The organism is Gloeocapsopsis crepidinum LEGE 06123 (assembly GCF_015207655.1).
Classification (GTDB): domain Bacteria; phylum Cyanobacteriota; class Cyanobacteriia; order Cyanobacteriales; family Chroococcidiopsidaceae; genus Gloeocapsopsis; species Gloeocapsopsis crepidinum.
The window spans coordinates 1-57,671 of the sequence record NZ_JADEWN010000002.1; the positions used below are offsets into that span (position 1 = coordinate 1).

The window sequence follows — 57,671 nt, forward strand, 5'->3', positions numbered from 1 at the left end:
AGTTACAGGTGCGAGTGGATGCATTGGTCATTACATTAGTGAGGCGTTGATACAACAGACTAATCACGAGTTGTACTTATTAGTCAGGAATCCGCAGAAACTGCAAGTAGATACAAACTATCGCCCTGGAATTCATGTGCTACAGGGCGATATGCATAACATTCGTACTTTTGCTAGTTTACTAGAAACAATTGATACTGCAGTGCTTGCCGCGACAGCTTGGGGCGGTGCAGACACCTACGATATAAATGTAGTTAAAACCCAAGAGTTACTAAGTTTATTGTCTCCAGAATGCCAACAAGTCATTTATTTTTCTACTGCAAGCATTCTCGATAATAACGGTAACTTACTCAAAATCGCAGGAGAAATCGGTACTGACTATATTCGTTCTAAATACGATTGTCATCATCAATTAAGTCAAAAGGCAATTGCATCCAAAACCACAATTCTTTTTCCAACATTAGTAATTGGAGGCGACGCCAATAAACCGTATTCGCACCTGACCAGTGGCTTACCCGAAGTCACAAAATGGGTAGACTTAATTCGCTTTTTTCAAGCCGACGGTAGTTTTCACTTCATTCACGGACGCGACATTGCCCAAGTCGTGCGATATTTAATCGACCATCCGCCTACTGAAAATGAATCGCGTTCTCTTGTACTCGGTCAAGCACCACTGACTGTCAACCAAGCTGTCGAAGAAGTGTGTTCTTATTTCAATAAAAAGATTTATTTTCGTATTCCCTTAACTTTATCTTTAGCCAACGCAATTATTGCGTTGTTTCGCATTCAAATGGCAGACTGGGATCGCTTTTGTTTAGACTATCGCCACTTCATCTATCGCAATGCCGTAAATCCGGCAACATTTGGTCTACCAAATTACTGTGCAACCCTCAGCGACGTTTTAAAAATCAGCGGGATTCCTCCTCGCAAAAAACTTTAGAGGAACATTAAGCTGGGAATTTAAGTCCCAAGTAACAAGAAAACCTTAAGCGTAAAAACTCTTCACAACTCAATCCATCAATAAAGATTAATTCCCTTTGTGTCTGTGTGGTTCACTAACTCCATAAACCCCAACTTAATCAAGTAAGCTCGACACTTTGTTAAAAATGTTAATCTGAACTCATAAAATTAACTGTATAGTAGCTAAAAACTAGGAAAACCTATTAATATGCAAACAGGTTTAGCTTATTAACCAACAGCTAAGTAGAAAATAAAAATAACAATAATTTGTGTGGGGATAGAGATTTTATGCGAGTTTTACTAGTTTATCCTCGGTTTCCCAAAACGTTTTGGTCATACGAAAAAATTTTAGAATTAGTTAATCGTAAAGTTTTGCTGCCACCTTTAGGTTTAGTTACCGTAGCAGCAATTTTGCCGCAAGAATGGGAGTTTAAACTAGTAGATCGTAATATCCGTCCAGTTACCGAAGCTGAATGGCAATGGGCAGATGTTGTTGTTCTTTCAGCGATGATTGTGCAAAAAGACGACCTTCTCGACCAAATTCGCGAAGCAAAACGGCGAGGAAAAAGAGTTGCTGTGGGTGGTCCCTATCCGACTTCAGTTCCTCAAGAAGCCGAAAAAGCTGGTGCAGATTATCTCATATTAGATGAAGGTGAGATCACCTTACCGATGTTTGTCGAAGCGATCGCCCAGGGTAAAACGAGTGGAACTTTCCGTTCAAATGACGAGAAACCAGATGTCACTACAACACCGATTCCCCGTTACGACTTATTAGAATTCGATGCGTATGATTCGATGTCAATTCAATTCTCGCGTGGGTGTCCGTTTCAGTGCGAGTTTTGTGACATTATTGTACTTTATGGACGTAAACCACGCACAAAATCCCCAAAACAACTCTTAGCCGAGTTGGAGTATCTCTACAGTTTGGGATGGCGACGTGGTGTATTTATGGTAGACGACAATTTTATTGGTAATAAACGCAATGTCAAGTTGTTGTTACAAGAATTAAAAGTTTGGCAAGCAGAACATCAGTATCCCTTCCGCTTTAACACCGAAGCATCTGTCGATCTCGCGCAAGATCGAGAATTAATGGACTTGATGGTGGAATGCAATTTTGATGCAGTTTTCCTGGGAATTGAAACACCCGATGAAGATAGCTTACAGCTTACAAAGAAATTTCAAAACACGCGCAGTTCGTTAATAGAATCGGTGCAATCTATCACTCGTGCAGGATTACGACCGATCGCCGGATTTATTATTGGTTTTGATGGCGAAAAAGCAGGTGCAGGCGATCGCATTGTCCGTTTTGCCGAAAAAACCGCAATTCCCACAACGACGTTTGCGATGCTACAGGCGTTACCAAATACTGCGTTATGGCATCGGTTAGATAAAGAAGGACGCTTACGCGGGAAAGATGGCAATATTAACCAGACAACTTTGATGAATTTCATCCCGACGCGATCGCTCGAACAAATCACTAGGGAATATATCGAGTCATTCTGGCAATTATATGATCCAGTTAAGTATCTAGATCGAACTTATCGCTGTTTTTTAATGCTAGGTGCGCCCAAATGCAAAGCCCCAGCTAAAATGCCGAGTTGGGTAGATATCCGTGCATTGCTAATCGTTTGTTGGCGACAAGGTATTAAACGCAATACGCGCTGGAAGTTCTGGCATCATTTATTCAGCATTATCAAGAATAATCCCGAAGTATGGGATCACTACCTTGCTGTCTGCGCGCATAACGAACATTTTCTCGAATATCGTCAAATCGTCCGCGACGAACTCGAAGCGCAACTTGCTGAGTTTCTCGCTAGAGAAGCAGAAATCCAAGCCGAAGCAAAAATTCAACAAACGGCATTAGCGAGTTAACTTTGTAGCAAAGCTGTAGAGGTTAGAGACTTAATTCTAATGTCTCACCTCTGGCTTGTTGCTAGATCAACTTGACTGCACGTAAACCAAAAAGTAAACCAACAGCAAGGGCAAAAAAAGCACCCAACATGACGATGTAAGCGATAACTCCAAGCATTTTTCTGTTCCTGTTCAAGAGTGTTCCCAGCTCACTGGGTATTAAAAAATATTAAAGCATATGCTGCATGACAAGTGGCATCATCCACAAGGGACTTACTTACCGCTGTGAATAAGATAAAATAACAGCGCAACGCTGCTGGAAAATGAGTTTTCGTAATGCACACGATTCGGCTAAATTTACCGCAAGAGGCTTACGACATCGCGATCGCACCTGGAGGAATCTCTAAGCTAGGTGAACTGATGTCGCATCTGCATCTAGGAAAGCAGGTTTTACTAGTCTCTAATTCTGTCGTTTTCCAGCATTATGGAGAACAGGCGATCGCGTCTTTAGAAAATGCTGGATTTGATGTTAGTAATTACAACTTACCCGACGGCGAACAATACAAGACACTCGCTTCAGTAGAAAAACTCTACAATACAGCCCTAGAGAACCGTCTAGAACGCTCCTCAACAATGGTTGCTTTAGGTGGCGGTGTGATTGGCGATATGACAGGTTTTGCAGCGGCTACGTGGCTGCGTGGTATCAATTTTGTGCAAGTACCTACTACGTTGTTAGCAATGGTTGATGCAGCAATTGGTGGGAAAACTGGGGTAAATCATCCCCAAGGTAAAAATCTTATCGGTGCGTTTCATCAACCTAAGTTAGTTTTAATCGATCCGCAGGTGTTGCAAACACTACCCGAACGCGAGTTTCGTGCAGGAATGGCAGAAGTGATTAAGTATGGCGTGATTTGGGATGCAGAGTTATTTGAACAGATGGAGAAATGCGATCGCTTGGATCAATTTCGGTATTTAAGCGAAAACTTGTTACAAGAAATTCTTGTGCGATCGTGTCAAGCTAAAGCTGATGTCGTCAGTAAAGATGAAAAAGAAGCTGGATTACGTGCAGTCCTCAATTATGGGCATACCATCGGTCATGCTGTTGAAAGTTTAACAGGATATCGCGTTGTTAATCACGGCGAAGCTGTCGCAATTGGAATGGTAGCTGCTGGACAATTAGCCGTTAATCTGGGTTTGTGGGAACAAGAATCGCAAAATCGTCAGTTAGCATTAATTCAAAAAGCAGGGCTACCGACAAAGTTACCTGACGGAATCGATCTTGATGCGATCGTTGATACGTTGCAAACTGATAAAAAAGTCAAAGCGGGGAAAGTTCGATTTGTATTGCCTACTCTGATTGGTGTTGTGAAAGTTACGGATCAAGTGTCTTCAGCACAAATTTACCAAGTGTTGCAGCAGTAACATCAGTAAATCCTCTAAATCTTAATTGCTGTGATACTGTCAGTTACTGTTCTTTTTCTCTTGCTCTTTAAAATTAGTGAATTTCTCACTGTTATAGTGAATCATCTTGTTGTTGTAGCTGTCTGCGAAATGGTCTAGTCACTCTTTTAACGGTGTAAATCGGCTCGATTTGCATTGCCTGTAAAACCGCAGCAATTGCTGCACCTGTTTGACCCATTTGATAGGATCTTTGAGCGTGATCGATAACAAACTTAGCAAACATTCTAGGGTGAGCTTGAAAGAGGGATTTGTGCTTACTTACCAAACGCTGAAAGCTTTCTTGACGCAACACAAGATTTCGCGATACGCGATCGCTTTGGTGATTGTACAGTTGATATGTTACAATAGGCACACCAAGTAATGAACAAACAGGGTTAAGCCGCAAAAAGAGTTCCGAGTGGACGCGCGAGCGGAACGACTTATCCCAACCGCCAATCTGGAGAATGATTTCACGCTCTACAACCAAGGTTTGCTTGGTGTTATACGAACAGCCAGGTTCTAGGGCTTCTAGTGCAAAGTGCGCGCCACGCGGGCGAGCAGGTGGTGGTAATCGCGTGCTTATAACTTGACCTTCGGTATTTACTATCTCTAACCCTGAAATTACACCTACAGGAGTTGGCAACTGAGTTTGAGATAATGCCTCTAGTGAAGTAGCTGCCATATGGGGAAGTAGGCGATCGTCGTCATCAAGGTAAGTAATCCATCGTCCTTTTGCTGCTTCTGTACCTACGTTACGCGCACCTGCACCTCCATGCGACTGATCGAGACGAATTAATCGCAAGCGAGGATGTTCTGGTAGTTGAACTGGCTCTGTAGAAGCATCATCTACAACTATCACCTCAAAATCATCTATAGTTTGTGCCAAGGCACTTTCAACAGCACGCGGTAGCAAGTCGGGTCTGTTGTGAGTCGGAATAATTATACTGATAAGCGGATTGCTCATATTTGCAAGTACCTACTTACTGATGACTTTCCATGTTCGTGGTTGATAGAATAAACTTCTACTGATAGTTTTGTCTGCTTGGACTGTAAATCTAAAAGATTCAACGACATCAAAGGAACATACGCCACTTTTAATGTAGATTTTTGCACTGTATACACCAGGTATTAAGCAACAGTACGGCATTTGTATTTGTAACTCAGTATTTCCTGGAGTAATTTTTAAAGACTCATTATCGCTTGCAGAGGTAAAATACAGTACTCGATCGTTTTCTCCAGATAGAGATTTAACGACAACTCCCAAATTTGCGCTATCAATATACCTATGAGCAAAGCATTCTACGCATAAATTAACAGGTTCTCCAGACATCGGAGTCTCCAAGATATTTCCTTGTGCGTCTTTAAAACCAACCAAGGTAATATCTAAACCAAAACTTTCATCTGGAGACTTCCTCGGCAATATCAGTGGTCCTGTCGCTTTTTCCATACCACTGAGACAGAGATCTTCTTCGTATTTGCGTACTACCGCTTCAGTTTCTCCTACAGTAATTAATTGACCTTTTGCTAAATATATTGCTGTGTTACAAATATTAAGAATGCTATGCGAGTTATGGGAAACTAAGACAAAAGCTGTGCCCTTCTCGCGCAATTTTGCGAGCCTACGGTGGCATTTCATTTTGAATTTAACATCCCCGACAGACAGCACTTCATCTATCAGAAAAATATCTGGTTCTGTGTGAACTGCACAAGCAAAACCTAACCGTGCTGCCATACCAGAACTGTAGTTTTGTACTGGCGTATCAATTGCTTCCCAAATTTCGGCAAAGTCTACAACTTCCTCAAATTTGGCTTTAATTTCTTTTGTAGACAAACCCAAAATTGACATATTAGCATAGATATTTTCTCGACCTGTCAAGATCGGATTAAAGCCTGCACCTAATGCGATTAGTGGTGCTAATCTTCCTCTAATTTTTACTGCTCCTGTATCTGGGTTAATTAAACCACTAATAATACGTAAAAGTGTACTTTTTCCCGCTCCATTTGAGCCTACTAAACCCACAGCTTCACCGCGCCGTAGTTGAAAACTCACATCTCTTAATGCCCAAAATTCTTGCGATCGCAACTTAGCACTTGTTCTCTTTCCTCCTGATAACTCTGTAGCAATATCTTGCACGCCATAGAGTAAAGATCGTCTCAAGTTTCTACAAAACTTTTTAGAGATCTCCTCTACACTCAGCACTACTTCGCTATCTTTAGGCTGAATTGCAATTTCTTGATGCCTCAATTCAGTTGTCATTAAGAACTTATCCTTTCAATCACAAAAGGCATAGATACACGGAATGCTACCCATGCTAACAGTAATCCTATAAAAGCAAAAAGACTCGCTACCCAAAATCCATAAGGATCTGAAACAACTCCTGTTGTTGCTAATTCTCGCGTTGTTACCAATAGTGGAGTGACAGGATTAAGATTTACAAGGAATCCAAAGGTTCCCTCTCTAGGCACTGGAAACACCACTGGTGTTAGAAATAGCCAAAACCCTGTAATCATCGTTATTCCTTTGGAAACATCTTGATACAAAGCACCTAGTGGAGCTAATAGTAGACCAAAGAATGTTCCCAGCATCACTAAATGAATCAGTGCTACAATCGCTAAAACTACTGTCCATCCGACTGCAATCTGAAACCAAAGAAACAAGGCTACAATCAATAACAGTTTAATAGCAAAGTTGAAGAATACTTCCCCTACCTTCGCTAAAACGATTGCTTCGCGCGGAAAATTGACTCTCGCCAACATCGGTTTTGCTACTGTCACTGCTTGCACCGGACCACTTAAGGCTTCCACAAACGTTTGCCATAGCGCTGTGCTGAACATCACATAAGCTGGATAAGGTAGATCTGTCGCACCCACGTTGATCACGTTGGCATCACTTGCTATTGTGAAGCCTGCTGCCATGACAATTGGTGGTACAAAAGCCCAAGCAATGCCAAGAAAAGACTGACGGTACTGTGCAGTTATATTACGTACCATCAGTCGCCAAGCTAATTCCCGCGAAGCTAATAGGTCTCGCCCCATCTGCTTAAACAACTGAATTGGATGTCTCAGTTTACTGTGGGGCGTATAAAGCACCTCAGGCGATATTCGCCTCAAACTGGAATTTTTCAAAATCTGTCCTTTGAAGCTACGATTCAAACTGTTGTTGGGGACTTTTGCAGTAGTTGTGAAGTTTGATTGGGCTGCATCTGCAACTGTTTACGAGTGTAGCGATTAGTAAGATATTGATTGAGTGCCTTATCCACACTCACTAGCAAATCCTCAACTTTCTTGCTTTGGCGTCTTAAGATCGTTTTGCTAATCTTGCGGCTCAAAGGTTTAATAATCGTTGTTTTTCTCCGCCAACCTAAACCTTTATACCGATTTTTGAAATACTCATCTTCAGTAAGGTTCCATTTGTCACGCAAGCGATGTAGGCTAGTAAGTTCCCAAGCATCGCTCCAACGTAGCATATAAAAGGGCATATCAGTCAATTCTAGTGGCGGTCCTGGTACGTAGGTAACAATGGATTCTGGTTCTAAGTAAACGCTACCGCCAGTTTCCATAACTGTCATGCAAAAATCTACGTGTTCCTTAGTATTTAAAATAGCTTCATCGAGCATCCCAATTCGTTCAAAAATTTCTGTACGAACCATCATGCAATGGAATTCTGCAAGTCCTGTTTGATGTCTTTGGAGTTGCGGTAGGACATCTGCAACTTTGCGCCCTTGCTTGTAGATTTTTTCCACTATTCGACGACGAGTGCGATCGCATGAAGTTTCTATTTTGACTCCCGATTCACCACCAGCGCAGTGTACTTCTTCATGCACTGGCTCACCTTGACAAATTAGCGGACTTACGACGGTTGCTTTTGTTTCTTCAGCACACTTTACCAATTGTTGCAGCCAACCTGGGGTAACAACAACATCGTTATCAATAAAAACCACGTATTCACTGTTCACCTGCGCTAGTCCCAAGTTTCTTGCTTTATTTGGGGAGAGATAGTATTCAGTACGAATCAGTTGAAATTGCTTTTCAATTGCTTTTTCTTCTAGATAACGCTTGATTTTTGCTGGCGAACCTCCATCAACGTATATCAAATTGAATGGTGTTTGCGTGTGTTCATAAATGCTTTCTAATGATGCTTGCGCGCAGCTAAAACGCTCTCGCGGTGAGACAACAATTGTGACTTGTGGTTTTGACATTGCTGATAGCTCCCTTCTTTACTTGTTGTTTCAGATGTTTGTATATATTTGTAAAGTTTAGCGCAGTCCCTGTAAAAAAAAGATACTGGTATGAGTGAACAGTACTGTGTAACTTAGTAAGTCACAGATGCATTCTTAACCACTTTTTGAGAACTCATACGCACGAAACCTTGCGTCAATAATTGTTGATAAATATCTACAAGCTCATCATTAAGTTTATGCAAATCATAATTTTCTTCTACCTGAAGGCGAGCTGCTTGTGTAATAGGAACCCAAATTTGGGGATTGTCCAAAAGATAGCTTATTTTTTCGGCGATCGCATCCGCATTACGTTCAGGTACTAAAAACCCTGATACATTATCTTGAATGAGTTCAGGAATTCCGCCATGATATGTTGATATCACAGGTAGCCCAATTGCCATTGCTTCTTTGAGAACATTTACTGGAGCATCTTGATCGCCACTTTTAGCAGTCACACTTGGAGCGATAAAAATATGAGATTTTTTCAAGATCTCAATAATTTCTTGTTGATCTTTCCATCCCAATAACTGTATTGTGTCACTTACATTTAATTCTTCAATCAGTTGCTGTAATGCTTGCTTGAGAGGTCCGTCACCGATAATTTTATATTCAATACGTGGCTGATTTTTTGCAACTTTAGCTACAGCACGAATAGCGTATTCTATACCTTTCTTTTCGACCAAGCGTCCACTTGTCACAATCTGGGTTACAGGCTGAGAGTCTACTTTAGCAGGATTAAAAATAAATCGCTGACAGTCTAAGCCTGAGCGATGCACTATAACTTTATCTTCTGCACAACCAAGTTTCAGTAAACGCTGTCGGAAATAATCGCAGTTTGTTAAGAAGAAATCACCCGCTGTAAATAATTCGTGATAGACTCTATCACCATGCTGCTGAATAAATTCACTAATATCAAACCCTCGAAAAGCAACAACTAATTTACCTTGCAGCAAGCCAAATTTTCGTAGCGACATTGCTTGCAGCCCACACAAACCAAATTGGCAATGGATGATATCGTAGTGATTGGGTTTTTCTAGAAGCGGAATAACTTTATATAACGGTCGCAGGGACATTGCGTTGCTGTGCTGAAAAATGTTGAGCGATCGCAACCAAATCTGAGGATTTCTGTATAGCTTAGCCGAGAGTAACCAAAATCCCTTCGCAAATCGCCACAAGTTATTTTTAGGTACATTGGGAACAGAGTAGTAACACGTTCTTGCTAAAAGTTGATATTTTTCGACATCTGGGTGGACTTTAGAAGTTTCTACTTCTGAACCTTTGAGGGCATAGATATCAACTGAATGACCGCGATCAATCAACCCAGTGATTTGATTAAGGATAAATGTTTGTGATAACTCAGGAAAGCCTAAGACAACGAAGGCTATTTTCATATCGACTTGCTCATTTGAATCTGCATGAGTACCGTCGCACGCATTTATTTCCTAGCAAATATAATCTAACTATACCCAAACTGACACGTAGAGTTTAACAGTTTTTTTCTCAAAGATTATGAGACTTTTCTTACTTTCATAAGCTTTTTTGCTCTCTGAATAGTTTGACAAACAAAAGCAAAATTGTTGCTTTTGCCACATAGCAACAAACAATATCGTTATAGTATAGAGTTATATTTTCCGTCAAGTAAAAATTGGGTTATTGATATTTAAGTTACAACGTAGGTTCTTCTGCAACCCAACCAAGTGATGAGTTATAACGGACTTCAAAATGCAAATGAGGCTCCGTAGATGTAGGCTCCCCTGTTATTCCAACAGTTCCCAGCAATTGCCCAGGTTGCACTGTTTGACCTATCGTTACGCTGACTTTTTGTAGGTGGGCGTAGCGAGTTTGACGTCCTTCTTGGTGATTAATGACGACGAGATTACCATAACTACCTTGTTCTCCGGCAAAAGCTACAGTTCCGGCGCCAACAGCTTGTACTGATGTTCCGGTGGGTGCTAACAAATCTACCCCACTGTGAAAGAAAACTTGACCTGTATTCGGGTTAATCTGCCAACCATACCCGATTACTACTGTAGCTTTGGTAGGCAAAGGATACTTTGTAAATTGACTACTTGCACTAGTGCTAGGAGCCTCAGGCGACCAATTGACACCAGGAATAAAAACAAATTGCGATACTGGTTGACAACCATTAGCCTCAAACAAAACATCAGCTCGAACTTTGTATTTTGTAGCAATTTGCTGCCAGGATTGGCTGGGTGGAACTTCTACCCGAATACCATTAAAAGGAGGAACTAGAACTTCACTGCCAACTGTAACTTGTGCTGCGCGCAGTGCAGGGTTCATCCCCAGAAGAGTAGCGGGAATAACATTATATCTTTGTGCAATAGATTCCAATGTTTCACCTGGAGCGACTTTATGACGAGTGAGCCGCGATAGCGCTGGTGCAGGACATCCTTGATCTGTGACTAAGTCATCATTACCAAGTGCAGAATTTACTTGCATGCTCAAGAGCAATAAGCCTAGAGGTAGTGCCGAAAAAAATGTCCAATAGCGTAAAGTCATGATATGGCAGGGGGCAAGGGTCAGAGGTCAGGGTTAGGGTTAGCAAGATTGAGGCAGCGGAAAGTTGCGTGCGGAGGTTTCCTCCGTTGTAGGAATTAACGTTCCGATGAGCGCAAACTTGTACAAGACAATGGCTCTAAGTATCTTGAGTGTCTTAATCATATGGACGCCATACTAGATGCAAGGTCAATGCGCTGATTGCAGCGTGCGCTCGTACAGAATAAAGTTGTAGTGCATAGAACTACATTACTTAGTATCTATCATCTTTTTACTAGTTGCCGACAGCTGATCTTGCCTCTCATCTTGACTAAACTTAGAAGTTAGCATCTACTTGCTGTGTATAGGCGGAAGGAGTATGAGTTTATCGTTAAAGAGTTTGACCACTGCGCTGATCTTGTTGGCGATTGGAGGTGGTGCTGGTTGGTGGGGTAGTCAGTATTTCTCAATGTACAATCGTTCGTCAAAAGAGTTAAGTACAGTACCCGTGATTGTGCCACCCTTATCAGAGCAACTTCTGATGCCTGAAACCCCAACAGGCGCGAGTGGAAACAGCGATCGCAACTTTATCGCCTCAGCAGTAGAAAAAGTAGGACCTGCTGTTGTGCGGATTAATGCCACGCGTAAGGTAACTAACCGACTTCCCCAAGCGTTCAATAATCCCTTGTTACGGAGATTTTTTGGCTCAGAGCAGGAAATTCCGGAAGAAAGAATAGAACGCGGTACTGGTTCGGGATTTATTCTGAGCCAAGATGGACGCGTGTTAACCAATGCTCATGTGGTTGCGGAAACGAACACAGTGCAAGTGACTCTCAAAGATGGTCGCAGTTTCGAGGGTAAAGTTGTAGGAACCGATGCGGTCACAGATGTTGCTGTTGTCAAAATTAAAGCTAACAACTTACCAGCAGTCAAATTGGGAAATTCGCGGAACTTATCTCCAGGACAATGGGCGATCGCCATTGGCAATCCCTTAGGATTAGATAACACCGTGACTGTTGGTATCATTAGTGCTACAGACCGCTCTAGCGCTCAAGTAGGTGTACCTGATAAACGAGTTAACTTTATTCAAACTGACGCAGCAATTAATCCTGGTAACTCTGGGGGTCCGCTATTAAACGCCGAGGGTGAAGTGATTGGTGTAAACACTGCGATTCGCTCGGATGCTCAAGGACTAGGTTTTGCCATACCTATTGATACGGCAGCAAGAATTGCTAACAAGCTTTTTACAAAAGGTAGCGTCGATCATCCTTTTTTGGGAATTCAAATGGTTGACCTTACCCCTGCAACAAAGGAAGATATCAATCAAGAAACGAGCCTGAATATCCAGCAAGAGCGGGGTGTATTGATTGTGCGCGTCATTAGAAGATCTCCCTCACACCGTGCTGGTTTACGCGAAGGCGATATCATTCAAAGAATCGATGGTAGACACATTCGCAAAGCATCTGAGGTTCAAGAACGCGTTGAATCTAGTGAGGTTGGTGCTCTACTTAGCATAGAAGTTAACCGTAATGGCAAAGTTGAAACTTTTCGGGTAGCCCCAGAAGCTTTTCCTGTCGAGGAACTAGGTTAAGTGTAAGTTAAAGCCACCGCAGTATTTGCCATCACCTAACAACAAGCGATTTAAGCTCTACAATTCCTATCTTTGCTGCCTACTGTCCTCCTGTGGAATCGCCTGGTAAAGGCACAGAATCAGCTAAATCATCAAGATGCATGCGCTGTTCCATTTGGCGGAGGAAATAGCCTGTCATCATTGCCGATGCCAAAAGACCGGCTAGATTGTCCCGATCTGTAGAGATTTTCACGTTAAAATTCTCAGAAGGAAGCATTCCGACTAGCCCTTGAACATTTTGAGAAATGATTTCTTTAATTTCGGGACTAACAGAACGAGCTACATGAGCTAACATCTCCGGTGATTGACGCTGCAGGTAGTTTAGTAGTGGATTTGCTTGCGACTCTTCTTGAGGATCATCACTGAGAAAGTCAGGATCAAATACCATGGGCAGTTCAGTTTAGCTGTGCTGATTCTAATTTAACTCATTGTAATAGATGGCACCTCTTGCCTTAGAGTAGTTTTGAGCAGGGAGTGATATTACATCGGGTTAGTCAAAAATTTTGAGTTTTGAATAGTAAGAACTGCTGTAACTTCAGTTCGACAGAAAATAGTTTAACGTATGACACTGCAGCTACACTAGACTCTATCTTGTAACAACTAGCGATCTTCAGTAGGCAATTAGCTAAGCGCTAACGGCGCTCGATCTAATAATCTTAGTTCAGTCGTTACTTTAGTCGTCAAGCTGTTAATCAAATTCAAAAGGTGTTCCAGAATTAGGGCATGGCTAAACTCTATCAGAAGATTTAGAGCACCACTCCAGATTGAGCGAAACCATTATTACCCAAGTGCTGCACTACGAAAGATTTGCTTTTCCAAGGCAGAGAGGATGCACGATATTGTAGATTGGATTATTTGTTAATCGCTACGAGTTCGAGTTGTCAATATTAATACAAAATCAACAAGTCTGAAACACATTCTAAACTTGACAGTTTCAATCTTGTCTTGATCCGGCTCAAAATCACTGTAATACTTGCTAATACTACATTCTATTGCTAAATTTGTAAGATTTTCGAGGTCTGGAGCAGATGTTGACCGAGGCGGCGCGCAAGTGCCAAGATTGTGAAGGTAGGTGAGTAAGACGGACCCGTCGGAAACACTGCCGAACTAGCCACATAGAGATTATCGGTACCGAACACTCGACAATCTGTGTCAACGACACCCTCTTCAGGGCGACTGGCCATACGAGTGGTACCCATTTGATGGGCTGCGTCGGTCATAGTCTCCAATCTCGGCGGATCGTCTCCGAAGTCAAAGGTTCCAAGCCCAACTTCCGCAAATCGTTGCGTCAAAAGTTGCAGCGTTTTCGCCATCGAACGCTGATCCTGGTCGGTGAAGCACCAATCGACCTCCAGCTTTCGTTGACCTAATGGGTCGCATTCCGTTCCCAGCTTAATGCGACTGCTCTGATGGGGAACCTGCTCGGTCACGAACTTGACTCGGTAGGTGGCAACAGATCCATTACCGTCTCGGCAAGCAGGACGGAACCGCAAAGTTCGCCACAGGCGATCTCTTGACTTCTCATAGATTGGTTTCAGGTACAAGACATGCTCAAGCAGCTCTTGCTCTCGCTGGGTTGCGTCGTCAAGCGCAAAGCATATACAGAAACGTGGTTTTGGGGCGTATTGCAGCTCGTGGGCATATTGTCGAGTTAAAGAACCTGGCTGTAGTGTTCCGGTATGGTGCTTGGGATGGTCAGTATAAAAGCGACCAACGAGGTCATGTGCATTGCCGATTCCACTAGGGATTTGACGGTTTGAGGCTAGTAGGAGACGTGCGGCTTCAAACGCCCCAGTTGCAATGATGATTACGTCACCTTCGACAATGAGTTCTCGACCTTCGAGTGAGCGGCAAACGACTGCGGTCACGCGTTGACAGGAATCGTTGAGTCTTAATTCCGTTGCAGTCGCGCCCAATACGACGTGCAAGTTTTTTGAGCGGCGCATCTCGTCACCAAAGCGGATCGCCGTGCGCGTGGGGGTCTGCTCCCAATAGAAGCTGCTCATTTTCAAACCACCTGCGGCAAGCTTGGCTCGAAGTTCCATAATTTCGGGTCGTACAGCTTCTGCTTCTAAATCACCGAAGCCGTAATCTTTTGCCGCCGAACGGTAGTGTTCCAAGAGATCAGCGAAGTGTATTGGCCAGCCACTATTGGCAACCCAGGGTCTACCCTCAAAATCTAAGGGCTGCAAGTATTTCCACTTACCTGTCCAGACGTTACTCGTGCCACCAAACTGACGCACGCGACTGACTCCACGTAGCTCAGGTGGCAAGTATCGATGGTAGTAAGAGTCTGGATCCAGTTCGCGATGGCGTTTACCAAGAAAAATGACATCATTCAATGCCTGGATCGATGGATCGAATTGCTCGCGCCCGCTTTCCACGAGGATCACCTCTCGACCGTGACGCGCAAGGTACGTTGCTACTTCGGCACCCGCGATCCCAGAGCCGAGTACAACCACCTGTCCCTGCAGCTTCGTTTGCTCGCCCATCTCGACAATATCGGTAATCATATGACCTCCACCTAATCTATAAAGTGTTCAATAGAATTTGTTCGTACACATCCTAGTTAAGAGTATTAAACGGAATCTTTATGTATATCTGCATAGTATAAGTTGGAGACAGCATTCCAAAAAGCGGTTGTGTTGCGTCCGCTGGTACCTCAGTCGTCAAGTAGTTGCTACCGGAATAGGAATCAGTAGCAAGCGGTTATATTTGACGAGTTTACGTTATTTAACCTGATTATTAAGGGAGAATAAAACTTTGTTGGTGAATTCATGATAAATGTCTGAATCACCTTCCAAATTCAGTTTAATTTACTTGCTCTTCTTGCACGTCCGCTTCCTGCTCATTATCGCTGTTACTGAGTAGTTGAGGAAGTTGCTCTAATTGAAAATACTGATAAAACTTATCAGTCACATCCAGCAAGAATGAGCGACTGTCTAATGGACGGCGTTTACGGACAAAGCCCTGTTCTACAAGTTCTTGGACGTGTTGATATGCTCCAGAACCACGGAGGTTGACAAGTTCAGTTTGTGTCATTGGACTACGCAGGGCGATCGCCGCTAAAGTTCGTAAAGCCCCTACCCCAAGTTCTACCGGAATAAGTGTTTGCACTAATTCTTGAAAATTTGACTTGAGTTGTAGGCTATAAGTACCTGATACAGTTTCTACGACTTCTAAAGCGCTATTGCGATGTGCATAGTCATCAATGAGTTCAATCAGTCCTTCCTCAAGAGTGTGGCGATCGCATCCTGCATATTCTGCCAGTTGGGCGATCGATAGTGGCTGACCTTTGAGATACAAAATCGCTTCAATCTTGTTGGATAAACGTAATTCCATTAACCAGGGGTGAGGGTTTAGCCAATAGAAGGTTTATTGCGGTTGAACTAAATGTTCTACACCGCTAACGACTTTGGCAGAAACAATTTTATCTCCTTCTTTAAGCTGTTCTAGCACTTCTTTTCCTTCCATTAAGTAACCAAACACAGCATAACGACCGTCTAATAGATTACGACCTGCTGGAGTCAGTTCAGGCTCAAATAAAAAGAAGAAAAATTGCGAAGAACCTCCATTATTATCAAATTCTGGACGCGCCATCGCAACTGCACCATAGGCTGAAAAGGGTAGTACTGGTTCTTCACGATAGCGACCAGCTTGCTCTAATGTAATGCCATAGGTAGGAACAGGATCGCCTTTCACAAGCACTTCCAAAGGAATACTACGATATTTTCCCGTACCTGGATCAATAAATCCTTGCTCTGGACCAGGTGGATCGCCGGTTTGTAGTACATACGAGTCTTCTGCCCGAATAAACTCTAAACCGTTATAAAAGCCTCGTTCTACCAAATCGACAAAGTTTCCTGCGGTGACAGGAGCGCTATAGCCGTCTACAACAATAGTTAAATTGCCTTTATTAGTTTCCATCTCCACTGTGGCACGACCTTTCAGCTGGGGTAAATTACTATACTCATCTGGAACGTCATAGGGAAATCCTTGCACCATCAACTCTTCAAGAGTACTGACCAAATTGAGAACTTTAGCCCGCCCTATCCAAATTTGCTCTTTATCCTTTGACTCAGTGGCTTGTCGCAAATCGTTGATACCAGCTTGCAGCTCATCGATGAGGGCTTCTGCTTGTGGCTGTTGCTCATCGGGAATGCTTTTGAGTAGTTCATCTTTCTGTGAGTTAACGATGCGAGAAGCTTGAGAAACGTCTTTGGAAATAGCGCCCCAGCGTCGATTTGCTCGTAGTTGAGTAGCAATGTCTTCTAAGTCGGCTTGCAAATCCCGAACAGCTTGATTATCAATCGGAAGCGAGTAACGCAGTAAAGCTTTACCATCAGTAATGGCATTTCCAGCTGGCAACGCCGCATTGCTGGGGGAAGTCCACCAGACAACACTTGTTCCAAAAAACATCGCGACCAGCAATAGTACGGTGAGAATTTTTTTCCACCAGCAGTTCAAATTTGTCATGAGATAGCTCAAATGCGGCATGGGTATAAGTTAGGCAATTAGGCTATTAAGGATGCGTTACAACCTTTCACCCATTGCTTGTCTGCCTGATAGTTGCAATTGACTGGGTATCAACTCATTCATAATCTTGCCATAGTGTAGTTCACTTCAGAATTCAAATTTTATAAAAGGGGCGAGTGATTAGTTTTGAGTTTTGAATTGTTCGCAAACAAAGGTGCCGGAGGCATTTATTAAAAAAACTTTCATAGCTCAAAACTCTCTTAAACTCACCCCTCACCCCTCACCCCTCACCTCCCAGCTTTATTTTCCTCCATACTTTATTTAACCCCTTCTACTGCACCACGTTGTAGAGGTACAATGAAATGCCGATTGTCTTGCGCAAATATACACATTGCTTCATGATTTCTAGTAATGATTTTCGACCTGGTGTCACGATTGTGTTAGATGGGTCTGTTTGGCGAGTAGTAGAATTTCTTCACGTCAAACCAGGAAAAGGATCTGCCTTTGTCCGAACCAAGCTAAAGAATGTTCAAAGTGGCAGCGTTGTAGAGCGAACCTTCCGTGCTGGGGAAACAGTACCTCAAGCCAATTTAGAAAAAAGCACGATGCAGCATACCTATAAAGACGGTGATGAATTCGTTTTTATGGATATGGAAACATATGAAGAAAGCAGATTAAGTGCTAATCAAATTGGCGATCGCGTCAAGTACATAAAAGATGGAATGGAAGTCAATGTTGTTCGTTGGGGCGATCAGGTACTTGAAGTAGAATTACCTAATTCTGTCACTTTAGAAATTGTGCAAACTGATCCAGGAGTACGGGGAGACACTGCTACTGGCGGTACTAAACCAGCAACATTAGAAACGGGTGCAACGGTGATGGTGCCTTTGTTTATCTCTCAAGGCGAACGCATCCGAATTGATACGCGTAACGATACTTATTTAGGTCGGGAATAAACAACGAGCAACACGTACTGCTCGCAGCGAATAGCTTAAAGCTCGTAAATGGGGTCAGATACACTGTGCCACTTGATTTTAATGAACTCCGGCAACTTCTGCTAACAATTGCTCAAACAGATATTGCGGAACTAACTCTCAAAAGCGACGATTTTGAACTAACGGTACGTAAGGCTGTTGGTATGAGCAATGCATCACTGCTTGGTGCAATGCCAAGTGGCGTAGTAGGTTTAGAATCAACGCCGACTACGCCGCCAACATCTACCACGGCAGTAAATGGATTAGATACTCCATCACGAGGGGCAGAAACTACCTCAAGTGGATTTGTGGCTGGACAAGCTTCTACACCTGCAGCAAAGGATCAGAAATTAGTTGAGGTGGTTTCTCCAATGGTGGGAACATTTTATCGTGCTCCTGCTCCTGGTGAACCTTCATTTGTGGAAGTTGGCGATCGCGTTAGAAGTGGTCAAACTGTCTGCATTATTGAGGCAATGAAGCTTATGAATGAAATTGAAACTGAAGTCTCTGGACAAGTAGTAGAAATCTTAGTGCAAAATGGCGAGCCGGTTGAATATGGACAGCCTTTACTGCGTCTCAACCCAGATTAATTGCACGCTCTATTGCTAATTGAGTGATTATTGCTAAAATTTAGCAGTTCCTTCAGGTTAATTTTGATGAAGTCAGCGAAGCCTGTGCCGCCAGAAGTTGTGCAACAAGTAGCTGATTACTTCAGCCTTCTCAGTGAACCGATGCGCCTGCGTCTACTGCATTTGCTGAGTGACGGTGAAAAATGCGTGCAAGAATTGGTAGAAGCAACACAAACAAGTCAAGCCAATGTTTCTAAACATTTAAAAATTATGTGGCAAGCTGGAATCCTCAGCCGCCGTAGTTGTGGAACCTCTGCTTATTACCGAGTAGAAGACGATACAATCTTTGAATTGTGCAATGTAGTATACAATCGCCTTGCCACTCGCATTCAACAACAAGCTAATTCATTTCAAGTGTTAAACCGCAATCGGTAGTAGTTGGCAATAGAACAATTATTTGCCAGATGTACTAAGTATTTCTTTGAAAATCTTTACAAATTAAGCTTTCGCATTGAAAAGCCTCATGCTAGTTCGCAATAGTTGAGGGAGTTAGTCACCTGATTAGTATTATAAATTTAAATTTAGATGTGGGGTAGCCATCTTGCCTGCCCACGCTTGCTAGCAGCTATCCCAGAATTAATTCAGTTGACTTACTTGAGTGTAATTTAGAGTTGAAAATTCTCTTTGAAGCTTTGTCTAGTAAGAGGTTGATTTAACATGACGCCTTCACCACCCAGATACTCTAATTTTTGACCTTCTACGTCGATCCACACTTGAGCATTCGGATCTATTGTTGTTGCGGTGTAAACGACTTGCGCTAGGCGACCGCTCATAGAAGCGCTACCACCGCCACTTGTAAACTCTGAAGACAAATCGACGTGTACCCCATCGTTTTGAACTCTAACGTTACGTAGCTTGGTTCCTTGGGGAATTGTGCTACTAACAGAATTGTCTGTTGGTCCTGCCAAGAGTTGTTCAAATGCAGTCTGGACTACTACATTAGGCTCATCACTATTAACGGTAAATGCACTTGGCACAACTTCTAGACTCGTTCCTGTGTTTCTCAACCAATAAACTTGTGCAGTTTGATTGATACCAGGCTGAACAGATGGATTTGTTGCTGGTGAGTTGGGTGTTGTAATCGCCTGCTGTGAGTTGGGAGTTTGCGCTGAACGAAACGCCCACCAAGCGCCAGTTCCGCCTGCTGCTAAAACGCCGATTATGACACTAGCAATTACACCAGTAGGAACACGTTTAGCTCTTTCTTGTGTCATGGGGAAAACCCTCCAGAAAATTAGGATAGTTGTGGTGTAAGGAGAACAACGAACAATTCAAATTCAAAGTGGATGGTATGGGGTCAAGGATGAACACTGTGACTGCATTAAAGCTGTAGCTGTTTCAATAAACGAGAAGATGTTTCTAGGTGGAGAAAAGCCGCAATTTCTAATTTTTGCGGACTTATATTCAATTGTAAAATTCTGGCTTGGATTCCGGCACTTTGTAAACTGCGCAGATCGAACTGCTGCGAAAAATTTGTAGCGATCGCATTTAAAATTTGTTCTGGTACCTGCTCCTCATTTACCCATACAATTGGCGCGATCAACTGAAGCTGACTTCCAGAGACGATACCCAGTCCTGACTCTACAGTAATCTGTAATGGTTCAACACCATCTTCTGTAAGTTGCACCTGAAAACGTAACCGCTGGTTTGCTAAGAAATGTATCTTAGGTTGTGAAAAATTGAATTGTTGACTTTGTTCTGTGCGTCTCCCAAGTGTACCTACGGTTACATTAAGTAACCAGCTTGCCACGGCGTCAGATTGCAATGCTTGATTAACATCTTGCTCGGTTAATACCACGCTCACTCCAGCTTCCAAAGGTTGTTGTAGTTGGATTCTATTTAAATTATCAGTATCAAAATCAACTTTGTCTGTTTCTACCTCTAAAACAGCAATTGTCATATTTTGTCTAAGCTGTAGCGAACGTCCAGCAATTCTGACTCGTTGTACTTTACCTTGGAGCAACTGGTGTGTAGGAACGTTGTCAACTCGGACTCGCAGTTGTTCTACCTGTTGAAATTGAGAACGAATGATATTTTCAGCAATACGCTCGACGACACCTCCTACAGGTGACAATAACCCCAGTAACCCAGATAGAAGAATCGTTAGCAGTTCCATAACAGGAGTAGTTTCCTGGACTCAACTTATGCATGACACTCTTTGTCGTGACATAGGCATTGCTCACCTTACATCAAATTGAGTCAATTGGGTAGTGATACCAATTCTCCAAATTTTGGCAACAGATTCAAAAGCCAAAATCAAAAACTTGTCTCACTTCTTCAATTACAATTTAGGAAATGGTATGAATTGGTGAAATCGTTCATGAAAATAGAACTGCACAAGCGCGTGCTTGTTCGATTTATTCAAAGTTTAGCTAAGTTTAACTAACTGCTTGCTTATCCCTGAACTGCACTGTTAATCCACTGCTGGAGCGTTGAGACAACTGCATCAATGGCAATTTCGTGTGAATTGCGGCTTTTGCGTTCGACAACTTCCACTTTGCCTGCTTCAAGCGATCGCCCTGTAACAATGCGGTAAGGAATACCAACAAGATCGGCATCTTTAAACTTAACTCCGGCGCGTTCGTTGCGATCGTCAAGCAGCGCTTCGATTCCTGCGTTGTTTAATTGTTGATACAATTTTTCGGCAACTTCTACTTGTTGTGCATTGTTGATATTAGGAATAGTCACAATTGCGTGATAAGGAGCGATCGCCACAGGCCAAATAATACCGTCTTTGTCGTAAGATTGCTCAACAGCAGCTTGGGCAAGCCGTGAAACTCCTACACCGTAGCAACCCATGACTAAAGGAACTTCTTCTCCTTGTTCGTTTGTGTAGGTAGCCCCCATCGCTACTGAGTATTTTGTCCCTAATTGAAAGATATGTCCGATTTCAATGCCTCTAGCGCTTTGCAACGTTTGTTCAGGGTTATGAATCGCGCGATCGCCGATTCTAGCTTTACGAACATCGACAATATTCTCTGGTAATCTAAACTGCTCGTTCCAATTTGCTCCAACAACGTGATATCCTGATTCGTTTGCTCCTGTAGCAAAGTTTTGCAAATCTACTGCAGTTTTATCAACCAATCGCAGAAACTTCGGATGAACTTTTTCAGCACGGATGTAATCATCTGCAATATCTGGAGCAATATATCCTAGTGGTAAAGGTTTCGCTGCCCATTTCTGTTGGGCTGTTGCATCTGGTACTATAAGAGCGATCGCGGTTTTTCCGCCGTACTGCGGTGCTAGGCGAGTTATCTCATTTTGCAACTTCACTTCATTAACATCTTGATCGCCTCGGATACTGACTATTACAAGTAGTGTCAAACCATGATCGAACACAACTTGATATAAAACATTTTTGACGACTTGTGTAGGAGAACATCCCACAAAGGCACACATTGTTTCAATCGTTGGTGTTCCTGGTGTTTCGAGTTTTTCGTAAGTTGTAAACGGTGATTGTTGTGCATCTGGTGGTAGCGACACAGCTTTTTCTACGTTAGCGGCGTATTTTCCATCTTCGGTATAAAGAACCTCATCTTCACCTGCTTCTGCTAAAACCATAAATTCTTGCGAAGCCGAACCACCAATTGCGCCAGAATCTGCTTCCACCGCCCGAAAAGCTAACCCACTCCGCCGCAGAATATTGCTATAAGCGCGGTGCATATCGTGATAAGTTTGTCGCAAATCTTCTTCGTTTGCATTAAAAGAATAGGCATCTTTCATAATAAATTCGCGTCCGCGCATCAAGCCAAAACGGGGACGAATTTCATCGCGAAACTTCGTTTGAATTTGATAAAGCGTCTGCGGTAACTGGCGATATGAGCGAATCATATCGCGAGCGATATATGTAATAACTTCTTCGTGTGTTGGTCCTAAACCTAGTTCGCGCTCTTGTCGATCTTTAAGCGCAAACATGATACCTTCAGCCTGCGTGTAAGTATCCCAACGTCCCGATTCGCGCCACAATTCCGCCGGTTGTACTTGTGGTAATAGACATTCTTGTGCGCCGATCGCATTCATTTCTTCGCGCACGATTTGGGAAACTTTTTGCAGTACTCGCCACATTAAAGGTAAATAAGCGTAGATACCACTACCGATGCGACGAATATAACCTGCACGCAGTAAAAGTTTATGGCTAGGAATTTCCGCTTCAGCTGGATCTTCCCGTAATGTAACAAAAAGCATCTGAGACAGTCGCATCGCTTGTTCCCTTCATTGTGACCAGATATGCGTCGATCTCAGTCTAAAACATCACGAGCGTTACAGAAGCAATTAGCTTTTATTCAAAGTTTTGAGTGTTGAGTAGTGAAGTGTTGAGTTAACTTCATTGACACAAACAACTGAGGGCTTGAAATATTGATGGTGTGTCTTTATAGATCAGGTGGTAGGCGATCGCATTGATCGCAATCAACATAACCACAACAAGCAGTTAGCCGATGAAAGCGCCACACAAAAATCACTCCAGCGACTGCAACTCCAATTGATTGTCCTGTCCACAATCCAACACCTCCCAACCCCAAGGGAAACCCTAGTAAATAACCACTGGTTAATCCCACACCCCAAAATGCTAATCCACTCAATAGCATTGGGATACGAGTATCTTGCAGTCCATATAATGCGCCCATAGCAACCCGTTGTACGCCATCCAAAAGTTGAGCCACGGCTGAAATAATTAGCATGGGTACGGCTAAAGTTAGCACGTTAACATTTGCTGGATTATGAATATCCAAATAGAGTCCAATCACTTGCTGACGATATATCACTAATGCGATCGCTGTCACAATCATGAATATTGCCGCAATAGTAATACTGATATATCCTGATCGTCGCGCACTTTTAAAGTCTTGTTGCCCCAACCACTGACCAACACGCGCAGTAACAGCATAAGACATTCCTAATGGAACCATGAAAATTAAGTACATCGTTTGGTAAACCGTTTGATGTGCTGCTAATACTTCAGTTCCCAAAATGCCCATCAAAAACGTAACAACCGCAAATAACCCGTACTCTAAGGCAATCGTGAGTGCGATCGCAGTTCCAATTTCTATTAATCGCTTTAAGACTTGTGGTTTCAGTCGATGTAGCTTTCGTAAGAACTGGTACTCTTTTAGTTGCGGGTGATTGAGGGTATATACCAAGAACATCAGAAACATCAACCAAAAACTCAATCCACTTGCCAACCCTAAACCTGCCAACTCCATGCGGGGAAAACCAAACTTCCCAAATCCCAAAATGTAATTGCCTATTATGTTGAATAGCGTTCCGATAACAACAATTACTGTGACTATTTGAGCTTGAGAAAGTGCTGAAACATAACCTCTCAACATCGCAAAGCCTAAGGCTGGAAAAATTCCCCACAGGATGAAATCGAAATATTGCGCTGTAAGTGTAACAATCGCTGCTTGTTGCCTAAGCAAGAGCATGACAGTATCTAACTGTGCGATCGCAAACATCATCGGGATACTGAGAAACAGCGATAACCAGAGTCCTTGACGTGCGATTTGCGTGATTTGCGTTTTTTGCTCTGCTCCGTAAGCCTCAGCAACAAGGGGACTGACTGCCATAACAATACCACTTGTTGTATTGAGCAAAAGCTGGAAGGTTGTTGATGCTAAGCCACCTGCTGCCAAGCTTTCTGCTCCTAAATGCCCCATCATGATGGTATCTACAAAACCAACAGAGGCGATCGCTACTTGAGCACTAGCTAACGGAATAGCAAGTTTGAGAAATTCCCAAGTTTCTGTTTTGATGTTCGTCAAGAACACTCTAGTACTCATCACCGTGCCTCTTCACGCTGTTCACGGCTTAAATTTAAGAAAAATTAATTGTTCTGAACTACTCAAACCTTGCGCAACTATTAGATTCTTGCGGTAATTTTTGCATCTCAAGCAGTTGTCACCCTAAAATTTTCTTAACTCAAGTGTGTAGAGCAGGTTCTTCAATGCAACCATCCGTGACAAATCCACAAAAAAACGGGCTACAGCCTCCGATATGTTCGAGTAGAGCGTATGGTTGGCAGAATATTTTGGTTGAAGAGTTTCACCAACCTCCAGGCGAAGAGATCTATCAAAGTTTAACCGAACATACGCTTTGCATATCAATGAATCGTCGTCCGTCGCGTTTATCGCAAGCAATTGGCGATCGCCGTTATACCAGTCTCTGCATCAAAGGAGATATTACGATCGCTCCTGCTGGATCTTTACTTGTGTATCAATGGAATGAGGAAGATCGTTACTTACGAATTCGACTCAAGGCTGAGTTCCTACAACAAGTTGCACAAACTACGTTCGATAAACAGGTAAAAATCTTGTCAGAATTCCGAGTTCGCAATCCACAAATTGAACAGATTGGGATGATGCTGCTGAGTGAACTGCGCAATGGCGGGATAGCAGGACAACTTTATGTTGAATCACTAATGAATGTATTAGGCGTGCATTTGCTCAGAAATTATACGGCAAGACAACCACATATTGCGGTTTGCGATTGGATGAGCAATTCTATCAAGCAAACTTTAAGCGATCGCCAGCTTTTCCAGGTAACAGATTACATCAGCGATCGTTTAGCAGACAATATTCAACTATCTGATTTAGCTGAGTTATTAGGACTTAGCCAGTTTCATTTTAGTCGGTGCTTTAAGCAATCAACAGGAGTGTCACCCTATCAATACGTCCTTGGGCAACGTATAGAACGCGCCAAGCACTTACTCAAAAATACAGACTTACCAATTATGGAGATTGCTTTGAGATGCGGTTTTAGCAGCCATAGCCATTTGGGAAAGTGGTTTCGGCAATATGTGGGGTTGTCTCCTAAAGCTTTCCGAATAAGCTAGGTTGATTTAAGACTTTTCTATGATGAAACTTGCTGATTTACCCAAAAGACCTCCTGCGTGAATGCGCTAGCGAATATATTCGCTAGCTAAATAAACAAAGTCCACGGAGGTGGACTTACTTATAAAAATCTTGTTTTAGTGTACGAAGGTACACTTTGCTTGGATAGCCCTGACTTTAGTCGGAGGGCATCTGTGATTCATGCAGGAGGTCTAAAGAAGTAATTGCCAAGATGTCTGGCGCTGAGATATCGATTCAGGATTTGATAGCAAACATGAGTTTTGGATGGCTTGGTGGCATTTTATTGCTTTACCAGAAAATTTATCTTCGCATTATGAAACTTGCGTATTGCCCTGACGAAAAAAAGCCAAAGCCTGGTTCTGATACACAAACCTAAGCTTTGACCAAATTATCTATCTAAATGAACAAGATAGGTAACTACCTTAAATTCAGTTGTAGTAGCTTTTTTCTGCTTCCAACTGCCGAATTAGCTTTTCATCACCTTTTGTTCGAGCAACTTGCAAGCGATGCTCTAAACTTTTTTGGATATTAATGCGATGAGCTTCTGACGCACTTTGGAAGCGCTGCAATGCATTTTTCATTACAACACACCTCGTAACTTACAATTCACTATTGATGAGATTTACGCATCGGTAATTTCTTCAATTCCCGCACGTTGTAGCATAGATTGCTGACGGTTTTGCTGTCTTTGACGACGTTCGCTCATCAAAAGACGGGCTTGAGCAGCCACGCGGGGATCTTGATTTTGAATACCAATAGATTTATTGTTCATTTTTCGCCTCTTTCTTGTGTATGTGGTGTCGAATGAGGCGCGTTCCTTCGGGGACTTTCCCTACTTCCGTCTTTCAAAGTGAAAGATGAACGATTTATCCTTCTTTGTTTATATCAATCTTAACTCTTGTTTTGCTTCTGTCATTAGGTAGAAAACCGTAATTTTTTTTGTCTAGATTGCACCTAGTAAACAGAGTAGATGAATATGTCAATTAAGCTCCACCACGCCTTAAGTTGTTCTCGCTCCAAAGAACATAAGCGATCGCTGATCCCACTGCTCCTACAACCAGCAAAAAAGCCAGCATATGTTAGATAGCTCCTTAGCTTTTATTTGTATTTAGCTTAGTTACAGTGTAGCTAATCTAATGATTCGCTGTAGTTTGCTAAATTACATACTACGATTTTAATAATTAGTCTTCGCAAACTGCTTCGACTTCAACTTCTACCAACATCGCGGGATCGACAAGTGCTTGAATTTCTACCATTGTATTTGCAGGGGGATGTTCTCCAAAGCATTCTTGATGAGCTTGCGCATATTCAGTCCAGCGTTTCATGTCAGTAACATATACGCGAGTACGAACAACGGTTTGTAAGTCTGCGCTTAAATTTTGTAAAGCTTTCTGAATAATTTCTAAACAGCGCTTTGTTTGACTATATGCATCATTTGGGGCAAAAACACCACCTTGCTCATCGACTGGCGCAGTACCTGATACATAAATGTGATTACCGACGCGGATAGCTCGACAGTAGCCAGCTTTTGTTTCCCATGTAGTTCCTGAAAATGTTCTTTGTCGTTGCATTTGCTTTATATCTATGCGATCGCCTAATATTCTAAGTTGAATTTTAGAGGATACTTGAGGATGAATAGCATAATTTTTTTTGAGAAAAGCTTTTTATCGAGCTTAATGTATTACTGTAAACAATAACGTAAAGGTTAGCTTGATGAGTACGGATTTAGCAGCTACTGAAGTACCTGATTTCATGACTACTTTGACTGATGCTGTTAGGAAAAAACGCGATCGTCCCTCAGCATCCTCTGTAATTTTAGCGCTGTTGCAAGCAGAAAAAACCGCCAAACAGCAACGTATTACATATCCATTAGAGCCGCTCATAGGTGATTGGAGACTTTGGTTTACTGCTCCTCGTACACACCTTCAAAAGGGTAAAGTTTTAGGTAAAGGCTTGTATGTCCCCCAATTTGCGCCTGCACGAATTTCTTTTTTTGGTGAGGAGCAACTATTGATTAGCAACCAAATTCAATTAGGTTCACTACGATTTAAGCTAACAGGTTCTGCTCAGTATTTTAGTAAGAAAAATTTGCTTGCATTTGATTTCAATCGGATGCAATTGTACTTATTTAATCGAGCTATTTATGATGGTAATCGGAGTAAAAATATGGCAAGTAGTTTTAATGAAAAACCAATTGCTAAGCTTCCTTTTTTTGCTTTTTTCTTAGTGAATGAAGATTTTATTGCTGCTCGTGGTCGTGGTGGTGGAATAGCTCTTTGGGTTAGAAATTAAGTCAAGTCTTTTAATTAGGAAAAACTTTAGATAAATCAAGTAATAAATCTGAAAAATGGGGTAGTTTAACAGACTCATTTGGCAAGAAAATGAGTTTTTGTCGATACCCAAATTTATTTTGTAAATCTTGATATGGTTCGCTATAGCATTCTAAGCAATTAGCTGGTAAATTAAATATCCAGTAATCAGATATACTTGCTTCTGCGTATAGTGGTAACTTAACTTCTTGGTCATATTTCAAAGTAGAATCAGCAACTTCAATCACAAGCAAGATATCAATTGAAGTTGGATGAGCAGACAAGTAGTCATCAGAACGATTGCGCACAATTGTTAAATCTGGCTCAGGTTCGCTATCTCTCAGTAAAATAATCGGCTCTTGTCCTCTTAAAGTAGCACTGTCTGCTACTAACTTGAATAACTCTCGATACAAGCGAGTGCTACAAACGGAGTGAGATGTACCTTTAGCTGACATTTGAAAAATTTCTCCTCTGATCAGTTCAACTCGGTGATCTTGAAAAAATCCGAGTTCTGCGAGGCGATGATATTCTTCTAGCGTGAAGCGTTTAGCTGCGATCGCACTCATAAAAACTCCTATAAGTATTTAGCAGGTACACTCAAATCGTAACTTGCAGCGCAATAGTGTTTAGAGAATCTGCATTAACGTCTTGTCAATACTTTTGGTGCATCAACTGTTAACTGCATCTGTGTTGCAGAAATTGCTAACCAAGGTTGCCCTGTAATTAAATCAGTAAAGGGACTAGCGGTAGGTACTGATAATTGCGCATTAACTAACCCAAATTGTGCCTCTACCTCAAATGCAAAACTTAATAATTCAGAATTATGACTGAAACTGGAAGCACCTAAGCGCGGTTTCCAGCCGACGCTGAATAAGGGATTGTAGTTCAAAGTACATAGAGTGCAATCGCCTTGTCTGACACTGACACTATTATTACCCCAGGTAAACTCTGCAAGTTCTTTTGGTAATCCCCAAATTTCGCGCCCACCAGCAACAGAATCAGGATTATCGACATAGATATGCGAAACCCAGCCACCAATTTTCCCTAAGTGAGTGACAGCAGCAGCAACGACGATTAATTCACTATATTGAAGTACTGAACCTGTACTGTAATTAGATAAATACACACCACCAAGTGTTTTTCCAGGAAACACAGAGATGATGTCTAGTTCTTGAGGAATTAAAGCACGAACGCGTTCAATATCTATCAGGTGTAATGTTGCGACTGCGTAGCCTTGAAGTGTCCAGGGTGCTTGGGGATATGGTGTCATACCGTTTCTTATAGTTATCTTGTTGGGAAAAAGATACTCACAAATTACTCAACTATCAACCAAAAAAAATCCCCACTCAGGAGAATTCTGAGTGGGGAACGCTTGAGTTATTTAGCTACATTATTTGGTTTCGGTGAAATCTGCATCAATAACATCATCACCGCTAGGAGTAGCACCTGCATCGCTACCATCTGGAGTAGGACCACCACCAGCTGCAGCACCAGGACCACCTTGTTGTTGATACAAGTTAGTACCGATAGTGTAAAGTGTCTGTTGTAACTCTGGCATCAAAGTCTTAATGCGATCGTCATCTTCCTTAGAAACTGCGTCGCGTAAGTCTTTGACTAAACCTTCTACCTTGGTTTTATCACCAGCAGGAACTTTATCCCCCAAGTCTTGCAATTGCTTCTCGGCTTGATAAGCTAATGAGTCAGCTTGGTTCTTACGATCGACTTTCTCCCGACGGTCTTTATCAGTAGAAGCATTTCTTTCGGCTTCAGTTACCATCCGCTCAACTTCAGTCTTATCTAAAGTAGAAGCACCAGTGATGCTGATCGATTGCTCTTTACCACTACCTTTATCTTTAGCAGTGACGTTGAGAATACCGTTAGCGTCGATATCAAATGTCACTTCGATTTGAGGAACTCCACGCGGTGCGGGAGGAATACCATCTAAGCGGAATGTACCCAAGCTCTTATTATCACTCGACATTTCACGCTCACCTTGAAGAACGTGAATTTCTACGTTGGTTTGTCCGTCAACTGCTGTTGAGAAGACTTCAGACTTCTTGGTAGGAATTGTGGTGTTACGAGGAATAATCCGAGTCATCACACCGCCCAAGGTTTCTACGCCTAAGGATAATGGTGAGACGTCTAGTAATAAGATACCCGTGACATCGCCAGCCAATACACCAGCTTGAATTGCTGCACCAACTGCAACAACTTCATCAGGGTTAACAGTTTGGTTGGGATCTTTACCCAACAACCGCTTAACAACGTCCTGAACGGCAGGAATTCGAGTAGATCCACCAACTAATACAACTTCGTTGATCGCGCTCTTGTCAACTTTGGCATCACGTAATGCATTCTCTACCGGAATGCGACAACGATCGATTAAGTCAGAACAAAGTTCTTCAAACTTGGCGCGGGTTAGTGTTGTATCGAGGTGCTTAGGACCATCTTGGGTAGCGGTAATAAATGGTAGATTGATTTCCGCTTGAGTAACGCTCGAAAGCTCAATTTTGGCTTTTTCTGCTGCTTCAGTTAAGCGTTGTAGTGCTTGCCTATCCTTGCGCAGGTCGATACCTTCGCTTCTACGGAATTCTTCTGCTAAATAATCAACAATTTTCTTATCGAAGTCGTCACCACCAAGGTGTGTATCACCTGATGTAGCCATAACTTCAAAGACACCATCACCCACTTCAAGGATGGATACGTCAAAGGTACCACCACCAAGGTCGAATACTAGGATGGTTTCATTACTCTTCTTATCAAAACCGTAAGCAAGAGAAGCAGCGGTAGGTTCGTTGATAATCCGCAGTACTTCAATACCAGCAATTTTGCCAGCATCTTTGGTTGCTTGACGCTGTGAGTCGTTGAAGTAAGCAGGAACAGTAATTACTGCTTGGGTAACAGTTTCACCTAAATATTTACTGGCATCTTCGACTAACTTACGCAGTACTTGCGCAGAGATTTCTTCTGGGGCAAACTGCTTACCAGCACCAGGGCAATCTAACTTGACGTTGCCACTGCTATCGCGCAACACTTTATAAGCAACTTCAGTAGCTTCATTTGTGACTTCATCATATCGACGTCCGATGAAGCGCTTTACCGAATAAAATGTGTTTTCGGGGTTCATCACTGCTTGGCGCTTAGCAATTTGACCTACCAAGCGATCGCCATTTTTCGCAAAGGCAACGACTGATGGCGTTGTCCGAAAACCTTCTGCGTTGGCAATAACGGTGGGTTTACCACCTTCCATCACTGCGACACAGGAGTTAGTCGTACCTAAGTCTATTCCAACTACTTTTGCCATTGGGAATCTTGGCTCCGTATAACTACTAAAATGAGAACAAAACTAGAAATTGAACAACTAATTTCTCGTCAGCAGTACTTTCTAGTTTCAATACGTGTGAATTTATGTACTGATCTATATACTGAGCGTGGCTTGCTACTCTATGAAGGAGGGTTTTCCGAACACGTTCAGGACGGTTAATCGCAAGAGTGTTCGTCAACCTCCACGTTTTTGACTGCTGACTGCACTGTGTCTAATGTACGCAAATCAAAACCCTAAAGAATTGGGGCGAACCGTAATTCAGTAGTTGTGTTTGCCGTCAATTAACGCAGGGATTAGGAGCGAGGGTTATTTTCTGACAATCGCTTCCTTTGTGTCGGCATCCTCTAATACTAAATCTTCTGAATTCCGGCGGATATGAGCAGACGCAGCAGAGGGGCAGAGGAGAGTAGATTACAAATCACGAGTTACGAACCAACATTAACTTCTATCCACACTCAATTGTGGTTCTCAAGAATGTGATTTTAAAGCAATTGAATATTAGTTAATGACTTGTCTCATGAGGATTACAGTTAATCATTTTTTTGTTTCCTTTTATTGATTTTTTATAATTCAATTTATTTTATACTAGGCATTTTATGTTAAGTAATTTTCAAAAATACTCATCATACCTTCTAATATTTAATAAGACTATTTCTCCTGTTAAAATGACACCATTTATCTAGAGAGTGCACGGGTTTCACTAACTACTCATTGCACTTGTTATTGCTATATGAAATCAACTCAACCCTATCAACCGCTACTGTTTCGTATTCTGCATGGACTGACAGGTCTTTTCCTGATTGCTGCAATACTGACGGCTTTCTGGACTTATGATACTTACGATGGACGTTGGGGAAGAATTCCACTTCCCTCCTACAAAGAAATAGAAGGTATACATGGAAGTTTTGGATTATACACCTTACTGATATTTCCTGCATTTGTCATGTATGCATTTCATCGGGGGCAAAAGCGACTGGTTCAAGCTGATTCGTTTGCTAAATTAACTCAGGTGGGTAAACCAATTTGGTGGTACAATTTGAACCGTTTTGCCAATACATTTGCGCTTGTAGCGTTAACATTTGCGCTTTTTAGTGGCAAGATGATGGATTCAGGATGGCTGCCAAGGGGGGAATTAAATCACAGTTGGTACTATGCCCATTTAATTGCGTGGATCGTCATGGTTGTTGCGATCGCACTTCACCTGTTGATGAATGCCAGGGTTGGCGGAGTACCATTACTACTATCGATGCTAAATTGGCGATTTCGTGACAAAGATAGTCCTAGGCTTTGGTCTGCGCATCTTGCGCAATGGTGGTCAAGTTTTCAACAGGGTTCTTGGTCAAACTGGTTTCAATCCGCCTCTGTTTTGACAGTACTAGAATTGGCAATTTTAATAAGCATTGCTGCTGCCTGGATTATTCCATTGTTTAAGTAATTTACAGCAACTATCTTGTTGATATGGATTATCTGCGTCTTTGCCAATCGGTGATGGTGAGGCGATAGAGTACATGAGGTAAATTGGCATGAATGATATTGCGATCGTATTGAAATCCAACTTTTTGCATGACTCGTTGTGATGCTTGGTTAGTTGTCAGCGTGAAGCAAACAACTTCCGCTATATCAAGATACTCAAAACCTACTTTTAAAATTGCCTTTGCCATTTCGGTTGCTAACCCTTTGCCCCAGTAAGCTGGCATGAGTGCGTAAGCAAGTTCGATCTCATCGTTACTATCTATATAGACGTTGCGTAAGCCACCACGACCAACAAAATTACCGTCAGTGTCGCGAAACATCCATAACCCGTATCTATAACGCTGCCAATGGTCAAGGTTATGTTGAAGATACTGCCGTGTTTGCGCGTCGGCGCGAATACCGTAGAGAGTCGCCATGACATTTGGATCTTGATGCATCTGGCATAAGATACTAAAATCCTCCGCACACAAGCGAGAAGCCGTTAAGCGATCGCTACTAAATTTTTCTACCTGCTCAACTTGCATAAATTGTCTCCACGACTAAAACTAAATTTGTTTCCAGTATGCAAATTCTAAATTCCTAAGAAATTTTCCAACCTCAAGCTATTTGTATCCCTGCAACTATACGCTGTAGGAAATAACAAGGAATGGGGTAAATGGCTAACTTAACGCTGCTTGTCGAAATGGTGACGGTGTTGGGTGCTGCTGCAACAGGAGGATATCTCGCAAATCGGCTGCGACAACCTGTGTTGTTAGGATACCTCATCGGCGGCGTGGTTGTAGGTCCTGCGGGATTCAATTTAGTCACCTTAGAAGGTGATATTGAGGTGTTATCTGAAGTAGGAGTGGCGCTGCTGCTGTTTGCTTTAGGTGTAGAGTTTTCGCTTAAAGACTTATTGCGAGTCCGTGCGATCGCCCTGGGCGGTGGGACGCTGCAAATCATCTTGACAATTCTCCTCGGAGGCGGACTTGCTTACTTGACGGGGTGGGTGAGTACACTGCCCAAAGCAGTTTTTTTAGGGGCTGTTATTTCGCTATCCTCAACAGCAGTTGTCTTCAAAAGTCTAATTGAACGCAACGAAGTTCAAACTGCTCACGGACAAGTCATGCTAGCAATTTTGATCGTGCAAGATCTTAGCTTAGGCTTGATGCTAGCAGTTCTTCCGGCGCTGACTCAACCTCCAGATGTCGTCGGTTTTGCATTAATCGCCGCGCTGTTCAAAGCTTTACTATTTGTTGGCGGGGCAATTATTACCGGAAAATGGTTTATCCCGTTCTCAGTTCGGCTGCTTGCACAAAGTGGTTCTCAAGATTTATTTATACTAGGCATTGTCTTGCTCTGCTTGGGAATTGCGTTATTTACCTCTGCGATCGGCTTGGGGATTGCGATGGGAGCATTTGTTGCTGGGTTAATGATTTCTAATGTGGAGTATGCCGATCATGCACTTGATCGCGTGATCCCAATGCGGGATGTCTTCGCTACGTTGTTTTTTGCGTCGATTGGACTTTTAATCGATCCAGGATTTCTACTTGCGAATATTTGGGTTTTGCTGGGATTGGTTGCGGTGACAATGTTAGGGAAAGCCGCGATCGCAACCCTCATCGTTATGCTGTTCGGCTATCCGCTGAAAACTGCGTTAACGGTTGGTATTGGGATTAACCAAATTGGCGAATTCTCTTTTGTGTTAGCAGGTGTTGCAAAAAGCGCAGGACTTTTTACTGCAAGACTTTATGGTTTAACAGTAGGCACAACAGCAGCCACCTTGTTACTTGCACCTTTCTTATTAAAAGCAACACCATATTTCTTAATCTGGTTAGAGCGTTTTGTACAGATGAATTTGCGTCTGCGGTGGAATCACCCGCCGCATTTTATTGATATTGAAGAAAAACTTATCGATCATATCGTCGTGGCAGGATATGGCAGAGTTGGACAAACGCTTGTGCGAATGTTGTATTTTCAAGGTCATCACATTTTAGTCATCGATAATAACGAAGCAACACTGCAAACTTTACGAGGACGCGAAATAGTCTATTTGTATGGTGATGCTGCGAGTACATTAGTCTTAGAAAAAGCCAACCTCCGTCAAGCAAAGGCAATGGCGATCGCACTTCCCGATCCGATGGCAACGCGATTAACCTTGAAACGAGCCTTAAGTATTGCACCTGATTTAGATATCACTGTCCGCGCCCACGTCAAGGACGAAATAGATGTACTCTACCAGTTAGGTGCGCAGGAAGTTGTGCAGCCTGAATTTGAAGCTTCTTTGGAGATGGGCGCACATCTGCTTTTAAAACTCGGAGATTCACCGTACGCAGTACAGCAGGTTGTCACGCGCTATCGGAACGGACGATATCGCGACATTCTACCAGAACGGTCGGAGTATTGGGGAGCAGCAGATTTAGAAACTGTTATTGAAGGACTAAAAAGACACTGGTATATCCTGGACGAAAATTCTCCATTGCTAGGGCAAAGCCTTGCTAAGGCTAACATTCGGCGCTTAACAGGAGTGACGATTATGGCAATTGAACGTCATAAGCAACTTTATCGCTATCCTACAGGTGAAATGACTTTAGAAGCAGGCGATCGCCTTTTAGTAGTCGGAAACCCTGAAGAACACGTCGCCTTTAAAAAGCTGAACTCACTTTAAGAGTAAAAACAGGAGTAGGATAGGTGTAAGGCTAAACCCATGTCAATTAGTACTAACAGCTAGTTAGTTAATCGCTTTGTAATTATCGTTAAGATAGTGAAGTTCTACTCAGTGCTCATGCAATAGTTTTTTGTATTTATGATCGCGCTGTCTCCCAACTTACAAGTTCGACTTGCCACACCATTGCAAATCGGTTCACTCGCAGTTAAAAGCCGTGTTTTGCAGTCGCCTTTATCTGGTGTGACTGATTTGGTATTTCGGCGGTTGGTGCGGCGTTATGCACCCGAATCAATGATGTACACCGAGATGGTAAACGCGACAGGGCTGCATTACGTTAAAGAGTTGCCCATAATTATGGAAGTCGATCCGAACGAACGACCGATTAGTATTCAGCTATTCGATTGTCGCCCAGATTTCTTGGCAGAAGCAGCGGTGATGGCAGTAAAGGAAGGTGCAGACACTGTAGATATTAATATGGGTTGTCCAGTGAATAAAATCACCAAAAACGGTGGTGGTTCTTCATTGTTGCGTCAACCAGAAGTTGCAGAAGAAATTGTGCGGTCTGTTGTGAATGCAGTAGATGTACCTGTGACGGTAAAAACTCGCATTGGTTGGACTGATAAAGAAATTACAATTCTCGACTTTGCTAAGCGAATGGAAGACGCTGGGGCGCAGATGATTACAGTCCACGGTCGCACCCGCGCTCAAGGTTACAATGGTTCCGCACGTTGGGAATGGATTGCGCGTGTTAAGGAAGTTTTGTCGATTCCAGTAATTGCCAATGGTGATATTTTCTCAGTAGAAGCTGCAGTACGCTGCTTGGAACAAACAGGTGCGGATGGGGTTATGTGTTCGCGAGGAACGCTAGGTTATCCGTTTTTAGTTGGGGAAATTGATTACTTTCTCAAAACTGGGCAAGAGTTACCACCACCAACGCCTGTAGAACGGTTGCAATGTGCGCGAGAACATCTCCAAGCTTTATGGGAATATAAAGGCGATCGCGGTGTCCGACAAGCCCGCAAGCATATGACATGGTACGCGAAAGGCTTTACAGGTGCGGCGGAGTTACGTGGATTGTTGAGTGTAATTGAAACTGTCGATCAAGGGTTAGAAGTCATTGATCAAGCGATCGTGCAGCTAGTAGATTATGAAGCTAAATCTGAAGAAATTAAATCTAGCTTGCAGATTGCGTAAAGTCATCTGATTTTTTTGACAGTTGTTATCTTTTAGAAATTTGTTTTGAAACGAACCACATAGGCGTAGCTTTCCAGTAGGGTAGTACATAAAGTACACCAAGAAAAAAGATTGTATCGCGAACAATTTGAGACGGTTATATTAACGTATATAATATGCTGCTTGTATCTTGATAGCTCGTATAGCAGCTTCTATTCTATATTGCTGACCTGCTTTTGAATATTCTTGTAATAGTTGAAATAACACACCAATGATTTTTTGAATTCATGGTGTCTGATAAAAGCTAATCATTACTCGAATGTTTCCTTTAGTGAAATATTTATTGTAAATACCTTCTGTTCTTTATATAATTAAAAATTAATACAAAGATGTCTATATTGAAGAAGTTTGTAAAAAGCTTGAACTATTACCTCAATTTTAAAGTTTAAAATAAGCAACCTCTATGTTGTTTGATCGCAGTTGTGGAGCGATCTTGTTGTGACTTTTTAATTTCGTTCGTGTTCTTGGAGAAAAGCTTCAACTGTCTCGCGTGTAGGTAATGAAGATTGTGCGCCTGACTTGGTCGTTGCAAGCGCACCAGTTGCAGCGCCCCATACAACGGCTTCGCGAAGCGAGTATCCTTGAGATAACGCGGCTGCTAGTCCACCATTAAATGCGTCTCCTGCTGCAACGGTATCTACAGCTTTTACAGAGAAAGCAGGAACAAAAAAGGTTTCATCTGGGGTGGCACAGCAAACACCCTTAGCACCTAACTTGATAATTGCTGTTTTGACACCACGTTGCTGTAGTACTAATGCCGCTTTTTCGGCGCTTTCAGGACTATCGACTCGAAAATTCACTAATTGTCCTGCTTCTACTGCATTTGGTGTAATGATATCAACTACCGGATAAAGTTCTGATGGTAGCTCAGTAGGTGCTGGCGCTGGGTCTAAAATGACTTTAACACCTGTTTGTTGTGCTGCTTGTGCTGCTTTTTGTACCGCGAAAAGTGGAACTTCTAGTTGTAATAGCAAGACTGCTGCTGATAGCTGCTGTGTGAGACGTTTGATATCTTCCTCACCAACATTGCCGTTGGCACCAGGAATCACGATAATATGATTTTCGGCGTTGTCGTCTACTGCAATGACTGCAACTCCTGAAGTATTTGACGGATCAATGTATACACCATCAGTTTGAACGCGATCGCTTTGCAGATTTCGCAGTAACTCTTGCCCAAATTGATCTTTTCCCACGCGTCCCACAATTGCTGTAGGTACTCCTAAGCGCGCCACTGCTACCGCTTGATTCGCGCCTTTTCCTCCAGGCACAGTCACAAAACTATGACCTAATAAAGTTTCGCCAGGAATAGGTAAGTGCGGAACTTTGGTAACTAAGTCCATATTTATACTACCGAAGACGAGAACACGAGGATTCATAGGGGTAGGATAGGGATACTTATTTGAAGATTGATCTTTAATTGTTAATTGTGAGTTATGGATGCTTATAGCAATTCTATCTGCGTTGTAACATTTGTAACGTAAACGCGTAGTGACTTGCCGCAGGCTACCGCAGGGGCGCACAGAACACAGAGGAAGGGAAATTAAGAGAGATTCTTCACGCACAATTAGGATTGTTAGGGTTGAAGTTGCTGCTCTATTTATCAAATAACGCAAGTGAAGAACAAATGACTTTAAGTTTGGTTAACAGTAGTTATGTTGTGATAGGAATCGATCTTGGTACTAGTGGTGTGCGAGTTGTTGCAGTTAATCTTCAAGGTGCGATTGCTGTCCAAGCAACGCGTAGCTATCAATTACTCACACCCCAACCTGGGTGGACAGAACAAAACCCCGATGATTGGATTGCAGCAACTTTTCAGGCTTTGACTGAGGTAGTTCAGCAATTGGAAGATTACCAGATTCTTGGTTTAGGATTATCGGGGCAAATGCATGGGATGGTTCCTCTTGATGCAGTAGGAAATGTGCTTCGGCCAGCAATTTTATGGAACGATCAACGTACTGGTAAAGCGGTTACGACGATTGAAACGATAGTTCCCCGACAAGAATTGATTCAACGCACAGGAAATCCCGCAATTACAGGCTTTCAATTACCCAAGATTGTGTGGTTGCGTGAATCGGAACCGCAGGCGTTTAGTCAGATGCATCATGTACTCTTACCGAAAGACTATTTGGGATACGTCTTAACGGGGGAAATCGCCACGGAACCATCAGATGCTTCGGGGGTGGGATGTTTAAATTTAGGCGATCGCACTTGGGATTTAGATATTCTCACTGCCCTCGATCTTGATCCGCAGTTATTTCCCCAAGTTATCGACTCGACTGCGGTTGTCGGAAAATTAAAACCGGAAATTGCAAACATCACTGGTTTACCCGCAGGTTTACCGATTATTGCTGGTGGTGGTGACAATGCAGCTGCGGCGATTGGTTTAGGAATTTCTAGTACGAATTGCGATCGCGGTAGTCTCAGTATTGGAACTTCAGGAGTTATTTTTGTCCCTTTGGCGCAACCTATTCCTGAACCTGAAGGACGAGTACATTTATTTTGTCATGCTGATGGTGGTTATCACTTGTTAGGTGTCACATTAGCAGCGAGTGGTTCGTTACGCTGGTATCGCGATACTTTTTTCCCAGATTTTAGCTATGACGAGTTGACGGAGTGGGCGAGTAGTGCGCCTCCTGGTTCAGGTGGTGTGATATTTTTACCGCATTTGGCAGGCGAACGCAGTCCTTTTCTTGATTCTGAGGCGCGAGGTGCTTGGCTGAATCTCTCTTTAGCGCATAGCAAAGCAGAAATGACGCGGGCGGTACTCGAAGGTGTTGCCTATAGTTTACGTGCGGCGTTAGAGGTGATAGAGGCGATCGCACCAACTCATGAATTTGTCGCAACGGGTGGTGGTTCGCGATCTAGGCTTTGGTTACAAATTATTACGGATGTGCTTGGTGTCAATCTTGCCAAACCGATGTTAACAGAAGGTGCCGCATACGGCGCAGCGCTACTAGCTTTGGTTGGCTGTGATGTTTGCCCGAATTTAGAAACGGTCTTCCAAATTCTGCCTTCTACTGAAGAATATACTCAGCCCAATTCTCATGCAGTTTACACCGATGCATTTCATCGCTTTATAGCAATTTATGCTGCACTTAAAAGTATTAATTGAGTAAAATTACTCTAGTTTAAAATTGGGTTTTTATTGCAATTAGTTAATACTAATTCTTGGAAATTATTAAAATATATTAACGAAAAGTAGCATATTTTTTGTGCTAGATTTACTGATCCCTAAGATATAAGCTGACAGATAGATATACACTAACTAGCTCAGGGATCATAATTAAAAGATGGAGAGTTCATAAAAGAAAAGCCTGCAAAAATTTTTAAAACAGCGATCTAAGTACACTCTTTATAATTAATTTGTTTGCTTTAGTAATAAAACTTAAGTTTTGAGAAAGAAACAATATTGTCTTAAGCGACTTGGCACTTTAAATGAGCAGCGAGGGCTTAAGAAGAAGTAAAACTTAAACACTAAAGCAAGACAAAAGACAATATAAAAAGTGGAAATAGAAACACTTTTTAACACTGTCAAGCTAGATTGATAGGCAATTTTATCAACAGCTTTGGCAGCAACCGCAGGTCAATATTCTGACTCATCCACACATGATTTGGTGGAGACAGAAGTGAAAAAAGTAGCGATCGCATTTGAATTGAGTTTGATGATTAGCGCCTTAGTAAAAGGAGTGTCCCAAAAGAATACGGAGATATTGCAGTGAAGCAAATTGCGCTTATAGGATTTCTAAGTGTGGCAAGTACTGTACTTGTTGCTTGCTCACCTTCTCAAAATAATTCAACCCAGCCACAAACGAATACAAATTCAAAGCTGCAATCAGTAGCTTTAACCGTAGGCGATCTTGGTAATCCATTCTTTGTACTCATGGGGCGAGGTGCAGAGTCGGAAGCGAAAAAAATTGGTGGAGAAGATGTACGTACCACGATTGTTTCTAGCGGTTACGATCTGAACTTGCAGTTCAATCAGCTGGAAAACTTTATCGCTGCTAACACAAGCTTAATCTTACTTAACGCTGCTGATAGTGTGGGAATTGCACCTGCTGTCGCTAAAGCAAAAGAAGCTGGCATTACCGTAATTGCAGTTGATACAGGCGCGGAAGGTGGTGTAGATGCTACCGTTACCTCAAACAATTTGCAAGCAGGACAAATTAGCTGTCAATATATTGCAGATCGCCTCAACGGGCAAGGCAACGTCGTGATTATTAACGGTCCACCTGTTAAATCAGTTATTGATCGCGTTCAGGGTTGCGAACAAAGCTTTGCTAAATATCCCAATATCAAAGTGCTTTCTAAAGATCAAAATGCTGAAGGCAGCAGAGACGGTGGTTTAAGGGTCATGACCGACCTGCTAACTTCGTTCAAACAAATCGATGCAGTGTTTGCGATTAACGATCCGACTGGAGTAGGTGCAGAATTAGCCGCAAGGCAAGCCAAACGTGACGAATTTTTCATTGTTGGCGTAGACGGCGCACCCGAAGCCAAAGATGCGATCGAAGACCCTAGTAGTATATTTGTTGCAACAGCTGCTCAAGATCCTTTGGGAATGACCCAAACAGCAGTTCAGGTAGGCAACGATATCCTCAACGGGAAAAAGCCTGAAGATCCTAACATCTTGATTCCAGTCAGATTGATTACAAGAGAGAACGTTAAAGACTACGCAGGTTGGACACAATAGACTTCCTGCGTGAATGCGCTTGCGAATAAATTCGCACCTAAATAAACAAAGTCCACCACCGTGGACTTACTGCTAAAAGTCTTATTTTAGTGTACGAAGGTACACTTCACCTGGATAGCCCCGACTTTAGTCGTCGGGCATCTGTGATTCATACAGAAGGTCTAATGATTTGTCATCTTCACTGATACGGTTTGTGCCAGATAGCTGCACTACACACTAAAAAATTACTGCCATGACAGCAACTCAATCTTCCACAATTCCCAGACTCGAAATGCGAGGCATTTCAAAGAAATTTCATGGTGTATCAGCCTTAAGCAATGTTGACTTGACTGTATATCCAGGCGAAGTTCATGCGCTGATGGGTGAAAATGGCGCGGGTAAAAGTACGCTGATGAAGATTCTCGCTGGGGCTTACGAAAACGATGAAGGCGAGATTCGGATCAACGGCGAAATAGTTAAGATTTCTGACCCCAAAGCAGCAAGACAAGCAGGTATTGCGTTGATTTACCAAGAACTCAACGTTGCATCCAATTTAACTGTGGCTGAGAACATTTTCATGGGTAGCGAGTTTACCAAGGGGTATTTACTCGATCGCGATCGCATGAACCAAGAAGCCGCACAGGTACTTAACAGCTTGGGAGCAAGTTTTGCACCAAATGATGTTGTTTCTAGCCTCTCGATCGCGGAACAACAGCAAGTCGAAATTGCGCGGGCGCTGAAAGACAATAGCCGCATCCTCGTCATGGATGAACCAACCGCAGCCTTATCAGACCGCGAAACCGAACGTTTGTTTGAGTTAATTCGGAAACTGCGTGCTGATGGGATTGCAATTATCTACATTAGCCATCGTATGGAAGAAATCTACGCTTTGGCTGATCGGATCAGCGTGCTACGCGATGGTGAGTATGTTGGTAGTCTAACGCGCGAGGAAATCTCCTCCGAGCGATTAGTACAGATGATGGTGGGTAGACCTGTCAAAGACTTATTTGAACGACGCCCAGAAAAACAACTCGGTTCAGTCGTCTTGGAGGTCAAAAATCTCAGTGATGGGAGAAAGATTCAGCCAACAAGTCTTAAACTTCACGCTGGTGAAATTGTCGGGCTAGCAGGATTGGTAGGTGCAGGTCGAACTGAACTATCAAGGTTGATTTTTGGTGCTGACCCCAAAGCAAGCGGTGAAGTATTTTTGAACGGCGTACCACTGAGAATTGATCAACCGAGTGATGCAATCGCAGCGGGAATTGCTTATGTACCAGAAGACCGCAAAGACCAAGGTTTATTTTTAGAGATGAGTTGTCGCCAGAATATTGTACTCAACATCCTCAAGCGCAATGCTAATTCGGGCTTACTTAACTTTAAAAAACTGGGTACAGTTGCCTCAAAAGCCGTTGATGAGTTTAACATCCGCTTAGCAAGTTTAGAAAATCGAGCGCTCGATTTATCGGGTGGAAATCAGCAAAAGTTGCTGCTAGCACGCTGGCTAGCGATTAATCCTAAAGTTTTGCTACTCGATGAACCGACGCGGGGTGTAGATATTGGAGCAAAAAGCGAAATTTACCGAATTATTAGCGATTTAGCCGCACAAGGCATGGCTATTTTGATGGTTTCTAGCGAATTGCTCGAAATTATTGGATTAAGCGATCGCGTCTTAGTCATGCGCGAAGGACGCTTAGAAGGTGAACTTACTGGTACAGACATTACTCAAGAAAACATTATGGCTTACGCCACCGGAGCAACTGAGGTAGGAATATGAGTCAAACAGCAAGACCTGTTAGAACGAAGTCACGCGATCGCTCTCCAGTCGGTGGACGCAGATCGACAAATAATTTACTTCAAGTAGCAGGAATTCTGCCAATTCTGTTACTGATTGGCATTCTATTTACTTTCCTTACTCCTAACTTTCTGACACCTGGTAATATTGTTAACATTCTCCGGCAAGCATCAATCAATATCGTGCTGGCAACGGGGATGACGTTCGTCATTTTAACGGGCGGGATTGACTTATCGATTGGCTCTATTTTAGGAGTTTCTGCCGTAGTCGGAGTACTGGCATCACTTCTACCAGGAATCGGATGGTTTGCAGTTCCAGCGGCACTTTTGACAGGCTTAGGTTTAGGTTTATTAAACGGTGCATTAATTGCCTTTTTGGATTTACCGCCGTTTATCGTCACTTTAGGTGCATTGACGGCTCTACGAGGTGTTGCCTACTTGGTAGCAAATGGCACAACAGTTATCAATCGCAATCTCAATTTTGCGTGGATCGGTAACAACTATTTAGGACCATTACCCTGGTTAGTTGTGATTGCCCTGCTAGCAGTGTTTGTTAGCTGGTTTATCCTCCGCCGTACCGTCTTAGGCGTACAAATTTATGCTGTGGGCGGTAATCAGCAAGCGGCTAGGTTGACAGGTATTAAGGTCAATCGAGTCCTGTTATTTGTCTATGGTGTCAGCGGCTTACTCGCAGGCTTAGCAGGCGTTATGAGTGCTAGCCGTCTTTATAGTGCGACAGGAATGCTGGGAAATGGCTATGAACTCGATGCGATCGCGGCTGTTATTTTAGGCGGTACAAGTTTCTCTGGCGGTATTGGTACAATCTTCGGTACTTTGGTAGGTGCGTTGATCATCGCTGTTCTTAACAACGGTTTGACGCTGCTGAATATGTCGTTTTTCTGGCAACTCGTCGTCAAAGGTTTAGTCATTATCTTTGCGGTCACAATTGATCGTCTGCGGAGACGTTCCAGAAAGCGCTAAGACTTTTATAGTGCGATCGGCAAGAGGTAATTGAATCTCTGAAAATATGCATTATCGCCGCGCAGAGTTATGAATGATGAATAACTCCGCACCTGGTTTAAAGTCCGTAAATTATAAGTTATGAGTGCAAGACGAAACTCAAAACTTTGTCTGGGTTAATTCAAAACTCAAAACTCTATTTACAAGTAGTCCACAATCTAAGGCAAGTCTCATGCTGCTAGGGATTGATTTAGGTACTAGTTCTGTCAAAGTATTACTTTTAGACACAGATGGAACAGTCGTTGGTGAAGCTTCGAGTGCTTACGATGTGAATGCACCATATCCAGGATGGGCAGAAACAAATCCCGAAGCCTGGTGGTTAGCGGTTGCGATCGCTGTCCAAAAAGCCGTAAAGAATCGTCAAGTTGAAGTACAAGCGATTGCACTTTCTGGGCAAATGCACGGCGTTGTTTTAACTGATGCCGAAGGTACGCCGTTACGTCCGGCGATTCTCTGGGCAGATACGCGATCGAGTGAAATGTTGCCACAATATGATGTCCTCGATTCTAGTATGCGTAGTCAACTCGCAAATCCCATAGCAGCAGGCATGGCAGGAGCAAGTTTATTATGGTTACGCAAGTACGAACCCGAAGTGTATGCAAGGGCGCGTTGGGTAGTGCAACCGAAAGATTGGTTACGCTTGCGCCTGACCGGAAAAGTCGCCGCTGAACCCTCAGATGCTTCAGGAACGTTGCTTTATGATGTTGTCTCCGATTGCTGGGCGCTTGATGTTATTGCCGCCTTAAAATTACGTTCCGATTGGCTACCTGAACTTTTGCCATCAAGTAGTAGCATTGCTGGAAATTTAATACCAGAAGCTGCTTCACACCTTGAGTTAATTGTCAATACTCCTGTCATTGCAGGTGCAGCTGATACCGCTGCTGCAGCATTGGGTAATGGTTTAATTCAACCAGGAACTGTGCAACTTACAGTAGGATCTGCCGCACAAATCATTACACCACGTTCTCAACCAATAGTCGATTCTTACGGTCGTACGCATCTGTATCGCGCCGCGTTACCGCATCAATGGTACACTCTAGCAGCAATTCAAAATGCTGGACTCGCGTTAGAGTGGGTGAAAGGCGTCTTAGGTTACACCTGGGAACAAGTGTATGCCGAAGCGTTCGCAGTTCCTCTAGGGTGTGAAGGTTTGACGTTTTTACCGTATTTGACAGGCGATCGCACTCCCCACCTCGATCCACTTGCACGGGGCGCTTGGGTAGGATTAGGACTACATCATACTCGCGCACACCTAATGCGGGCTGCATTAGAAGGAGTTGCTTTTAGTTTGAAGCAAGGTTTAGATGCGATCGCAGCAACGGGTGTCACAGCCACTCAATTGCGCTTAGCTGGTGGTGGAACCCTAGAACCTATGTGGCAACAATTACTCGCTGATGTTTTACAAGTTTCCCTTTACTCTACAACAGTCGCAGCAGCTTCCGCACGCGGTGCAGCAATTTTAGCAGGCATGGGTATTGGAGTCTTTCAGGATGCGATCGCCACACAATCATCTGGACAAAACACAACACCAAATAATCCAGATTCCTCGCTAGAAGCAGCTTGGCAACGCTATCAATCACTGTATCCATCATTGCATCAATGGCATCATTTAGGAGATTGAGATGAATTGGTATCCCATTAAACTAACAACGCACATTCGCAAGTATGCATTTGGAGAAAGAGCGATCGCTGATAAACTTGGCAAGCAAGGCTTACCAACAGAAGGTATCATTGCCGAAACCTGGGAAATTAGCGATTATCAAGATACAACTGGAACCATTGTTAATGGTGCTTTTGCAGGTCGCACATTGCACGATCTAGTACTGGAATATCCCAATGAACTTGTTGGTAGCGGTTGGCGTGGTCCACACTTTCCCATTCTCGAAAAGTTTCTCGATGCTTCGCATATGTTACCTGTGCATCTTCATGCGGATGATGAAATAGCAAAGCGCGTGTATAACGAACCTAATGGTAAAACCGAAGCTTGGCATATTGTTTGGGCTGCACTTGGTGCAACTGTATTAGCTGGACTCAAAGCCGATTTTTCTCGCAAACAACTCTTTGATGCATTTGTTGCTCAAGATTACGACTCGGTGATGGTGCGACATCTCATTCAAACCGGAGATACAGTTTATGTTCCTGCAGGAATTATCCACTCATTTGGTCCTGATGCATTAGTGTTTGAAGTGCAACAAACATCCGATTTAGGTAATTCGGTGATGCCTACAGATTTGTATGGTAAGCCACTAAGTCAAGAAAAGTGGTATGAGAATATTAATACAGTATTAGATGAACTGCGATCGCACTACCAACCGTATCCCAATTCAGGATTAGAGATACAACAAGGCGCGAACCGTCGTATTTTTTGTTGTGCAGGACCATATTTTGCTTTAGAACGCTTGTTACTCAGCGAACCGTTTACCGAACCATCACACCCACATCGCTGTATCACACTAACAAATGTAGGCGATCCAGTACAGTTAGAGTTTGCGGAAGGAACAGAAACATTAGAACGTGCAGAGTCGTGCATTTTACCTGCGTCTATTGGAGAAGTCCGTATTATTCCTGACAAAAGCGCGACTTTGATTGCTGGCTATGTTCCTGATTTACAACACGACGTAATTGCAGCTTTACGTGCAGCTGGTTATGAAGAGGAACAAATTCAAGGTCTAGGTGATGTTGATATGAGTTAATAATGTACTTCTGTGGTTGGTTCATTCTTAATAGGTGCATACTTAACTAACCAACGATGCAGCGCCAACACGACAAGAGCAAGCGGCATCATCAATACAGGAATAATTTCTAAACCAGCCTTATCTGCAATCCAACCAAGAACAGTTGGTATCGTTGCTGCACCCAAACTAGCAACGCTAGTGACAAATCCGATCGCAGCCGGAACCATAGTAGTAGCAACACGTCGCGGAATCAACCAGATTGTTGCTGGAAAAATTGCAGCAAGGGCAAAACCAATCAGCGGTAAGCTAAATAATTGATTTGGCAGTAACCACCAAGCAAATAACCCTGCCAATAGTAACCCAATAGAAAAATCCATTGTGCGGATTGCACCTAAATGCGCCACAAAACGCCCCATCACCAAACGTCCAATTGTGAGTCCTAACCAATAAGCAGTGACGCTATAACCAGCAATGACCTCAGGTGTTCCGCGACTTAAACTTTGGACACTGTAAGCCCAGTTACCTAAAGATGCTTCTGTACCAACATAGACTAGCAACAATATCCCTGCAACTAATACAGCAGGTGTCCGCAGTGCCAGTTTTAAACTTGTCTTAGCATCGGCATCCTGCGTGGCGACACGTGTATTCATTGATTTATAGTCGAATATTACTGCCCACAACATCCCAATCACAGTCATTCCGACAATTCCAGCGATGTGCAAATAAATCCGTTGCCAGTCCATTCCAAAAGCTAGCAGTGTGGTTGCTAAAGCAGGACCAAGTAATGCACCAACACCATAAAATGCATGTAACACACCCATCACATTCGCATTGTCTTGATTAGCAATGTATGTATTAATTCCCGCGTCAATCAGTCCTATGCCTAATCCTAGCAGCGTTCCTGCCGCAACCATAATATGCCAACGTGGAGCGATCGCATAAATGACCAAAGCACTTGTCAACGTCATCGACGCCACAAGTAACATCCGTGCCAATCCGATGCGACTAGCAAGCAAACTACTGGAAATCGCTGCCACTACGTAGCCACTCACCTGGCTAAGAAACAACAGTGTTACTGTCGCCGGAGTTAAGTTATAAGCTGCCAAAATTGAGGGTAATAAAACTCCTAATCCTCCCTCCGCAATACCAATAGCAATAAAAGCGTAAAATGCAAGCGCAATACCTATCCAAGCTGAAGCAATCATACAATTTTAGATTTTAGATTTTGGATTGAAGCGCTATATGATAAGCTTCACGAGTCAATATTGGGATATTATGGAACAATTCAAGCTCAATACATCTATTCACTAGCTACTCACTACATCAATTCACCAAATTTTATTTAAGTTCAATTCAAATCCTGGTAAAACATCCTCACCAGACACTGTTGTGGGTGACTGCAATACCTCTACATCACTATTTGGATGATAAATTTCTACTTGCTTAGTTTTAGGGTCAATTAACCAACCTAAGCGAACGCCATTATCAGTATACTCCTGCATTTTTGCTTGTAACTTGTCTAGCGAGTCACTACTAGAGCGTAATTCCACAACAAAATCAGGCGCTAGGGGCGAAAATTCCTCTTGTTGCTGAGATTCCGTTAAAGCCTCCCAGCGTTCATTACTTACCCAAGACACATCCGGTGACTTCACCGCACCATTAGGTAAAGTAAAGCCAGTGGAGGAATCGAACCCAATACCTAAACCTGTCTTCTCAATCCACGCTCCAAGTTGAACGCTTAAGCTAAAATTTTGCTTACCCGTCCAAGGATATGTTGGAGGCATAACAATAACTTCTCCAGTCGCAGTACGTTCCAGCTGCAAATGTTCGTTAGCTTGGCACAGTTCTACAAATTCTTTTGCTGTCAAACGGGGAATTTTCAGCGTAATGGTATTCATAGCGATTGGGGTAAGGTTGCCTTTGCTACCTTCTATAACTTAGTGTAGAAGCGGAAGTTACGGAGTGGAGGAATATTACATCTACGATTCTGACACTGTAGAATTAACAGGTTTTTTGCGTTCTAGAGAGTGGTTAACCGAAATTGAATCTATGATTAGGAATTCAGTTTCAACTTCTTGCAGACACCTTAGAGATTTATCACCCCGATCGCAGAAAGTTTCTCACGCCTGTAGAACTAGATCAACTATGGCAGCAAGAACCCAAGAAAAAGAAGCCCCCCCCACTTTTACAACTCGAACAAACAAGTGCTAGCAAATTACGAGAAAGGCGTATCAATCCAGAACAGTTGTAATGTCACTAGCTAAACAAATTGATACTTAGAGAAAACAGCTGCTTGCCCCCAGCTTTGGTTTTCGTCATCAATAACATTCCAAATAATACCGTCTTCAATATGAAACCGCTTGCCAGTTTTTGAGATGCGGATACCAGAATAATGACAAAAGCCCTGATTGGTTGTTTCTGCAAGTAAGCGATCGCGTTCCTGCTGTACCATCTGTTCCGCAGATTTGCGCGAAGGCATTTGCGTAAACTCTTCCCAAGAAAACTCCCACAGTGTCAACGCCTGCTGATTGCCATAGTTAAACATTGGATCAAATTCTGTACCATGCGAAACCAAAACAAACGGTGCAGTAAACAAAGCTTGAGCAATTTCTGTTGGTGTTCCCGTAATATTGAGTAGTGCATTCCCCGTCCAATACTCAAAACTGTACAGTAAACGCTGACTTTGACAGATAACTTCTTTGTGCTGCCAAACAAACATAGACAATCTAGAATGTGCAACTCATCAACCATATCGTAAGGGTTTGGCAGTGCCAAACCCCTCCAATGCCAAATCCCTCAATGTCCCAATAACTTATCACGCAAATGCTTAATGCGATCGCGATACTTTGCTGCTTCCTCAAACTCCAAATTCTTCGCTGCTTCTTTCATTTGGGCTTCTAGTTGCGTAATTAATTCGGGAATATTAGCTAGCGGTAAATCATCTGCTTGTTCGTAAGCTTCTTCAAGTTGTTGTGAGTTTAAGCGTCGCGATACTTCTAAAAACGACAAAATGGCATTATTCGTGCGTTTAACAATCGGTTGCGGTATAATTCCGTGTTTTTCGTTGTATTCTAACTGAATTGCCCGTCGGCGTTCGGTTTCATCAATTGCCTTAATCATGCTATCAGTGAGATTATCCGCATACAGAATTGCTTGTCCGCGAACATGACGTGCTGCCCTACCAATAGTCTGAATCAGCGATCGCTCTGCACGCAAGAAACCTTCTTTATCTGCGTCTAAAATTGCGACTAAGGAAACTTCGGGTAAATCCAATCCTTCCCGTAATAAGTTCACTCCGACTAAAACATCAAAATTGCCTTGGCGCAACTCTTGCAAAATCTCGATCCGCTCAATTGAGTTAATCTCTGAATGCAGATACCTTATCCGAATTCCTTGATCTTGCATATATTCAGTTAAGTCTTCTGCCATGCGCTTCGTCAAGGTTGTTATCAAAACCCGTTCGCGGCGATCAATGCGTTCTTTCACTTCTCCTAAAAGATCGTCAATTTGTCCTTCGGTAGGACGCACATAAATTTCCGGATCGACAACACCGGTAGGACGAATTACCTGTTCAACAACTCTACCTTCTGATAGTGCTAATTCCCAATCTCCTGGTGTTGCCGAAACAAAAATACACTGATTGACTTTTGACCAAAACTCTTCAGCTTTCAACGGGCGGTTGTCTGCTGCACTCGGTAAGCGAAATCCATGCTCAACAAGTACCTTTTTCCGTGCTTGGTCGCCATTATACATTCCTCGAATTTGGGGAACCGTGACGTGCGATTCATCTACTACGAGTAGCCAATCATCAGGAAAGTAATCGATCAAACACTCTGGTGGTTCTCCTGGTTGACGCCCTGCTAAGTGACGCGAATAGTTTTCGACACCATTACAGTAACCAACTTCGCGCAACATTTCTAAGTCGTAGCGCGTTCGCTGATCCAATCGTTGGGCTTCTAGTAGTTTACTTGCTTGTTCTAATTCAGCTTTACGCTGTTTCAGTTCAGCTTCAATGGCATCGCACGCAGCTTCTAAACGTTCTTCAGGAGTCACAAAGTGTCGCGCTGGGTAGATGTTAACCGCAGACAAACTTTGAATAATCTCTCCCGTTACTGGATCGACGTAGCGAATTGCGTCAATCTCATCACCAAAAAATTCGACGCGAATAATCCGATCTTCGTATGCAGGACCAATTTCTAAAACATCCCCCCGCACTCGAAAGCGTCCTCGCCCCATTTCAATATCGTTGCGGCTGTATTGTACCGTAGCCAAATCGCGGAGAATCTGTCTTTGGTCAATTTCCATGCCCATTTTCAAGGGAATCGCTGCTTTAAGGTACTCCGAAGGAATTCCTAAACCGTAAATACAGCTAATTGATGCGACTACAATTACATCACGGCGTTCAAATAGCGATCGCGTCGCTGAGTGCCGTAACATATCAATTTCATCGTTAATTGAAGCACTCTTTTCAATATAAGTATCTGTGACAGGAATATAAGCTTCTGGTTGATAGTAATCGTAGTAACTTACGAAGTACTCTACAGCATTGTCAGGAAAGAACTCGCGTAACTCATTACACAGTTGGGCGGCGAGGGTTTTGTTGTGTGCAAGTACTAGTGTTGGTTTCCCAATATTCTCAATAACCGATGCAACAGTGAATGTCTTTCCAGTTCCTGTTGCGCCGAGTAAAGTTTGATGCTGGTGTCCCTGTTTGATTTGTTGAGTGAGTTGCGCGATCGCACGGGGTTGATCGCCAGTTGGTTGAAACGGTGCTTGGAGACAAAATTGCATCATACATGACAACTCTCTTTACTTATCTTTACATATTTAGGTTTATTTATGCATACCATGCGAACTTATTTAGACCTAAATAATGCTATTTCCAGTAAACTCAAAAGCAATCACAAAAAATACTTTTTCTATTTAACTTAAGATGTCATATTAAGGGAGACAAAACTATGAGTGTCAGCAGCACTGCCGAAGCCAATATAACTCTTGGCACAAATCCTACTTTGACCAAAGAAAATTCTTTACAGCGCAAGGGTAAAGACCCATTACAGTTACCAGTCTCAGCATCTGACATTCACCCCAGTCCATTGCCTGGCGATCGCCCTATCACTGCTAGCACTTTTGAAATTAGTGATACTGTCAATATACTAGGGATACGTCCAATTGCTGCCAGTGAACTACAAGTTTCTGATACTATAAATTTGCTTGGTATTCGTCCAATTGCTGCCAGCAAATTACAAGTTTCTAAAACAATAACAACATCTGGTATTCGTCCGATTGCTAGCAATAAAATAGAAAAAATTGATGAGCTGATAGGGTATCTAGATTAGCACAAAAGTATTTAATTATGGTTTTGATAACTGGTTGTTTCTAAAACACCAGTTTTTTTGTATCTGAATTGTGATTCTCTTCATTTAGACATAGTAGTAAACAAACTTTAGTTTTTATCTTTCTTTATAGTGAGAAGTTTAATATGTCTTCTGACAGAAGTCTGTAGTGTAGCGTTTCGGATAAGTTGTAAACGTAAGCACAAACAAACTTCAAGGTTGCTAGACAACACGGTAAGTTTGTTTAGGAACAAGGAGAAGAAAAATGAGTTTAGAAGATAGAGCTAAAGCTACAGGTAAAAATGTCGAAGGTAAAGCTCAAGAAGCTTGGGGTAACGTTACAGGAGATCCCGAAGATAAAGCAGAAGGCAAAGCAAAGCAAGCAGAAAGTGAAGTACGTCACGGTGTAGAAGACGTAAAAGATAACGTCAAAGAAAAGCTTGACTAGTTGCTAATTAATTCAGTTAAAAGGTCTAGAATAACTAGACCTTCATCATTTATAAAGCTTTATAAATTCGGAACAAAATAAGCAATTGAGTTTTGCAATTCTGTAGTCAACGGGAGGAAAGTTAAAGTGGATTTTATGCAGAGATTTCGTAAAGTTCTGACGGCGTTAACTTTAGTGTTAGTTCTTACGATGTCTGTCGCTTGTAGTAGTGCTGTTAATGCTAAAGCACCAACTACAAGTTTACCACCAGCCGCAGACACAACTGGTAACTATGCTTTACTAGAGCGTGGCAATACAACTGCTGGACAAGACTTTGGCAATTGGGTTATCCAGACAGCGAGAGGTTTAGTTCAGGATGCATATGTACGCGACCAAAATAAACTGGGCGTTGTCATTACTCCACAAGTACGTCCTAATGAAGTCAGACCTTTAGCTAAGTCATTGCTTCAAGGATTCCATCGGACTTTTCCCAATCAAGACTTAAAGGTTTTGATGTACGCTCCTGACAAAAAACTCATTCTGACTGCTGATTACGATATTCAGTCCAATCAAATTAAATATCAGTAATAAGCTAGTTAGACAAGCAAGGCTCAGCTTGAAAATATGAGCAAGGCTAGCTGAGTTCACTAAGTTGACAGCACAACGCTACAACAATCAAGCAAGGAGAGGAAAAATGTATAATAACGAACAATATAAGCGCCAAATTATGAACGACTTGGCGCAAGGCGATACGGAAACAATGGAAGACGTATCAAGTGATGAGCGTCAATACGAAAACTTTGATGATTTTGCTCAGCGTTCATCTCAAGCAGAGCGTCGCCAATTATTTGGTAAATCTTTGCATCCAGAGCGGATTCCTCCCAGCCAAATGGAACCAGAGTTGAAACAGGCGATCGCCCAAATTAAGCCTAATGAGAGAGACGACGTTGCTCGTGCCTTCTTTAAGCATCTCAAAGAAAGAGGATTGAGCGATCGCCAACTCGAACAACAGCTAGCACTGGGGACTCACAATCCCAATAAGATGAGCGCAGATGATGTAAGTAAGCTGGCATCTTTTGTTTACCACAATCATCCTGATATCTTCCAGGAAGTTATGGCAGAGCAACCAGGTATCATTAAATTCCTGAGTAATCCTGTTGTTGCTGCTGTTTTGGGAATTGCCGCAGCTAAGTGGTTAGGAAGCCGCAAGAAGTAGTAATCGTTCAATTCCATGCGTGAATTCCAGCTGCTTTTTGGTTTAAAGTTGAGGCTAAATAAACGAAGTATGCGCTCGTCACCCTCAATAATCAGAGATTTGTTTATCTAACAGCGAGTTTATTCGCGATCGCATTCATACCAAAAAACCAAAGAGAGTAGATTCTGTTGCGATCTACTCTCTTTTTTATCAAAATACTTAACTTTTAGACTGTTGCCAATTCTGGGGTAGGACGCTTGCTGTTACGAATACCACTAATTGCTTCAGCATAGTCTTTTGCATTAAATACTGCTGAACCAGCTACAATCGCATTAGCACCAGCTTCGATAACTTGCCAAGTATTATTTGCCTTGAGTCCGCCATCAACTTCAATCCAAGGATCGAGTCCGCGATCGTCAAGCATTTGACGTAGTTTCCGAATTTTAGGCAAGACACCAGGGATAAAACTTTGACCGCCAAAGCCAGGGTTAACGCTCATGATCAAAATCATGTCGCATAGTTCTAAGACATATTCAATCAACTCTAGCGGAGAACCAGGATTAAGAACAACACCTGCTTTTTTGCCCAACTCTCTAATTTGACCTAGAGTACGATGCAAGTGTGGTGAAGCATTATGTTCAGCATGGACATAAATGTGGTCTGCTCCCGCCTTGGCAAAATCTTCTACATATTTTTCTGGCTCCACAATCATCAGGTGGACATCCAGTGGCTTTTGAGTCACAGGGCGAATCGCTTCAACAATTAATGGACCAATCGTAATATTGGGAACAAACCGCCCATCCATGACATCAACATGAATCCAATCTGCCCCTGCTGCGTCTACTGCACGAATTTCTTCTCCTAGGCGAGAAAAATCAGCTGATAGTATGGATGGAGCAATTACAATCGGCTTTTTGCTGGCTTGGGTCATGTTAATGATTCTCCTGCTTCCTCAGTTGTATGCATTTTAACAAAATCTTTAGCATTAAAAGCGCGATCGCAATTGCTTACTTTAACAAAATTTTTGCTAGATATTAGTTTAGCTACTGAAACAACTCACGAGAAAATAAAAAAGGTGAGGAGCAATTCATTATCCGTTAGTAAAGATAGTTAGTAACGCTTGTGCCAATTGAGTAGATTTTTAAGTCAATGCTAAGAAAGTATATTTGGATATTAGGGGGGCTAAGCGCTTCCTGCGTCAGTATTCCTGTCCTTGCCCTTGAAACAACTTCAGTAGGAAATGCAGGAATTAATGCCTTGCGGTTACACGATGCACCTTACAACCTAATTGGTCGCAAAATTGGTATTGGTCAAGTAGAAATTGGACGTCCTGGACAATTTGGTTTAGATAAAGCAGTTACTCATAAACAACAAGTTAGTTTAGCTGGTGTATTTTTGCGCAATCAGCCCGCAAAACCTAATACAAATATTGACCCACATGCACAAAATGTTGCCAGTGTCATGGTGAGTACAGATAAAGCTGTGCGTGGTGTCGCACCAGGAGCGCGACTATATTCTACTGCGGTTGGTTCGCTGAGAACAGGTGGTCAGCCAGAAGAATGTCTATCTGCACAACACGTCGCATTACAAAATAGTGGTGATGTACGAGCGATTAACTTTAGCTTTGGAGAAACTCTTGAGCGCGATCCGCGCCCAAATGCACTGTTAGATGGTCAAGCATTGCTGACACAATGTATTGATTGGTCTGCCCGCGTTCATAATGTGATGTATGCGATCGCTGGTAATCAAGGTAAGGGTGGAATTCCAATCCCGACAGATAATTTTAATGGCATTAATGTTGCGTTTACGACTCGCAGACAAGGGTTTTTTACAAGAATTGATGTTTCTAATTTAAGTGATGCCATTTCTGGAGCAGTTGGTGGTAGGCTTAATGGTCGTGAAGTGAATTTAGGTCCGCGTCGTACTGTTGGGATAGTTGCGCCTGGAAATAAAATTACTCTACTAAACCCCAACGGTAAAACTACACGCGTCACAGGCACAAGTTTTGCTGCACCTCATGTGACTGCAACTGTGGCATTACTCCAAGAATTTGGCGACAAACAACTGCGATCGCTTCGGGCGCTGCGCGATGCGCAATCGCCACGCCAACGTAACTGGACTTTAGATTCTCGCCGTCAAGAAGTGATGAAAGCCGTAATGCTTAATTCTGCGGATAAATTTCAAGATCCAGGAAATGGTTTGTTGCTAGGAATGACAAAAACAATTCTAGATAAGCAAAACCAACACTGGTTAAATTCAGATGCTTACCGCAATCCTAAAATTCCTTTGCAAGCACAGATGGGAACAGGACAATTAAACGCTTATCGCGCATATCAACAATTTAGTACTGGTCAATGGCATCCAGCACGACCTGTACCAGCAATTGGCTGGGACTATCGCACAGTTAACGTCGCCTCGCGTCATGACTATGTATTAGCCCAACCATTACAGCAAGATAGTTTTGTCTCAGTGACATTAAATTGGAATCGATTGGTAGAGTTGAATGATTCTAACAACAATCGAAAATTTGACATAGGAGAAACTTTTCGCGATCGCGGTTTAAATAATCTGGATCTTTATCTGCTGAACGCCGATACCAACACAATTGTGGATACAACTTGCACATCAACTAGTGAAGTTGATAGTGTCGAACACATTTTTTGTCGAGTACCTAATTCTGGTAGATACAAAGTTCGCGTCCAGTTTCAGCAACAAGTTAACCACGCTGTACAACCTTATGCTCTTGCTTGGTGGACAGTACCTGCAAGAAACTAATTCCTACATCTATTGTTGCGAAAAACGTAACCGCGCTGCGATCGCATCTGTAAAGATGGCATAGTCTCCATAATAGAACTATGGTGACAGTGGCATGCAGCGGAGTTTCTTGCTAAGACGCTATGCAATTTGCCTGGGAAGACGTTATGTCCTCGCGGCAACAGGTATCCTGTTTATTGGCATGATGGGATGCTCCAGAATAGATCGTATCGATTCTGTTGTTGCCCAACCCCGCCCATTTAATCGGCAAGATCCAGATAAGCAAATGACTACATCTGCTGTCAATGAAGTAGTGTCTGCTAACACGCAATTTGGCTTCAAGCTGTTTTCCCAGTTGCTGAGTCAAGACAGCAGTAATGTTTTTATCTCGCCAACAAGTATCGCGATCGCACTTGCTATGCTATACAATGGTGCAAGCGGTGAAACGCAACAAGCAATGGCACAAACCTTAGAATTACAAGGAATCAACCTGCCAGAAATCAACACCGCCAATGCTGCACTGCTAAGCGCACTCACAAACCCTGATGCAGATGTCCAAGTTGCCATTGCTAACTCACTGTGGGCAAGACAAGAGTATCCTTTTCGCAAAGACTTTTTACAGAAACAAAGCTTCTACAAAGCACAGGTGACAACTTTGGATTTTCAGTCTCCTGATGCGACAAATACAATTAATGCATGGGTTAACCAAAATACGAATGGCAGAATTGAGCAAATTGTAGAACAAATCAATCCCCAAGATGTGTTGTTTCTCATCAATGCTATTTACTTTAAAGGTAGATGGGCAGATGAATTTGATCCTAGTCAAACAACAAATGAGCCATTTTTTACGAAAGGTGGATCGACACAACACCCGATGATGTCTCAAACAGGGAGATATAGGTACTATGAAAACGAGCAATTTCAAGCAGTAAGCTTGCCCTATGGCAAAGGTAGACTCAGTTTATACGTTTTTCTACCTAGCGAAAACTCTGACTTAACGAGTTTTTACCAACAACTCACTTCTGCTAATTGGGAAAAATGGCTAACGCAATTTAGTCAACGTGAAGGTTCAATTCGTCTCCCGCGTTTTCAAATGGAATATGACTTAACCCTTAACGATACGCTGAAAGCTTTGGGTATGGAAGTTGCTTTTGAAGATAGTGCTGATTTTTCGGCAATGGGTGACAACCTTACCTTAAGTGAAGTTAAGCATAAAACTTTTGTTGAAGTTAACGAAGAAGGAACCGAGGCTGCTGCTGTGACTTCTGGAAGAGTCATGGCTGTATCGGCACC

52 protein-coding genes and 1 riboswitch (1 of these 53 running past the window's edge) are annotated in these 57,671 nt (G+C 42.7%); of the genes, 24 read left to right on the plus strand and 28 right to left on the minus strand.

All coding sequences use genetic code 11. The annotated features are described in order from the left end of the window. Together IQ230_RS00925 and IQ230_RS00930 are read left to right on the plus strand one after the other, a co-directional pair. A partial coding sequence (locus IQ230_RS00925) for an NAD-dependent epimerase/dehydratase family protein (protein WP_193929967.1) occupies nt 1-940 on the plus strand: 940 nt, incomplete at its 5' end. A gap of 308 nt (nt 941-1,248) precedes the next feature. After that, a complete protein-coding gene (locus IQ230_RS00930) occupies nt 1,249-2,832 on the plus strand; it encodes a B12-binding domain-containing radical SAM protein (RefSeq protein ID WP_193929969.1) in 1,584 nt (527 codons plus the stop codon). A 61-nt stretch (nt 2,833-2,893) separates the two neighbouring features. Here IQ230_RS00930 and petL read toward each other — a convergent pair whose 3' ends face one another. Further along, nucleotides 2,894-2,989 (minus strand): cytochrome b6-f complex subunit PetL, encoded by a 96-nt coding sequence (petL, locus tag IQ230_RS00935; protein WP_073548502.1) that lies wholly within the window; start codon nt 2,987-2,989, stop codon nt 2,894-2,896. A gap of 158 nt (nt 2,990-3,147) precedes the next feature. On the opposite strand from petL, the gene aroB reads away from it, so the two are divergent. Further along, nucleotides 3,148-4,233: a 3-dehydroquinate synthase gene (aroB, locus tag IQ230_RS00940; RefSeq protein WP_193929971.1), complete on the plus strand. Its 1,086-nt coding sequence runs from the start codon at nt 3,148-3,150 to the stop codon at nt 4,231-4,233. Nucleotides 4,234-4,324: 91 nt separating this feature from the next. Here aroB and IQ230_RS00945 read toward each other — a convergent pair whose 3' ends face one another. From IQ230_RS00945 to IQ230_RS00970, 6 genes are all read right to left on the minus strand, one after another. Next, a complete protein-coding gene (locus IQ230_RS00945; RefSeq protein ID WP_193929973.1) occupies nt 4,325-5,215 on the minus strand; it encodes a glycosyltransferase in 891 nt (296 codons plus the stop codon). A gap of 12 nt (nt 5,216-5,227) precedes the next feature. Next, nucleotides 5,228-6,508, minus strand: a complete 1,281-nt coding sequence (locus IQ230_RS00950; protein ID WP_193929975.1) for an ABC transporter ATP-binding protein — start codon at nt 6,506-6,508, stop codon at nt 5,228-5,230. Further along, the gene (locus tag IQ230_RS00955) at nt 6,508-7,287 is read right to left on the minus strand and encodes an ABC transporter permease (protein ID WP_193929977.1); all 780 of its coding nucleotides are present in this window, start codon (nt 7,285-7,287) and stop codon (nt 6,508-6,510) included. The genes IQ230_RS00950 and IQ230_RS00955 overlap by 1 nt, the downstream gene beginning before the upstream one ends. 113 nt (nt 7,288-7,400) lie before the next feature. After that, nucleotides 7,401-8,450: a glycosyltransferase family 2 protein gene (locus tag IQ230_RS00960; RefSeq protein WP_193929979.1), complete on the minus strand. Its 1,050-nt coding sequence runs from the start codon at nt 8,448-8,450 to the stop codon at nt 7,401-7,403. A gap of 113 nt (nt 8,451-8,563) precedes the next feature. Next, nucleotides 8,564-9,862, minus strand: coding sequence for a glycosyltransferase (locus IQ230_RS00965; protein WP_193929984.1), 1,299 nt, complete (start codon nt 9,860-9,862; stop codon nt 8,564-8,566). 274 nt (nt 9,863-10,136) lie between these two features. After that, entirely contained in the window at nt 10,137-10,991 is an 855-nt protein-coding gene (locus IQ230_RS00970) for a peptidoglycan DD-metalloendopeptidase family protein (RefSeq protein ID WP_193929986.1), read from the minus strand. Nucleotides 10,992-11,346: 355 nt separating this feature from the next. Between IQ230_RS00970 and IQ230_RS00975 the strand changes: the two genes are divergently transcribed. Then, nucleotides 11,347-12,558, plus strand: coding sequence for an HhoA/HhoB/HtrA family serine endopeptidase (locus IQ230_RS00975; RefSeq protein ID WP_193929988.1), 1,212 nt, complete (start codon nt 11,347-11,349; stop codon nt 12,556-12,558). Between the two features lie 79 nt (nt 12,559-12,637). Here the strand turns inward: IQ230_RS00975 and IQ230_RS00980 are convergent, their stop codons facing one another. From IQ230_RS00980 to IQ230_RS00995, 4 genes are all read right to left on the minus strand, one after another. Then, the gene (locus IQ230_RS00980) at nt 12,638-12,985 is read right to left on the minus strand and encodes a DUF760 domain-containing protein (protein WP_099702536.1); all 348 of its coding nucleotides are present in this window, start codon (nt 12,983-12,985) and stop codon (nt 12,638-12,640) included. 607 nt (nt 12,986-13,592) lie between these two features. Then, a complete protein-coding gene (locus IQ230_RS00985; protein ID WP_193929990.1) occupies nt 13,593-15,110 on the minus strand; it encodes a GMC oxidoreductase in 1,518 nt (505 codons plus the stop codon). A 298-nt stretch (nt 15,111-15,408) separates the two neighbouring features. Continuing rightward, a complete protein-coding gene (gene scpB / locus IQ230_RS00990) occupies nt 15,409-15,939 on the minus strand; it encodes an SMC-Scp complex subunit ScpB (RefSeq protein WP_193929992.1) in 531 nt (176 codons plus the stop codon). Nucleotides 15,940-15,972: 33 nt separating this feature from the next. Then, nucleotides 15,973-17,073, minus strand: coding sequence for a peptidylprolyl isomerase (locus IQ230_RS00995; RefSeq protein WP_228054479.1), 1,101 nt, complete (start codon nt 17,071-17,073; stop codon nt 15,973-15,975). 398 nt (nt 17,074-17,471) lie between these two features. Between IQ230_RS00995 and efp the strand changes: the two genes are divergently transcribed. The 3 genes from efp (at nt 17,472) to IQ230_RS01010 (ending at nt 19,051) form a co-directional block, all read left to right on the plus strand. After that, the gene (efp, locus tag IQ230_RS01000; RefSeq protein WP_099702540.1) at nt 17,472-18,029 is read left to right on the plus strand and encodes an elongation factor P; all 558 of its coding nucleotides are present in this window, start codon (nt 17,472-17,474) and stop codon (nt 18,027-18,029) included. A gap of 65 nt (nt 18,030-18,094) precedes the next feature. Beyond that, entirely contained in the window at nt 18,095-18,637 is a 543-nt protein-coding gene (gene accB, locus IQ230_RS01005) for an acetyl-CoA carboxylase biotin carboxyl carrier protein (RefSeq protein ID WP_193929994.1), read from the plus strand. Between the two features lie 66 nt (nt 18,638-18,703). Further along, a complete protein-coding gene (locus IQ230_RS01010) occupies nt 18,704-19,051 on the plus strand; it encodes an ArsR/SmtB family transcription factor (RefSeq protein ID WP_099702542.1) in 348 nt (115 codons plus the stop codon). A 230-nt stretch (nt 19,052-19,281) separates the two neighbouring features. On the opposite strand, the gene IQ230_RS01015 is transcribed toward IQ230_RS01010, so the two are convergent. The 4 genes from IQ230_RS01015 to IQ230_RS01030 form a co-directional block, all read right to left on the minus strand. Continuing rightward, nucleotides 19,282-19,890 (minus strand): GerMN domain-containing protein, encoded by a 609-nt coding sequence (locus IQ230_RS01015; RefSeq protein ID WP_193929995.1) that lies wholly within the window; start codon nt 19,888-19,890, stop codon nt 19,282-19,284. 107 nt (nt 19,891-19,997) lie between these two features. After that, entirely contained in the window at nt 19,998-20,792 is a 795-nt protein-coding gene (locus tag IQ230_RS01020) for an LmeA family phospholipid-binding protein (protein WP_193929996.1), read from the minus strand. A 278-nt stretch (nt 20,793-21,070) separates the two neighbouring features. Next, a complete protein-coding gene (locus IQ230_RS01025) occupies nt 21,071-22,876 on the minus strand; it encodes a proline--tRNA ligase (protein ID WP_193929997.1) in 1,806 nt (601 codons plus the stop codon). A 170-nt stretch (nt 22,877-23,046) separates the two neighbouring features. Continuing rightward, the gene (locus IQ230_RS01030; RefSeq protein WP_193929999.1) at nt 23,047-24,453 is read right to left on the minus strand and encodes an MATE family efflux transporter; all 1,407 of its coding nucleotides are present in this window, start codon (nt 24,451-24,453) and stop codon (nt 23,047-23,049) included. A gap of 164 nt (nt 24,454-24,617) precedes the next feature. Between IQ230_RS01030 and IQ230_RS01035 the strand changes: the two genes are divergently transcribed. Next, entirely contained in the window at nt 24,618-25,505 is an 888-nt protein-coding gene (locus IQ230_RS01035; RefSeq protein ID WP_193930001.1) for an AraC family transcriptional regulator, read from the plus strand. A gap of 447 nt (nt 25,506-25,952) precedes the next feature. Here the strand turns inward: IQ230_RS01035 and pirA are convergent, their stop codons facing one another. The 3 genes from pirA to IQ230_RS01050 form a co-directional block, all read right to left on the minus strand. Then, nucleotides 25,953-26,105, minus strand: a complete 153-nt coding sequence (gene pirA / locus IQ230_RS01040) for an arginine synthesis PII-interacting regulator PirA (RefSeq protein WP_193930003.1) — start codon at nt 26,103-26,105, stop codon at nt 25,953-25,955. A 41-nt stretch (nt 26,106-26,146) separates the two neighbouring features. Then, nucleotides 26,147-26,296 (minus strand): hypothetical protein, encoded by a 150-nt coding sequence (locus tag IQ230_RS01045; protein WP_193930005.1) that lies wholly within the window; start codon nt 26,294-26,296, stop codon nt 26,147-26,149. A gap of 36 nt (nt 26,297-26,332) precedes the next feature. Beyond that, nucleotides 26,333-26,390, minus strand: a riboswitch (Glutamine riboswitch). 315 nt (nt 26,391-26,705) lie between these two features. Further along, a complete protein-coding gene (locus tag IQ230_RS01050) occupies nt 26,706-27,095 on the minus strand; it encodes a RidA family protein (protein ID WP_193930007.1) in 390 nt (129 codons plus the stop codon). 142 nt (nt 27,096-27,237) lie between these two features. On the opposite strand from IQ230_RS01050, the gene IQ230_RS01055 reads away from it, so the two are divergent. Further along, entirely contained in the window at nt 27,238-27,816 is a 579-nt protein-coding gene (locus IQ230_RS01055) for a hypothetical protein (RefSeq protein WP_193930009.1), read from the plus strand. A 10-nt stretch (nt 27,817-27,826) separates the two neighbouring features. Here the strand turns inward: IQ230_RS01055 and IQ230_RS01060 are convergent, their stop codons facing one another. From IQ230_RS01060 to dnaK, 3 genes are all read right to left on the minus strand, one after another. After that, the gene (locus IQ230_RS01060; RefSeq protein WP_193930011.1) at nt 27,827-28,399 is read right to left on the minus strand and encodes a Uma2 family endonuclease; all 573 of its coding nucleotides are present in this window, start codon (nt 28,397-28,399) and stop codon (nt 27,827-27,829) included. A gap of 74 nt (nt 28,400-28,473) precedes the next feature. Next, entirely contained in the window at nt 28,474-29,103 is a 630-nt protein-coding gene (locus tag IQ230_RS01065) for an acetoacetate decarboxylase family protein (RefSeq protein WP_193930013.1), read from the minus strand. 120 nt (nt 29,104-29,223) lie between these two features. After that, complete coding sequence (dnaK, locus tag IQ230_RS01070) at nt 29,224-31,137, minus strand: molecular chaperone DnaK (protein WP_193930015.1); 1,914 nt, start codon at nt 31,135-31,137, stop codon at nt 29,224-29,226. 751 nt (nt 31,138-31,888) lie between these two features. On the opposite strand from dnaK, the gene IQ230_RS01075 reads away from it, so the two are divergent. Next, on the plus strand, nt 31,889-32,593 hold the full coding sequence (locus IQ230_RS01075) for a cytochrome b/b6 domain-containing protein (protein WP_193930017.1): 705 nt from the start codon (nt 31,889-31,891) through the stop codon (nt 32,591-32,593). A 28-nt stretch (nt 32,594-32,621) separates the two neighbouring features. On the opposite strand, the gene IQ230_RS01080 is transcribed toward IQ230_RS01075, so the two are convergent. Further along, nucleotides 32,622-33,155, minus strand: a complete 534-nt coding sequence (locus IQ230_RS01080; protein ID WP_193930019.1) for a GNAT family N-acetyltransferase — start codon at nt 33,153-33,155, stop codon at nt 32,622-32,624. A 131-nt stretch (nt 33,156-33,286) separates the two neighbouring features. On the opposite strand from IQ230_RS01080, the gene IQ230_RS01085 reads away from it, so the two are divergent. Both IQ230_RS01085 and dusB read left to right on the plus strand, forming a co-directional pair. Beyond that, complete coding sequence (locus IQ230_RS01085) at nt 33,287-35,278, plus strand: cation:proton antiporter domain-containing protein (RefSeq protein WP_193930021.1); 1,992 nt, start codon at nt 33,287-33,289, stop codon at nt 35,276-35,278. 138 nt (nt 35,279-35,416) lie between these two features. Continuing rightward, nucleotides 35,417-36,472 carry a tRNA dihydrouridine synthase DusB gene (gene dusB, locus IQ230_RS01090; protein WP_193930023.1) on the plus strand — a complete coding sequence of 352 codons (1,056 nt, stop codon included), beginning with the start codon at nt 35,417-35,419 and terminating at the stop codon, nt 36,470-36,472. Nucleotides 36,473-36,957: 485 nt separating this feature from the next. Here dusB and rbsK read toward each other — a convergent pair whose 3' ends face one another. Then, nucleotides 36,958-37,887, minus strand: a complete 930-nt coding sequence (rbsK, locus tag IQ230_RS01095; RefSeq protein ID WP_193930024.1) for a ribokinase — start codon at nt 37,885-37,887, stop codon at nt 36,958-36,960. Between the two features lie 248 nt (nt 37,888-38,135). Between rbsK and xylB (IQ230_RS01100) the strand changes: the two genes are divergently transcribed. From xylB (IQ230_RS01100) to IQ230_RS01125, 6 genes are all read left to right on the plus strand, one after another. Beyond that, on the plus strand, nt 38,136-39,623 hold the full coding sequence (gene xylB, locus IQ230_RS01100) for a xylulokinase (protein ID WP_193930025.1): 1,488 nt from the start codon (nt 38,136-38,138) through the stop codon (nt 39,621-39,623). Between the two features lie 603 nt (nt 39,624-40,226). Then, nucleotides 40,227-41,201: an ABC transporter substrate-binding protein gene (locus tag IQ230_RS01105; RefSeq protein ID WP_193930026.1), complete on the plus strand. Its 975-nt coding sequence runs from the start codon at nt 40,227-40,229 to the stop codon at nt 41,199-41,201. Nucleotides 41,202-41,433: 232 nt separating this feature from the next. Then, entirely contained in the window at nt 41,434-42,954 is a 1,521-nt protein-coding gene (locus tag IQ230_RS01110) for a sugar ABC transporter ATP-binding protein (RefSeq protein ID WP_193930027.1), read from the plus strand. Further along, nucleotides 42,951-43,952, plus strand: a complete 1,002-nt coding sequence (locus IQ230_RS01115) for an ABC transporter permease subunit (RefSeq protein ID WP_193930028.1) — start codon at nt 42,951-42,953, stop codon at nt 43,950-43,952. The genes IQ230_RS01110 and IQ230_RS01115 overlap by 4 nt, the downstream gene beginning before the upstream one ends. A gap of 124 nt (nt 43,953-44,076) precedes the next feature. Next, the gene (gene xylB, locus IQ230_RS01120; RefSeq protein ID WP_322742244.1) at nt 44,077-45,612 is read left to right on the plus strand and encodes a xylulokinase; all 1,536 of its coding nucleotides are present in this window, start codon (nt 44,077-44,079) and stop codon (nt 45,610-45,612) included. A gap of 1 nt (nt 45,613) precedes the next feature. Continuing rightward, on the plus strand, nt 45,614-46,684 hold the full coding sequence (locus IQ230_RS01125; RefSeq protein ID WP_193930030.1) for a type I phosphomannose isomerase catalytic subunit: 1,071 nt from the start codon (nt 45,614-45,616) through the stop codon (nt 46,682-46,684). Here the strand turns inward: IQ230_RS01125 and IQ230_RS01130 are convergent. From IQ230_RS01130 to uvrB, 4 genes are all read right to left on the minus strand, one after another. Beyond that, nucleotides 46,681-47,871, minus strand: a complete 1,191-nt coding sequence (locus tag IQ230_RS01130) for an MFS transporter (RefSeq protein WP_193930032.1) — start codon at nt 47,869-47,871, stop codon at nt 46,681-46,683. The two genes, IQ230_RS01125 and IQ230_RS01130, sit on opposite strands and share 4 nt — an antisense overlap. A 123-nt stretch (nt 47,872-47,994) precedes the next feature. Continuing rightward, on the minus strand, nt 47,995-48,564 hold the full coding sequence (locus IQ230_RS01135) for a Uma2 family endonuclease (RefSeq protein WP_193930034.1): 570 nt from the start codon (nt 48,562-48,564) through the stop codon (nt 47,995-47,997). A gap of 362 nt (nt 48,565-48,926) precedes the next feature. Further along, nucleotides 48,927-49,385: an MEKHLA domain-containing protein gene (locus IQ230_RS01140; RefSeq protein WP_193930036.1), complete on the minus strand. Its 459-nt coding sequence runs from the start codon at nt 49,383-49,385 to the stop codon at nt 48,927-48,929. Nucleotides 49,386-49,462: 77 nt separating this feature from the next. After that, nucleotides 49,463-51,460, minus strand: a complete 1,998-nt coding sequence (gene uvrB / locus IQ230_RS01145) for an excinuclease ABC subunit UvrB (RefSeq protein WP_193930038.1) — start codon at nt 51,458-51,460, stop codon at nt 49,463-49,465. 164 nt (nt 51,461-51,624) lie between these two features. On the opposite strand from uvrB, the gene IQ230_RS01150 reads away from it, so the two are divergent. The 4 genes from IQ230_RS01150 to IQ230_RS01165 all read left to right on the plus strand — a co-directional run bounded on the left by IQ230_RS01150 (nt 51,625) and on the right by IQ230_RS01165 (nt 53,645). After that, complete coding sequence (locus IQ230_RS01150) at nt 51,625-52,005, plus strand: hypothetical protein (protein WP_193930040.1); 381 nt, start codon at nt 51,625-51,627, stop codon at nt 52,003-52,005. Between the two features lie 262 nt (nt 52,006-52,267). Then, nucleotides 52,268-52,450, plus strand: coding sequence for a CsbD family protein (locus tag IQ230_RS01155; RefSeq protein ID WP_193930042.1), 183 nt, complete (start codon nt 52,268-52,270; stop codon nt 52,448-52,450). 135 nt (nt 52,451-52,585) lie between these two features. Next, a complete protein-coding gene (locus IQ230_RS01160) occupies nt 52,586-53,017 on the plus strand; it encodes a hypothetical protein (RefSeq protein WP_228054488.1) in 432 nt (143 codons plus the stop codon). Between the two features lie 106 nt (nt 53,018-53,123). Continuing rightward, on the plus strand, nt 53,124-53,645 hold the full coding sequence (locus IQ230_RS01165; RefSeq protein WP_099702627.1) for a hypothetical protein: 522 nt from the start codon (nt 53,124-53,126) through the stop codon (nt 53,643-53,645). 205 nt (nt 53,646-53,850) lie between these two features. Here the strand turns inward: IQ230_RS01165 and rpe are convergent, their stop codons facing one another. Next, on the minus strand, nt 53,851-54,555 hold the full coding sequence (gene rpe / locus IQ230_RS01170) for a ribulose-phosphate 3-epimerase (protein ID WP_193930044.1): 705 nt from the start codon (nt 54,553-54,555) through the stop codon (nt 53,851-53,853). 218 nt (nt 54,556-54,773) lie between these two features. On the opposite strand from rpe, the gene IQ230_RS01175 reads away from it, so the two are divergent. Both IQ230_RS01175 and IQ230_RS01180 read left to right on the plus strand, forming a co-directional pair. Next, nucleotides 54,774-56,399, plus strand: a complete 1,626-nt coding sequence (locus IQ230_RS01175; protein WP_193930046.1) for a S8 family serine peptidase — start codon at nt 54,774-54,776, stop codon at nt 56,397-56,399. Nucleotides 56,400-56,493: 94 nt separating this feature from the next. Continuing rightward, nucleotides 56,494-57,671, plus strand: the 5' portion of a protein-coding gene (locus tag IQ230_RS01180; protein WP_193930048.1) for a serpin family protein. Its footprint extends 106 nt past the window's final position; the window shows 1,178 of its 1,284 coding nt (coding positions 1-1,178); the start codon lies at nt 56,494-56,496; the stop codon falls past the right edge of the window.

Bases quoted from the DNA above. Each gene is read 5' to 3' on its own strand.
- IQ230_RS00995 (WP_228054479.1), bottom strand. From the start codon at position 17,073: ATGACAAATTTGAACTGCTGGTGGAAAAAAATTCTCACCGTACTATTG.
- IQ230_RS01075 (WP_193930017.1), top strand. From the start codon at position 31,889: ATGAAATCAACTCAACCCTATCAACCGCTACTGTTTCGTATTCTGCAT.
- IQ230_RS01085 (WP_193930021.1), top strand. From the start codon at position 33,287: ATGGCTAACTTAACGCTGCTTGTCGAAATGGTGACGGTGTTGGGTGCT.
- dusB (WP_193930023.1), top strand. From the start codon at position 35,417: ATGATCGCGCTGTCTCCCAACTTACAAGTTCGACTTGCCACACCATTG.
- IQ230_RS01125 (WP_193930030.1), top strand. From the start codon at position 45,614: ATGAATTGGTATCCCATTAAACTAACAACGCACATTCGCAAGTATGCA.
- IQ230_RS01060 (WP_193930011.1), bottom strand. From the start codon at position 28,399: ATGAGTGCGATCGCAGCTAAACGCTTCACGCTAGAAGAATATCATCGC.
- rpe (WP_193930044.1), bottom strand. From the start codon at position 54,555: ATGACCCAAGCCAGCAAAAAGCCGATTGTAATTGCTCCATCCATACTA.
- IQ230_RS01165 (WP_099702627.1), top strand. From the start codon at position 53,124: ATGTATAATAACGAACAATATAAGCGCCAAATTATGAACGACTTGGCG.
- IQ230_RS00950 (WP_193929975.1), bottom strand. From the start codon at position 6,508: ATGACAACTGAATTGAGGCATCAAGAAATTGCAATTCAGCCTAAAGAT.
- IQ230_RS01030 (WP_193929999.1), bottom strand. From the start codon at position 24,453: ATGAGTACTAGAGTGTTCTTGACGAACATCAAAACAGAAACTTGGGAA.
- IQ230_RS01110 (WP_193930027.1), top strand. From the start codon at position 41,434: ATGACAGCAACTCAATCTTCCACAATTCCCAGACTCGAAATGCGAGGC.
- uvrB (WP_193930038.1), bottom strand. From the start codon at position 51,460: ATGATGCAATTTTGTCTCCAAGCACCGTTTCAACCAACTGGCGATCAA.
- IQ230_RS00985 (WP_193929990.1), bottom strand. From the start codon at position 15,110: ATGATTACCGATATTGTCGAGATGGGCGAGCAAACGAAGCTGCAGGGA.
- IQ230_RS00965 (WP_193929984.1), bottom strand. From the start codon at position 9,862: ATGAAAATAGCCTTCGTTGTCTTAGGCTTTCCTGAGTTATCACAAACA.
- IQ230_RS00945 (WP_193929973.1), bottom strand. From the start codon at position 5,215: ATGAGCAATCCGCTTATCAGTATAATTATTCCGACTCACAACAGACCC.
- IQ230_RS01080 (WP_193930019.1), bottom strand. From the start codon at position 33,155: ATGCAAGTTGAGCAGGTAGAAAAATTTAGTAGCGATCGCTTAACGGCT.
- IQ230_RS01025 (WP_193929997.1), bottom strand. From the start codon at position 22,876: ATGCGACTGTCTCAGATGCTTTTTGTTACATTACGGGAAGATCCAGCT.
- IQ230_RS01150 (WP_193930040.1), top strand. From the start codon at position 51,625: ATGAGTGTCAGCAGCACTGCCGAAGCCAATATAACTCTTGGCACAAAT.
- rbsK (WP_193930024.1), bottom strand. From the start codon at position 37,887: ATGAATCCTCGTGTTCTCGTCTTCGGTAGTATAAATATGGACTTAGTT.
- petL (WP_073548502.1), bottom strand. From the start codon at position 2,989: ATGCTTGGAGTTATCGCTTACATCGTCATGTTGGGTGCTTTTTTTGCC.
- IQ230_RS01045 (WP_193930005.1), bottom strand. From the start codon at position 26,296: ATGAACAATAAATCTATTGGTATTCAAAATCAAGATCCCCGCGTGGCT.
- IQ230_RS01175 (WP_193930046.1), top strand. From the start codon at position 54,774: ATGCTAAGAAAGTATATTTGGATATTAGGGGGGCTAAGCGCTTCCTGC.
- IQ230_RS01140 (WP_193930036.1), bottom strand. From the start codon at position 49,385: ATGTTTGTTTGGCAGCACAAAGAAGTTATCTGTCAAAGTCAGCGTTTA.
- IQ230_RS00930 (WP_193929969.1), top strand. From the start codon at position 1,249: ATGCGAGTTTTACTAGTTTATCCTCGGTTTCCCAAAACGTTTTGGTCA.
- IQ230_RS01015 (WP_193929995.1), bottom strand. From the start codon at position 19,890: ATGACACAAGAAAGAGCTAAACGTGTTCCTACTGGTGTAATTGCTAGT.
- IQ230_RS01115 (WP_193930028.1), top strand. From the start codon at position 42,951: ATGAGTCAAACAGCAAGACCTGTTAGAACGAAGTCACGCGATCGCTCT.
- IQ230_RS00980 (WP_099702536.1), bottom strand. From the start codon at position 12,985: ATGGTATTTGATCCTGACTTTCTCAGTGATGATCCTCAAGAAGAGTCG.
- IQ230_RS00975 (WP_193929988.1), top strand. From the start codon at position 11,347: ATGAGTTTATCGTTAAAGAGTTTGACCACTGCGCTGATCTTGTTGGCG.
- scpB (WP_193929992.1), bottom strand. From the start codon at position 15,939: ATGGAATTACGTTTATCCAACAAGATTGAAGCGATTTTGTATCTCAAA.
- efp (WP_099702540.1), top strand. From the start codon at position 17,472: ATGATTTCTAGTAATGATTTTCGACCTGGTGTCACGATTGTGTTAGAT.
- IQ230_RS01160 (WP_228054488.1), top strand. From the start codon at position 52,586: ATGCAGAGATTTCGTAAAGTTCTGACGGCGTTAACTTTAGTGTTAGTT.
- dnaK (WP_193930015.1), bottom strand. From the start codon at position 31,137: ATGGCAAAAGTAGTTGGAATAGACTTAGGTACGACTAACTCCTGTGTC.
- IQ230_RS01055 (WP_193930009.1), top strand. From the start codon at position 27,238: ATGAGTACGGATTTAGCAGCTACTGAAGTACCTGATTTCATGACTACT.
- IQ230_RS01010 (WP_099702542.1), top strand. From the start codon at position 18,704: ATGAAGTCAGCGAAGCCTGTGCCGCCAGAAGTTGTGCAACAAGTAGCT.
- IQ230_RS01035 (WP_193930001.1), top strand. From the start codon at position 24,618: ATGCAACCATCCGTGACAAATCCACAAAAAAACGGGCTACAGCCTCCG.
- IQ230_RS01155 (WP_193930042.1), top strand. From the start codon at position 52,268: ATGAGTTTAGAAGATAGAGCTAAAGCTACAGGTAAAAATGTCGAAGGT.
- IQ230_RS01135 (WP_193930034.1), bottom strand. From the start codon at position 48,564: ATGAATACCATTACGCTGAAAATTCCCCGTTTGACAGCAAAAGAATTT.
- IQ230_RS01130 (WP_193930032.1), bottom strand. From the start codon at position 47,871: ATGATTGCTTCAGCTTGGATAGGTATTGCGCTTGCATTTTACGCTTTT.
- IQ230_RS00970 (WP_193929986.1), bottom strand. From the start codon at position 10,991: ATGACTTTACGCTATTGGACATTTTTTTCGGCACTACCTCTAGGCTTA.
- pirA (WP_193930003.1), bottom strand. From the start codon at position 26,105: ATGAAAAATGCATTGCAGCGCTTCCAAAGTGCGTCAGAAGCTCATCGC.
- IQ230_RS01065 (WP_193930013.1), bottom strand. From the start codon at position 29,103: ATGACACCATATCCCCAAGCACCCTGGACACTTCAAGGCTACGCAGTC.
- IQ230_RS01020 (WP_193929996.1), bottom strand. From the start codon at position 20,792: ATGGAACTGCTAACGATTCTTCTATCTGGGTTACTGGGGTTATTGTCA.
- xylB (WP_193930025.1), top strand. From the start codon at position 38,136: ATGACTTTAAGTTTGGTTAACAGTAGTTATGTTGTGATAGGAATCGAT.
- IQ230_RS01050 (WP_193930007.1), bottom strand. From the start codon at position 27,095: ATGCAACGACAAAGAACATTTTCAGGAACTACATGGGAAACAAAAGCT.
- IQ230_RS00955 (WP_193929977.1), bottom strand. From the start codon at position 7,287: ATGGGGCGAGACCTATTAGCTTCGCGGGAATTAGCTTGGCGACTGATG.
- IQ230_RS00960 (WP_193929979.1), bottom strand. From the start codon at position 8,450: ATGTCAAAACCACAAGTCACAATTGTTGTCTCACCGCGAGAGCGTTTT.
- aroB (WP_193929971.1), top strand. From the start codon at position 3,148: ATGCACACGATTCGGCTAAATTTACCGCAAGAGGCTTACGACATCGCG.